Raw genomic sequence first — 57,671 nt, 5'->3', positions numbered from 1 at the left:
TATGGCGAGTTCAACATGGTCGTTCCGCTGGATCCCGGTGCCGCCCTGAACGGGCCGAATGGCTGGTGTTCCGGAGGCTGGACCGCCCCGGCGCCGGGCAGTCACCACTATCCGGAAGCGAAGGGTGGCGCCGTGATCGCGCTGTTCTTCCTGCCCTCCGGCCGGATTTCCTACCACGACGTGCCGCAGGAGTAGTCCATGGTACAGACAGCAATGGAATGGTCCCAGGAGGCCGTCGCGCGATGCGTCGCCACCGTCGTAACGTCTCGCCGCTCGGTTCGCGCCTTCAGGCCTGAGCCGCTTCGCCGGGAACTCATGCAGGAGATCCTGGAGGAGGCAGCGACCGCCCCGAGCGGGGCCAATATCCAGCCCTGGCGGGTGTATGTGGTCAGCGGCGCGGTCAAGGATGAACTGGCCAGCGCCCTGGTCGCCGCCTCCCGCGCCGGGACCGCACCCGCGCCCGCCCACTTCCCTGAGCCGTTGCCGGACGTGTTCCGCGCGAGACTGGCCGATTTCGGCGCGCGCTACTACGCTTCGCTCGGGATCGATCGCAGCGACACCGCGGCGCGCATGCGCCAGACCGAGCAGAACTTCTCATTCTTCGGCGCGCCGGTGGGTCTCATCTTCAGCATCGACCGCAGATTGAAGCCGCACAGCTGGATCGACATCGGCCTGTTCGCGCAGAACCTGATGATCGCCGCGAAAGCGCGTGGCATCGACACATGCCCGCAGGTTTCCTTCGCGCCGTTCCATGACGTGATCGCGGCGCATCTGCACATGCCACCGGAGGAAGTGACCGCCTTCGGCATGTCCATGGGATACGGAGACCCGCAAGCCAAGGTGAATCAAACAAGGATGCCACGGGAGCACGTGCAGGACTTCGCGCGGCTCTTCGGGTTTCCGGCCTGACCTTCCCGCAGTTCCATTCCATCGGTACGGAAGCGGCAGCCTGCGCGCATGCAGTGGCAGGCTCCTGGCACTTGGGGCCGCCCGGCACGCCTGCCGGCGGCGGCCCATAGCCTGATGCGGCGCCCGGGCAGCGCTGTGTCGCCACCCGTGCACCCTTACGAGCACCCAGCTTTTCGCACGCGGCTTCCCATGCCCGCAGGACGATTGCCCGGCAAGACCGCCGGCGCCCCCCGCCTGTCGCGCACATGGAGAGGCATATGCGCGTCAGATATGCCCATTCGTCCTCATTTTGAGGGCTGCCGGCTCGGCCATCTTTCCTACAAAATATCGTAGCATCCTCTGCCCCCTCGAAAAACGACTTGCGCACGTCGCCGATGGGTCGTACATTTGTCCCGTATATCGTAATCATATTCGATATTTCGGAGCAGATATGCCAGTCCAGATTCCCGCGGCAAGCCGCGCCATGGCCGTGTTCGAAGTCTTTGCGCGAGAAAGACGGGACTTGTCCAATTCCGAGATAGCGAAGCTGCTGGCTGTTGCCGACAGCAGTTGCTCGGACCTGTTGCACACCCTGCATTCACTCGGCTACCTGATGCGGACCACGCGCACGCGTCGCTTCTATCCGACCGGCCGCCTGTTCGAGACTGCGCGCCAGATCGCGGAACACGATCCGCTGACGCAGCGCGCGCAGGCAGCGGTACTGCGGCTGTCCCACGCCACCAGCGAGAGCGCCTTCTTCGGCGTACTCGAACCGCAGGCCGTGCGCGTCGTCGCCGTGGCACAGAGTCCCCTGCCGCTGCGCTACATCCTTGACGTTGGCGAGCGCGTCGCGCTGCATGCGTCTGCACTGGGCAAGGCCATGCTGGGCCAGCTCACCGACGATGATGCCCGCGCACGGCTGCAAGCCGCCAAGCGGCCGGCCGTGACCGCAAGCACGGTGGTGGACCTCGACCAGCTGATGGCGCAACTGACGCGCGGCCGCGACCAAGGCTGGTACGAAGCGCATGACGAAGGCACCGAAGGCGTTACCGCGCTGGCCGTTGCGGCCCGGCTGGGCGAGCGGCCGGTCGCCATCTCGGTGGCGGGGCCCGCCGAACGTATCGAAAAGCACCACGAATCCTATTTGGCGGCCCTGCGCGAAGTGCGCGATTCCCTGCTGGCCGACCATTGAATCCACACCCCCCTAAGGAGAAGACATGGACCTCGGATTGAAAGGTCGCGTGGCGGTTGTCACCGGCTCGGCACGCGGCATCGGCGCGGAAACCGCCCGAATGCTTGCGAAGGAAGGCATGGCCGTGGTGATCACGGACCTGGACCTGGATGCTGCGCGCGAGACCGCCGGCGGGATCGGGCTCGCTGGCGGGAAGGCCATTGCCGTGCAGTGCGACGTGCGCCAGGAAGACCAGGTGCGCAACATGATCGGCGCCGGCAAGGAAGCCTTCGGCAGCATCGACGTGCTGGTCAACAACGCCGGCCTGGTCAAGGACCGCACCATTCTCAAGATGGAAGAATCGGACTGGGACCTGGTGCTGGACGTCACGCTCAAGGGCGCGTTCCACACCTGTCGCGCGGCGCTGCCCTTCATGCATGAGAAGGGCTGGGGCCGGATCATCAATATCAGCTCGCGCGCGATGTTCGGCAATCCCGGGCAGGCCAACTACTCCACCGCCAAGGCGGGCATCATCGGCTTCACCCGGGCGCTGTCGCTGGAACAGGCGCGCAAGGGCGTGACGGTCAATGCCATCGCCCCGGGCTACATCGAGACCGAGTACATCAAGAGCCTGCCCAACTACGACACCATCCTGGCCAACGTGATGGCCAAGAACGCCGTGACCTTTCCGGGCCAGACCAGCGATATCGCCGGCGCGGTGGCCTTCATGGCGTCGGAGCATGCCCGCTACATCACGGGCACCACCCTGTTCGTGACCGGAGGCCGCTATGGTTGATCCCAATGTCGACATCGACGGCCTGGACGACAGCCAGCGCCTGCTGCGCGAGAACATCCGCCGCTACCTGAAGGAACACATCTCGCCGCGCATCGACCAGGCGGAGAAGGAGCGGCGCTTCCCGCAGGAAGCAATCACCGGCCTCGCCGACTTCGGCTACTTCGGTGGTTACATGAAAGAGGCCGACGGCGGCCTGGACCTCGACTACCCGACCTGGGCGGTGATGATGGAGGAAGCCGGCTACTGCTGGCTGTCCCTGCGCATCATCCTCAACACGCTGAATATCGTCGCGGGCATCATCAATGCCTATGGCACCGAGGCGCRGAAGGAATGCTTCATGCGCCCGCTGCTGCGCAACGAGCGCAAGACCTTCGTGTCGATCTCCGAGCCGGACGTTGGCTCCAACGTGGCCGAGATCAAGACCCGGGCCGACAAGCGCGGCGACCACTATGTGCTCAACGGCAGCAAGCTGTGGATCACCAACGGCATGTTCGCCGACTTCGGCATCGTGGTGGCGCGCACGTTCAGCGATACCTGCAACGGCGAGCTGTCGCTGTTCCTGGTGGAGCGCGACGTGACGCCGTACAGCGCCACGCCGGTGGAGACCATGTTCACGCGCAGCACCGGCACCGCGGCCTTCACCTTCGAGAACGCGGAGATCCCGGCCGCCAACCTGCTGGGCAAGGAAGGCCAGGGCCTGCGCCAGATCCTGATCGGCTTGAACTTCGGGCGCCTGAACGTGGCCATGGGGGCGGTGGGCGCGGCGCAATGCGCGCTGGACCTGTCGATCGACTACGCGCTGCAGCGCAAGCAGTTCGGGCGCCAGATCGGCGGCTTCCAGCTGGTGCAGAAGCACATCGTGGACATGACCATGCGCACGCAGGCCGCGCGGGCGCTGGGCTACCGCGCCGCGCGCTCGATGCAGAACGGTACGTCGCGCACGGAATGCTCGATCGCCAAGCTGTACGCCACCGAGGCCGCGTTCGAAGTCGCCAATCTGGCGTTGCAGGTACATGGCGGCATGGGCTACGCCACCGGCTACCCGATCGAGCGCATCTTCCGCGACACGCGCGGCGGCATGATCCCGGAAGGCACTACCGAAATCCAGACCCTGATCATCGGCCGCGAAATCCTGGGCATCAGCGCACTGACCTGACCCTGGCCCCCACCCAAATACGGAGACACAAGACATGACGCAGCCTGCCATCCTCGAGCAGATCGCCAATACCACGCTCTACTGGGAAGACCTGGTACCGGGCATGCAGTACAGCACCTCGTCGCGCACCATCACCGAAGCCGACGTCGCCGCCTTCGCCGCGCTGACCGGCGATTTCAACAAGGTGCACGTCGATGCCGAATACGCCAAGGGCACCATCTTCGGCCAGCGCATTGCCCACGGCATGCTGGTGGCCGCCTTCATGGCCGGCCTGACCTCGCGTTCGATTCCGAACCAGTTCTTTGAAGGTTCGCTGTTCAGCGTGCTGGAAAACCGCCTCAAGTTCCCCAAGCCCACATTCATCGGCGATACCATCCGCGTGGAAATCGAAGTGGTCGAGCAGAAGACCACCAGCCGCCCCGACCGCGGCATCATCGCCTTCCTGCGCAAGGGCATCAACCAGCGCGGCGAAGTGGTGGCGGAGATGGCAGCCACGTGCCTGTTCAAGCGCCGCACGCCGGGAGAGGCCCAATGAGCAGCCAGCCGATCTGGTTCAGCGACCTCTCGCGGCTGGTCAATCCGCGCTCGATCGTGCTGGTCGGCGCTTCCGAGAAGCCGGACAGCATCGGCGGCCGGACGCTGGAGAACCTGACCACCTTCTCCGAGTTTACGGGTGACCTGCATCTGGTCAACCCGGGCCGCGCCGAAATCCACGGCAGGCCATGCGTGGCCTCGGTCAATGACCTCAAGGAAGCGCCCGACCTGGCCATCCTGGCCGTGCGCGCCGACATGGTCATCCAGACCCTGCGCGATTGCGGCAGGCTCGGCGTCAAGTTCGCCATCGTCTTCACTTCCGGCTTCGGCGAAACCGGCGAAGACGGCCGCGCGGTGGAAGCCGAGATGCGCGAGATCGTGGCCAGCACCGGCATGCGCATCTACGGCCCCAACTGCCCGGGCCTGAACAACATGAACGCGCGGCTGGGCCTGACCTTCTCGCCGGCATGGCGCATCGACCGCCGCCCCGGCCCGATCGGCGTCGCCACGCAGGGCGGCGGCCTCGGCCGCTCGTTCATCCAGGCGATGGACCGCGGCGTGGGCGTGGGCTTGTGGTGCTCCGGTGGCAACGAGGTGGACCTGGAGGTCAGCGACTACATCCACTACATGGCCGAAGCGCCGGACATCGAGGTGATCGTCACCACGCTGGAAGGCGTGCGCAACGGCCCGCGCTTCATGGCCGCAGCGTTGCATGCCGCGCGGTGCGGCAAGCCCATCGTCGCGATCAAGGTCGGCAAGTCGGAATACGGCGCCAAGGCGGCGCAGTCGCACACCGCCGCGATTGCCGGCTCGGCGGAGATCAACAGCGCGGTGTTCAGCCAGCTCGGCATCATCGAAGTGGACGACATCGACGAGCTGATCGACGTGGCCTCGCTGCTGGCGCGGCGCAAGCCCTCCGGCAAGGAACAGCTGGCCGTGTACAGCTTCTCCGGCGGCACCGCGGCGCTGGCTTCCGACATGGTGGGACTGGCCGGGCTGAAGCTGTCGGAGTTCGCGCCGGCGACCACCGAGGCACTGCGCGCCGCCCTGCCCGGCTTCGCCGCCTTCAGCAACCCGGTGGACGTGACCGCCGAAGTGCTCGTCAATACCGAGGTCAGCTACGCCACGCTCAAGGCCACCGCCGCCGATCCCAACACCGACCTGGTGCTGGTGCCGATCCCGGTGGAGTACGGCAAGACCACGGCCATGCTGGCCGACAGCATGGTGCGCGTGCAGCTGGAGCAACCGGACACGCCGATCGTGCCGGTGTGGATGAGCGACCGCACCGGAGAAGGCCATCGCAAGATGATCGACGGCGGCCTGATGCCGATGCGCGCAGTCGGCAACGCCGTGCTCGCCATCCAGCGCTTCATTCACTACGGCCGCTGGAAAGCCCGCTTCGAGCGCGCATGGCAGCCGCTGGGCAGCGCAAGCGCTGCCGGCGCCACGGCCGCCACGGCCAACCTGTCCGAAGCGGTGACCAAGGCACTGCTGGAACGGGCCGGCATTCCGACGCCCCGTGGCGTGGTGGCGCGCACTGCTGCCGAGGCGGCCAGCGCCTTCCGCGATGTCGGCAACGGCAAGGCGGTGATGAAGATCGTCAGCGCGGACATCACGCACAAGACGGACATCGGCGGCGTGCGGCTTGGCATCGCCTCCGAAAGCGCGGCGATGGCGGCCTACGAGGAGATCCACGCCAACGGCGCGCGGGCCAGTGGCACCGCGCGGATCGAGGGCGTGCTGGTGGAGCCGATGCTGCCCGCCCCGTTCGTCGAAGCCGTGGTCGGCATCCACCGGGACCCGGTGTTCGGCCACGTCTGCACCTTCGGCCTCGGTGGCGTCAGCATCGAACTGTTCAAGGATGTCAGCCGGCGCCTGCTGCCGCTCACGCCGGACTCGGCGCGCGAGATGATCAGCGAGACCCGCTGCCACGAACTGCTCAAGGGCTATCGCGGCCAGCCGGCCTGCGACATCGACGCGCTGGTCGGCATGCTGGTCAAGCTCTCGGACTTTGTCGCCGCGCATGCCGACAAGATCGAAGAACTGGAAATCAATCCCCTTGCGGTGCGCCCGCAAGGCGAGGGAGTGGCCGCGCTGGATGCCGTTCTCTCATATCAAGGCACGGAGCCTCCCCATGGTAAAGACTGAAATCGGCTACACCACCACCGACACCATCATGGTGCGCGGCCTGAACCTCGCGACCGAGATCATCGGCAAGTTCGACTTTGTCGACATGATCTTCTTCACCACGCTGTCGCGCCTGCCGTCGCCGCGCGAGAAGGTCATGGTCAATGCACTGCTGGTGACCACGGCCGACCATGGCATCACCCCCAGCTCGCTGTCGGCCCGCCTCACCTACATTGGCGCGCCGGAAGCCCTGCAGGGTGCGGTGGCCACGGGCCTGCTCGGCGCGGGCAGCGTGTTCCTCGGCCCCATGCAGAACGCGGCCGAGATGCTCAACGAAGGCGCCAGCGCGCTGGCGGACGATGCCCCGGACGAGCAAGTGCGCGAAGCCGCCCGCGCGCTGGTCCGCCTCCACAAGGAGCGCCGCCAGCAGATCTTCGGCGTCGGCCACCCCATCCATGTYGATGGCGACCCGCGCGTGCCCGCGCTGCGCGAGCTGTCGCGCGAGCACGGCTACTACGGCCGGCACTGGCGCCTGATGGAAGCCATCGTCGACGTGCTGGTGAAGGAGCAGCACCGCAAGCTGCCGATGAACGTAGTGGGCGCGATCGGCGCGATCGTGGCGGCGATGGGGCTGGATCCGCTGATCGCGCGCGGCCTGGCGCTGGTGGGCCGCTCGGCCGGCCTGCTGGCCCATGTGCTCGAAGAGAAGACACAACCGATGGCACGCGAGGCGTGGCAGCTCGTCCTGAAAGACGACCCGCGCAACGTGCTGCCCTGAGCAGCGGCCCCGGCCGTCGCAAGCAAAGGAAGAGACGATGCAGAAACTGACCGAAGAGCGGCGCATGATCCAGGACGCCGCGCGCCAGTTCACGATGGAGCGCGTGCTGCCCATCGCCAACAAGCTGGACCCCGAAAAGGGCCAGATCCCGCGCGAACTGATCGACGAGATGGCCGAGCTTGGCTACTTCGGCATCCTGATTCCCGAAGAATACGGCGGCCTGGGGCTGGGCGCCTACGAGTACTGCCTGGTGGCCGAGCAGCTGTCGCGCGGCTGGATGAGCGTGGGCAGCCTGATCGCGCGTGGCAATGGGCTGATCGGCGCGCTGAAGGGGCTGTCGCCGCAGAAGAAGGCCGAGTACCTGCCGCGCATGGCGCGCGGCGAGTTCCTGGGCGCATTCTCGCTGTCCGAGCCCAACGCCGGCTCCGACATCGCCAATATCACCTGCCGCGCGGTGCGCGACGGCGACGACTGGGTCATCACCGGCAGCAAGTACTGGTGCACCTTTGCCGACGAAGCCGACTTCATCCTCGTGATCTGCCGCACCGACCCGGTCATGGACCCGAAGGCGCGCCACAAGGGCCTCTCTGCCTTCATGGTGGAAAAGCCGCGCGGCGCGCTGCCGGAGAACGTCAAGGGCAGCATCATCCCCAAGATCGGCTACCACGGCTGGACGACGTGGGAACTGGCCTTCGACGGCTGCCGCGTGCCGCATGCCAAGATGGTGGGCGAGCAAGGCAAGGCCTTCTACCTCGCCACCGCCGGCCTGGAGACGGCCCGTGCCCATACCGCCGCGCGCTCCATCGGCCTGGCGCAGGGCAGCCTGGAAGATGCGGTCCGGTACGCGCAGGACCGCGCGCAGTTCGGCAACCCCATCGCCAGTTTCCAGGCCATCCGCTTCAAGCTGGCCGACATGGCCACGCAGGTCGAAGCCGCGCGCGCCCTGCTCTACGCTGTGTGCGAGAAGATCGACGAGGGCGAGCGCGCGGACACGGAAGCGTCGATGGTCAAGCTGTTCGCCAGCGAGATGTGCGAGCGCGTCACCAGCGAGGGCCTGCAGGTCCACGGCGGCGCGGGCTACACCACGCACTTCGCGGCGGAGCGCTACTGGCGCGACGCGCGCCTGACCAAGATCTTCGAAGGCACCTCCGAGATCCAGATGCGCATCATCTCCGATGCCATGCTGGGCAAGCTCGCCACCTGACCCGGGAGCCCTTCGTGCCAATACAAGCCAACTCCGCGGGTGCCCTTGCCGGCCTGCGCGTGATCGATCTCACGCAGATGCTGGCGGGGCCTTTCTGTACCCAGATCCTGGCCGACCACGGCGCCGACGTGATCAAGGTCGAGGCCATGACCGGCGACGGCACGCGCGTGACCGGCCCTTTCTGCGCCGACGATACGCTGCGTGACTTCGGCGGCTATTTCCAGAGCGTCAACCGCAACAAGCGCTCGATTGCGCTGGACCTGAAGACCGACAGCGGGCGCGAGATCCTGCTCCGGCTGATCGACGAAGCCGACGTGGTGGTGGAAAACTTCCGCACCGGCGTGATGGAACGCCTCGGCCTTTCCTACGAAAGCCTGCGCCGGACCAACCCGCGCCTGGTCTACGGCACCGTGCGCGGCTTCGGCGATCCGCGCAGCGGCGCCAGCCCCTATGCCCAATGGCCGGCGTATGACGTGGTTTCGCAGGCCATGGGCGGGATGATGGGCATCACCGGCCCGGACCGCGACACGCCGACCAAGATCGGCCCCGGCGTGGGCGATACCGTGCCGGCGCTGATGCTGTGCATCGGCATCCTGGCGGCCGTCAGCCGGGCCCGCGAAACCGGCCAGGGCCAGTTCGTCGACGTGGCGATGACCGATGCCGTGCTGGCCATGTGCGAGCGCATCGTCTACCAGGCGTCCTATACCGGCGCGGTGCCGGCGCCGGAAGGCAACCGCCATCCGCTGCTGTGCCCGTTCGGCCTGTTCCGCGCCGCCGACGGCCATGTATCGGTCGCCTGCGCCACCGACACCTTCTGGCAGAAGCTGGCCATCGCCATCGGCCGTCCCGACATGGCCACCGACGACGCCTTCGCAACGAATGCCGCGCGCGTGCAGCGCCAGCAGCAGGTCATCGACGCGATCGAGGCCTTTACCGCGGTGCGCAGCAAGGCGGAAATCGCGGCCGCGCTGGGCGGAAAAGTGCCCTTCGGACCGGTCTACAACTCGGCCGAGATCTTCGCCGACCCGCACTACGCGGTGCGGGAGATGCTGGTGGAGGTCGAACAGCCCGGCTCGGCCACCCCGGTGAAGATCGCCGGCGTGCCGATCAAGCTGAGCGAGACCCCGGGCGCGGTGCGCCGGCGGGCACCGCTGCTGGGCGAGCATACCGACGAGGTGCTGGGTTCGGCCGGATATGCCGAAGAAGAGATCCATCGCTTGCGCCAGGGGGGCGTGGTGCGATAGCGCGGCGTGGTAGGCTTCCGACGCCTTACGAAATTTCGTATAGTACTGTCGATACCCGAACTCCAGCCTCCCTATCCATGCCTACCCTGATCCCAGCCGCCGGCCGTGCCATGGCTGTCTTCGAAGTCTTCGCGCGCGAGCGGCGCGAGTTGTCCAATTCGGACATGGCGCGCCTGCTGTCCTTGCCGGAAAGCAGCACGTCGGACCTGCTGCATACGCTGCACTCGCTCGGCTACCTGATGCGCACGACGCGCAGCCGGCGCTTCTATCCGAGCGGACGCCTGTTCGACGTCGCGCGCCAGATCGCCGAGAACGATCCGCTCAGCACCGTTGCCCAGGAGGCCGTGGAACAGGTGGGCGGGAAGACCAACGAAAGCGTCTACTTCGGCGTGCTCGACACCGCGGCGGTCAAGGTCGTTGCCGTCCAGCCCAGCCGGCAGCCGCTGCGCTACATCATCGAAGTCGGTTCGCGGGCCGCGCTGCATGCGTCCGCGCTGGGCAAGGGGCTGCTGAGCCTGCTCCCGCCCGAGGAAGCGCGCGCCATGCTGGCCAACAGCAACCTGCGCCCGCTGACCGAGCACACCGTTGTCGACATCGACACGCTGATGGCGCAGGTTGCCCGCGGCGCCAGGCGCGGCTGGCATGAAGCGCGCGAGGAAGGCAGCGAGGGCGTCTATGGGCTGGCGGTGACCGGCCTGCTGGGCGGGCAACCGGCGGGCATCTCGCTGGCAGGCCCGGCGGATCGCATGAAGAAAAACCACGATGCCTATCTGGCCGCGCTGATGGAGGTGCGCGATGCATTGATGGAGAACGCATAGCCGTCTTCCGACGCCACGGCACCCTGACGCGATACAGGCGGTGTATTGCGCGACATACCGAAAGTATTTTTCACATCGCCCCGCTGTCCGTAGCATCGAATGGAACCCCCTTGCGGAGCGCGTCRCTCCGGCAGGAACGATCCCAGACATTTTTATTCGATCCTCCTATGAACAGCTTCCTGGACCTCAAGCGCGAAGGCGCCGTTGCACTGATCACCATGAACCGCCCGGAAACGCGCAATGCGATTTCGGACGACGATGCCGTACAGGCCGTGGTGGAGATGTGCGAGACGCTCAATCGGGACATGTCTGTCCGCGCCGCGATCCTGACCGGCGCGGGCCCGGCGTTTTCTTCCGGCGGCAATCTCAAGACCCTGCGCGACAAGATGGGCAGCGGACTGGGCGAGCCCATCCGCTCCCGCCAGGCCTACCGCGACGGCATCCAGCGCGTGCCGCTGGCGCTGGCCGGCCTGGAGGTGCCGATCATCGCGGCCGTCAACGGACCGGCCCTTGGCGCGGGCAATGATCTTGCCTGCCTCTGCGATATCCGCATTGCTTCGCAGCAGGCGGTGTTCGCGGCCACCTTCGTCAAGCTGGGGCTCATTCCCGGCGATGGTGGCGCCTGGCTGCTGCCTCGTGTGATCGGCATGTCGCGCGCTTGCGAGCTGGCCTTTACCGGCGACACCATTGACGCCCGCCAGGCACTGGACTGGGGGCTCGTCTCGCAGGTGGTGCCGGCCGATGCGCTAGTGCAGACCGCGATGGAACTGGCCCAGCGCATCGCCCGCAACTCCGGCCATGCGCTGCGCATGACCAAGCGCCTGCTGCGCGAATCCATCCACGCACGGATGGACACCATCCTGGAGATGTCGGCTGGCTTCCAGGCCCTGGCGCATCACACGGCCGAACACGAAGCCGCGCTGGACGCTTTCCTGCAGCGGCGCGCCTGACAGGCAGCCCCCCGCCCCCGGGGACCGGTCACCGGCAGGCAATACGCCGCCGGGAAGATAACTTCCAAGGAGACAACATGGCATTTCCCACTCTGAAGCGGTGCCTGGTCGCGACATCGCTGGCGCTGACCGTGATGCCGGCCACCGCGCAGTCCGACTTCCCGACCCATCCCGTGAAGGTCATCGTCTCGCTGCCGCCGGGCAGCGGCGCGGACACCACGGCACGCTTCATTTCGCAGCACCTGGGCGAGAAGTTCAAGCAGCCCTTCGTGGTAGAGAACCGCCCTGGCGCCAACAGCTTCATCGGCGCGCGCGCGGTGGCCGAGGCCGCACCGGATGGCTACACCCTGTTCGTTGGCAGCAATTCGTCGATGGTGACCAATGTGGCTGTGTTCAGGACCCTGCCCTATGACCCGGTCAAGGATTTCGTCGCGGTCGAACGTATCGCGCGCTTTGCCATGGTGGTCGTGGTGCCGGCCAACTCGCCCTACAAGACGCTCGACAACCTTGTGGAAGCGGCTCGCAAGGCGCCTGGCAAGCTCAACTATGCCAGCGGCAGCGCGGGCTACCAGGTTGCCGTGGAGCTCTTCCATGAGCGCTTCCGCATGAAGGGCAATCCGATCACCTACAAGGGCACCGCACCGGCCATGACGGACGTCGCCGCCGGCAACGTCGACTATTCGATCGGCGAGATCAGCGCGGTGCTGCCGCTGATCCGCGGTGGCCGCCTCCGTGCGCTGGCCGTCACTGACACGCAGCGCCTGAAGGAGCTGCCGCAGGTGCCCACCGTCGCCGAAAGCGGCGCACCGGGTTTCGAGGTATTTGCCTGGACCGGCGTCTTTGCACCGGCCAAGGTGCCCGAGAAGATCGTCAAGGCGCTCTCCGATGCCGTTCGCGAAACCATGCAGCAGCGCGACAGCGTGAAATTCATCGAGAACCTTGGCGGCAGCGTGTACTCCGGCGGGCCGCAGCAACTCAGGCAGTTCCAGCTGGCGGAAATCCAGCGCACCCGCGAGATCGTCAAGACCGCCGGGATTCCGGTGGAGTGAGACTCCCTGGGCGCCAGCCGCAACACAACTACCGCAAAAGGAACACGATGGGCCCTCTCGCAGGCATGAAGATCATCGAACTGGCCGGCATCGGCCCCGGCCCCATGGCGGGCATGCTGCTGGCCGACATGGGCGCCGAGGTGCTGCGCATCGAGCGCCCCGGCGACGCCGACCTCGGCGTCAAGCGCGAGCGTCGCTTCGACCTGATGCTGCGCAACCGCAAGTCGATCGCGCTCGACCTGAAGGATCCGCAGGCCGTCGCCATCGTGCTGGACCTGGCGGAGAAAGCCGACGCGCTGATCGAAGGCTTCCGCCCCGGCGTCACGGAACGCCTCGGCCTGGGACCGGCGGACTGCCTGGCGCGCAATCCGCGCCTGGTCTACGGCCGCGTCACCGGATGGGGCCAGACCGGCCCGCTGGCGCACACCGCCGGCCATGACATCAACTACATCTCGCTGACGGGCGCCCTGAACGCCATCGGCGGGCGTGGCCAGGCGCCCGCGATTCCGCCGGCCTATCTCGGCGACTTCGCCGGCGGCGCGATGTTCCTGGTCACGGGCGTGCTGGCGGCGCTGATCGAAGCCGGCAAGTCGGGACAGGGACAGGTGGTCGATGCCGCCATCGTCGATGGCACCGCGGCGCTGGGAACCGTCTTCTATGGCATGACCGCCGCCGGCCAGTGGCAACAGGCGCGCGGCACCAATGTGCTCGATTCCGGCGCGCACTACTACAACGTCTACCGCTGCAAGGACGGGCGCTGGATCTCGGTCGGGCCGATCGAGGCGCGCTTCTACCGCGACTTGCTCGAACGCATCGGCATCGACCCCGCCAGCCTGGGCGAGCAACTCGATGCGCACGGCTGGGAAGCCGCGCGCGAACGGCTGGCCGCGGTGTTCGGGACCCGCACGCGGGACGAGTGGTGCCAGATGCTGGAGGGGACCGATGCCTGCTTCGCGCCCGTGCTCGATTTCACCGAAGCGCCGCAGCACGCCCACCTGAAGGCGCGCGAGACCTTCGTCGAGGTGGATGGCATTGCCCAGCCCGCCCCGGCGCCGCGCTTCAGCCGCACGCCGAGCGCCCCGCCCACGGCCCCGCGCGCGCCGGATGCGCGCCGCTACGATGAAGTGCTGGCCGGCTGGCTGCCGCCGGCAGCGATCGAACAGGTGCAGGCGCTCGCCACCGGCACCTGAGCCGCGCACGGGGCAATGCCGGATTGCGCATTGCCCCGCCTTCGCGCATAGTTGGCCGCGCGGCGATGGTGCCGCGCCCCACCCGTCTCATCGCATGGACCTCCGACAGATCAAACAGGCGCTGGTGCTGAGCGAAACGCTCAATTTCCACCGTGCCGCCGAGCGGCTGCACATGGCGCAGCCGCCCCTGTCCACCGCCATCCGCAAGCTGGAAGAAGAACTCGGGGTGACCCTGTTCGAGCGCCTGCCATCCGGCCTGCGCCTGACACCCGTGGGTGAAACCGTGCTACGCCAGATGCGCAACACGCTCTTTTTCGCCGACGAGATTCGCCGTGCCGCCAGCGAGGGCGAGCGTGGCGAGCAGGGCAAGCTGCGCGTGGGCTTCGTCGGCTCCGCGGTGTACTCGCTGATGCCACGGCTGATCCGCACCTTCCGCCTGCGGTATCCGCGCGTCGACCTGGTGATCGAGGAATCCACCACCGTCGAGCTGCTGCGCCGGCTGGACGAACACTCGCTGGACGTGGCGCTGGTGCGCTACCCCGTCCTGGAGCGAACCGGCGCCAGCGTATTGCTGCTGCAGCCCRACCCGATGGTGCTTGCCGTCAGCGCAGACTCGCCGCTGGCCGCGTGCGAAGCGGTGAGTCTGGCGGAGCTCGGCGCCACCCCGTTTATCGTGTATTCGCGGACCTTCGTGCCGGCCATGTATTCGATGACGATGATGGCCTTCCATGAAGCGGGCATCCAGCCTCCTATCGCACAGGAGGCAGTGCAGGTGCCATCGATCCTGGCACTGGTGGAAAGCGGCCTGGGCGTGGCACTGGTTCCCGCCGCGGCAGCCAGGCAGGCCGGCGACGGAGTGAAGCTGGTTCAGCTGACCGGCATGCCGCCCAGGCTGAACCTCGGGATTGCGCTGGTGACGCTGCCGGATACCGTCAACGCCACCACGCGCAACTTCGTTGCCATTGCGCGCGAGATCATGCCCGAGCCGCCCGATGCGCATGCGCCGGGCGAGTCCTGATCCTTGCCTTTATTCCGCCTGCGGCACGATCGCGGCGCCGTAGGCCGGATCGGCGAAGAACGCATCGCCGCACTGGACAGACGCATCGAGGTTGCTGGCCGCCTGTGCCGGCAGGTCGCAGGGATTGCGCGCGGCACCGGGGTAGGCGAAGTGCCGGGCATGCCGGGTGTGACGGGCGTGCCGGGCGTGAGGGCCCGGCACCGCCCGGAGCCGGCGCTCAGCTCGCCAGGTGATACCCGCCGTTTACGCCAAGGTGCTGGCCAAGAATGTACGACGACGCGTCGGACAGCAGGAAGCAGATCGGCTGCGCCACTTCCTCGGGCTGCGCCCAGCGGCCCATCGGGATCATCGACAGGATGCCATCGCGGAAGCGGTCGCCACGAATGGTCTCGGTCATCGGCGTTTCCACCACGCCCAGGCAGACCGAATTGGTACGCACGCCGTACTTGCCCCATTCGCGCGCGGCGCTCATGGTCATGCCCAGCATGCCGGCCTTGGCGCTGGCATAGTTGATCTGGCCGATCGAGCCGCGGCGCCCGGCTTCGGACGAGATATTGACGATCGATCCCTTGACGCTCTCTCCCTTCTTGGCGCGTTCCACCAGGTGCGCGCCCACCGCCTGCAGCCACAGGAAGGAGCCGGTCAGGTGGCAGTCGATGACCTCGTTCCAGGTCGACAGCGTCATGTTCTCGATCATCGCCGCGCGCACGATGCCGGCGCAGTTGACCAGCCCGTCCACCTTGCCGAAGTGCGACAACGCGTGCTCCATCGACGACGCGACGAAGTCGGCGTCCGACACGCTGCCCGCGTAGGCAACCGTATGGTCAGGGTAGCGCGCGCTGATCTCCTGCAGCGCCTCGCGCTTCATGTCGACCAGGCCGACCTTCGCGCCAAGCTGCAGTGCCAGTTCGGCCGTGGCCTTGCCCACGCCTTGCGCGGCGCCGGTGACGATGATGACTTTCCCTTTCAGGGACATGAGATCCGACATGGTGTTCTCCTCGATTTCCAACAGGTTCAATGGTGCCGGCGGCCTTCCAGGCAGCCGAGATGGTATTGGGTGTCGCCGTGCAGCTGGTCCAGCACCAGCACGCGGCGCAGGTAGTGCCCGACGGCGTATTCCTCGGTCATGCCGATGCCGCCATGCATCTGGATGGCTTCCTGCGTGACCTGGCGTGCCGCCTGGCCGATATAGGCCTTGGCGGCATGCGCCTGCTCCGCGCCCGTGGCCAGGTCGTTGCGACCGGCCAGCGCCAGGGCCAGCGAAAGCGACAGGCTGCGGCTCTGCTCCAGCGCCACCAGCATGTCCACCGCGCGGTGCTGCAATGCCTGGTTCGAGCCGATCAGCTTGCCGAACTGCTTGCGCGTCCTGAGATAGTCGACCGTCAGCGCATACGCGCCTTGCATGGCACCGACCATTTCGGCGCAGGCAGCGTTGATGCCAGGCGCCAGTACCCGATCGATGACGGCACTGCCGGCGTCGGCGTCGAGCAGTTCGGCATGGGCGCCATCGAGCCGCACGTCGGCAGCCGGCGTGCCGTCGATCAGGCGGTAGCCGTCGCGCTGCACCCAGCCTTCCACGCCGGCGGCAGCTTGCACGGCCACGCGTCCCGGTACGGCCTCGCCGTGGGCCCACGCCACCTTCAGCTCGCCTTGGGCGATGCGGGGCAGCAGCCGGGCCTTTTGCGCACCGGACCCTGCCGCGGCAAGCGCGGCGGCCGCCATCACAGCGGTCCCGTGGTACGGCTCCAGCGACAGACAGCTTCCCAGTTCCCGCRAGACCAGCATCTGGTCGACCGCATCGCCGCCGAAGCCACCGAATTCCTCGGGAATCGCCGCACCCAGCACGCCAAGGTCCGCCAGCGAGCGCCAGGCCCGGGCGCCGTGCCCGTCATCGTGTGCCACGTACTGCTGGCGCTTTTCGAAGGAATACTCGCGGCCCAGCAGCCGCGTCAGGCTGTCCAGCAACTGCTGCTGGACGTCGTTCCGTTGCAGGTTCATCGCAGATCCAGGACAGTGGCGGAAAGAATGTTCTTCTGCACCTCGGTGCTGCCGCCGAAGATCGAGACGGCACGCGAGTACAGGAAGGACCTGGCAAGCGTGCCGGTGTCCGCGCGCAAGGCGTCGGTGCCGCTCATGAGGCAGATCACGTCGGTGATGGCCTGGAAGATCTCGCTGCCGCGCACTTTCAGCATCGGCGACAGCTTCATGTCGGCGTGGCCGCCGTGCATGCGGAACTGGGTCACCTCCAGCGCGTGCAGATCTGCCTCGATCATCGCGATACGGCCTCGCCATGGCGCCAGCATCCCGGCTGGCCGGCCTTCGGCTTGCAGGCGCGCCAGCAGGTCCCTGGCATAGGCCACGCGCTCCTTGCTGCGGCCGATGCCGGCAATATAGGCGCGCTCATGGCCGAGCAGGAACTTGGCATAGTCCCAGCCCTTGTTCTCCTCACCGACCAGGTTCCCGGCCGGCACCAGCACGTTGTCGAAGAACACTTCGTTCAGGCTGTGGCGGCCGTCGATGCTGATGATGGGCCGCACGGTGATGCCGGGCGACTTCAGGTCGACCAGGATGAAGGAGATGCCGGCCTGCGGCTTGGCGGCGTCCGGGTCGGTGCGCACCAGGCAGAAGATCCAGTCCGAGTAGTGCGCCTGGCTGGTCCAGATCTTCTGGCCATTGACCAGGTAGCCGTCCGCCGTGCGCTCGGCGCGCGTCTTCAGCGAGGCCAGGTCCGAACCGGAGCCCGGCTCCGAGAAGCCCTGGCAGACCTGGATGTCGGCGTTCAGCAGCCTGGGCAGGAAGTACTCGCGCTGCGCGTCGCTTCCGAAGTGGACCAGCACCGGGCCCAGCATGGTGATATTGAAGATATGCGGCGGCGGCACCGGTGCGCAGGCGCATTCGTCGGCGAAGATCTGCTGCTGCGCTGCGTCCCAGCCTGCACCGCCAAAGGCCGTTGGCCATGCGGGCGCGCCCCAGCCGCGCGCGTTCAGCCTGCGCTGCCACAGTTCGGTGTCCGCCTTGGAGGCGAAGCCGCCCGCCCGCAGGCGCTGGCGCATGTCGTCGGGCAGGTTCTCGGCGATAAAGTCGCGGATCTCCTGCCGGAACGCCTTGTGTTGCTCGGAATAGAGCAGGTCCATGGTTGTCCTTCGGTTGGTGGGGCTCAGCACCCCTTGAAAACAGGCGTGCGCTTGTCCGCGAAGGCGCGCAGGCCCTCCTGCATGTCGTGGGAGCGCTGGTGGTCGCGGAACTCCAGCAGTTCATGTCGCAAGGCGTCGGCCAGGGCCTTGTCGGCGGCCTCCGCCGCCACCCGCTTCATGCGCGCCAGCACCAGCGGGCTGCGGCCTGCCAGCTCTGCGGCCAGGGCCTGGGCGCACTGCGCCAGCTCGCTGTCGGCTACCACTTCATTGACCAGCCCGTGGCGCTCCATCTGCGCCGCCGTGAACGTGCGGCCCGTGAACAGCAGGTAGCGGGCCACGTTGACCGGCAGCTTGCGCGGCAACACGGCCGCGCCGCCGGCGCCGGGAAACACGCCGAAGTTGGCATGGGCGTCGCCCAGGCGCGCCGACTCGGCCGCCACCACCAGGTCGCAGGCCAGCACCAGCTCCAGCCCGCCCGCCACCGCCAGACCGTTGACCGCGGCAATGACGGGTTTCGGGAACGTGCGCAGCGTGGCAAAGAATGCCGTTGCCACGTCGATGAAGTCGGCCTCGCCGGCGGCTACCGGCGCCGACACTTCCTTCAGGTCCGCGCCGGCGCAGAAGGCACGGCCATTGGCAGTCAGTACAACCACGCGCACGGCGGGATCGTCCCGCCACAAGCGCAGTTGGGCGTCCAGCCCGCGCATCAGCTCGCGGCTCAGGCTGTTCATGGCGGCGGGCCGGTCCAGGGTCAGCCAGCCCACGGCGCCGCGAAGTTCATGCAGATGGCTCATCGGCGGGCTCCGTTCAGCACAGCTCGATCGCCACCGCCGTGGCCTCGCCACCGCCCAGGCACAGGCTGGCCATGCCGCGGCGCAGGCCGCGCTGGCGCAGCGCGTGGAGCAGCGTCACCAGCAGCCGCGCGCCGGTGGCGCCGACCGGGTGGCCCAGTGCGCAGGCGCCGCCGTTGACGTTGAGCCGGTCATGCGAAATGCCAAGTTCCTGCAGCGTGACCAGGGTCACCACGGCAAAGGCTTCGTTGACCTCGTAGAGATCGACGTCCTGCGCGCTCCAGCCGGCCTTGTCCAGCAGACGGCGCATGGCGGCGGCCGGCGCATCCACGAACTGCTGCGGCGCCTGGGCATGCGTGGCGTGGCCGACGATGCGCGCGAGCGGGGCCAGGCCCTGGCGCAGTGCATCGCTTTCGCGCATCAGCACCAGCGCGGCGGCGCCGTCGGAGATCGACGACGCGTTGCCGGCGGTCACGGTGCCTTCCTTGCGGAATACGGCCTTGAGCTTCGGCAGCCTGGCGGCGTCGCACTGGCCGGGCGTCTCGTCCCGGGTGAACAGCGTCTCGTCGCCTTTGCGCTTGAGCGTAAGCGGGGTGGTCTCGTGGTCGAACGTGCCTTCCTGCACGGCACGCTGGGAGCGCAGCAGGCTTTCACGGGCATAGGCGTCCTGCGCTTCGCGGCCAATGCCGCGCTCCTGCGCCGAGAGATCGGCGTAATAGCCCATCAGGTGGCCTTCGTAGGCATCCTCCAGGCCGTCGCAGTACATATGGTCAAGGAGCTGGCCATGTCCGAGGCGATATCCCTGGCGCCCGCGCGGCACGATATAGGGGGCGTTGGTCATGGACTCCATGCCACCCGCCACCGCCACCGAACAGGTGCCGGCCAGCAGCAGGTCGTGCGCCAGCATGACGGCCTTCATGCCCGAGCCGCACATCTTGCTGAGCGTGGTGGCCGGCGTGGAGACCGGCAGGCCCGCGCCGAGCACGGCCTGGCGCGCCGGCGCCTGGCCCAGGCCGGCGAACAGGCAGCAGCCCATCAGGGCCTCGTCGACCGAGGGCGGGTCGACGCCCGCCTCAGCCACGGCAGCGCGGATGGCCACGGCGCCCAGTTGCGGTGCCGTGTACTGCGCCAGTGCGCCGTTGAACGCCCCGATGGGCGTGCGCTTCGCGCCGACGATCACGATGGAATCAGTTTTCTGCATGTCAGGGGTTCCAGCAAATCAAGGGGTCAGGCTGCGGCAGGCGCCAGTTGCAGCCGCACGAAGTCCAGGATCTCCTGGCCGGTGCCGTTCGGCCGCGCGAACAGCGCATCGCCGAGTGCCGTGGCGCAGGCGGTTTCCGTGCCCGCGCAGGCACGCCATTCATGCAGCCGCCGCGTGAACAGGCCAAGCGCGAGTTCCTCGGTGATGCCGATGGCACCGTGCACCGCGTGCGCGATGGCGGCGACACGGGTGGCCGCCTCGCTGCAGCGCAGCTTGGCGGTGGCCGCCAGCAGCGGGCGCGGCAGGTAGCCGTCGGCGGCGCAGCCCAGGCGCGCGCCGAAGCTCGACGCGTTGGCCTGCTCGGCCAGCACGCTGAGTTCCTGCTGCATCGCCTGGAACTGCGAGATCGCGCGGCCGAACTGCTGGCGGTTGTTGACGTATTCGATGCTCATGGCCTGGATGCGCGCCATGGCGCCGGCCATGCCCGCGGCATGCACGACGTTGCAGATGGCCACCACGTCCGCCGCGCCAGCCGGCATGCGGCGGATGGCCTGTGCCGCCGACTCCCAGCGCAGCGTGGCCGATGCTTGCGCACGGTAGGCCCCGGGCGTGGCATGCGCCAGCGCGCGCGGCATCAGCAGCCACTCGCCGCGCCAGCCAACCAGCACCTGGTGCGCCAGCGCGCCACCCGGCACTTCGCGGCAGACGATGGCATCGCCCGCCAGCGCCAGCGCAGGGGCCACGGCGATGCACTCGCCCGCGCGCTCATGCCCGGCGCTTGCCAGGATGGCGCGAGCGATCGCCGTCTCGGCGAACGGATGGCTCAGGCCGGCGCGGCCGGCGGCCAGGAACAGCGGAAATGCGTCAGTCAGCGACAGGCCCGCCCCGTCCAGCTCCGCGGGCACGAGCGCGTCGGTGTAACCGAGCGCATCGATGGCGGCCCATTGCGCGTCGGCGCCCTCGCCGGACTCGCTGCGCCGCACTTGTTCGTCCGAGCACAGGCCGGTCAGCGCGCGCTCGAAGCCTTCGATCAGGGAATCAGTCATGGTGTGTGTCGTCTCAGCGAAGTCCGAGGGAGCGCGCGATGATGCCGCGCAGGATCTGGCGCGTGCCGCCGCGCAGGGAGAAGCTCGGGCAAAGCTGCGTGATATAGGCATGCGCACGCAACAGGTCTTCGGACGGATGGAAAGCGGGCATCTGCTCCATCGCTTCGCTGATCCAGCCGGGCACGGCCTGCTCGAACTCCGTGCCGAGGTCCTTGACATACGACGCATCGATCTCCGGGTTCTCGCCCTTGTCGAGCCGGTCGGCCACGGCCAGCGACATCGCCCGCAGTACCGCCATGCGGCCCGCGATACGTCCGGCGATCGCCTTGACCGAGTCCGGCACCGGCAGGCCGGATGCCTTCACCTCGGCCAGCCAGGTCTCGGCCAGCATCAGGCTGGTCAGGATGCGCTCCGGGCCGCTGCGCTCGAAGGCCAGCTCCGAGGTCACCTGCTTCCAGCCCGAGCCCTCTTCGCCCACCAGCGCATCCGCGGGCAGGTCCACGTCCTCGAACACCACCTCGCAGAAGTGGCCGTCACCGGCCAGGTCGCGGATCGGGCGCGCGGTGATGCCGGGCAGGCTCAGGTCGATCAGCACCTGCGACAGGCCCTTGTGGCGGTCGCCATGCTGGCCCGAGGTGCGCACCAGCGCGCACATGTATTGCGCGCGGTGGGCATTGGTCGTCCAGACCTTGCGGCCGTTCAGGCGCCAGCCGGTCTCGGTGCGAACCGCGCGGGTGCGCACCGAGGACAGGTCGGAGCCCGTGTCCGGCTCGCTCATGCCGATGCAGATAAAGATCTCGCCGCGGATCAGCTTCGGCAGGAAGAACTGCTTCTGCGCTTCGCTGCCGTAGCGCAGCATCAGCGGCGCGGTCTGGCGGTCGGCGAACCAGTGCGCGGATACCGGCGCGCCGGCGGCGATCAGTTCTTCCACCAGCACGAAGCGGGCAAAGGCGCTGCGGCCGGCGCCGCCGTACTCGGGCGGCAGCGCCAGGCCGATCCAGCCCTGCTCTCCGAGGGCCCGGCTGAATCTGGCGTCAAAGCCCATCCAGGTGCGCGCGCGCACGGGTGCCGGCACGTCGCGCAATGCAGCCTGCAGGAATTCGCGGATGGGTGTCCGCAGCGCCTCATCCTCGGGCGGGATGCTGACGAGCGGAAGGGAATCGTGGGTCGAGTTCAATGTAGCTCCCGGTTTGATTTCAGGGATTCACGGATGCGGCGGCCGGCGCGCCGGCGTCGGCGGCCTCCCCGGCAAGGCGCGTGGCGCCCTGGCTGGCCAGCGCGCGGATCTGTTCCTGGCTGTAGCCGGCCTCGGCAAGCACTTGCGCGCTGTGTTCGCCCAGGCGCGGCGCCTGGCGCGTGACGCGCGGCTGCGACCTGGACCATTGCGACGGGATCGCCATCGAGCGGATCGCACCTTCGCTGGGGTGCTCGACGACATCGAAGAAGCCGACCGCGTCAAGGTGCGGATCCGCCATCAGCGAATCCACCGTATGCAGCTGCATCACCGGCATGTCGGCGGCTTCCAGCACCGTGATCCACTCCGCGGTGGTCCGCGTGGGCATGACTTCCGCCACCATGCGATACAGCGCATGGATATGCTTGTTGCGCTCGACGATGGAACTGAAGCGCGGATCGCTGTCCATCAGGTCGGGCTGGCCGATCAGCGCCAGGAACTTGCGCCACTGCTTGTCGTTGTAGAGCAGCACGCACAGGTAGCCGTCCTGCGTCCGGTACGGACGGCGGTGCTCGTTGAGAATGCGCGAATAGCCGCTGGGGCCGATGGGCGGCTCGAAGGTCAGGCCGCCCATGTGGTCGCCCAGGATGAACTGCGCCATGGTTTCGAACATGGGCACGTCGATCGACTGGCCTTCGCCGGTGCGCTCGCGGTGATAAAGCCCGGCGGTGACCGCATTGACCGCCGCCAGGCCGACGATGCGGTCGGCGATCGCGCTGGGCGCGTAGCGCGGCACGTCGCTGCCGGCCAGCCTGGCCAGCGTCGGGATCGCCACCGCGCCCTGGATCAGGTCGTCGTAGGCGGACTTGGCCGCGTACGGGCCGCCCTGGCCGTAGCCGTACAGGCCCACGTACAGGATGCGCGGGTTGACCTTCGCCACTTCCTGGTAGCTCAGGTTCAGCCGTGCCATCGCCTGCGGGCGCACGTTGTAGATCAGCACGTCGGCGTCGGCGGCGATGCGCAGCAGCGCCTCGCGCCCGGCCGGCGTCTTCAGGTCCAGCACGATGCTGCGCTTGCTGCGGTTGGCATGCAGGAAGATGCCCGACATGCCGGCGTGGCGGCGCGGGCCGACGTCGCGCACGGTATCGCCGTCCGGCGGCTCGACCTTGATCACGTCGGCGCCAAGGTCGCCCAGGATCTGCGTGGCGTAGGGGCCCATCAGCACCGTCGTCATGTCGACGATGCGCACACCCTGCAACGGGCCGCTCATGCGGGGCTCCCCGCCCGCGTGGCGGCGGAAGAATGGAATGCGGTGAGAGTCATCATGCCTCCTTGGATCGTGTTGAAGGACATGCTACGGAAGCACGGACCCCGAGAAAAATACTTTGTGTATGTCGCTCAATACATGGCTTGTATCGGCACCCGCCAAGGCCGGGCGCGGTGGCAAGGCATGCTGAAATTCGCGCTCCTTGATGCTCGCGATGTCAGGCGCGGCGCCGGACGGCGCCGCCGGATAAGCGCGGGAAACGCCGCTGTCGCAGGTTCCCCGCCGTTACTGCATGTGGCCGCCAGGAGCCGTCAGAAGACGTGACGAATGCCTGTGGTCACACCGACCATGCCCTTCTGCCCGGCCATCATCGGATAGCCGTACAGGAACAGCGTCTGCGACGAATCGAAGTTCAGGCCCGCATTGCGCGAGTAGGCCACAGACACATAGACATCGGTGCGCTTGGACAGGCTGTAGTCAGCCAGGAACGAGACCTGCCACGGATTGGCCGGATTGCTGGCGGCTGCGGTCGGGCCCAGGCTGAGGCGCTTGAAGTCGGCGTAGTAGTAGGCCAGCGACAGGCCCAGTGCGCTGGTAGCCTGGTAGTTGACGCCAGTCCAGTAGTAGTCGTCGCGCGCCAGCGTATTGCCGTTGGCGAAGTCCACCTTGGCCCAGCGGTAGCCCATCATCGCCTTGAACGGGCCGGTGGCGTAGCTCACCGCACCGCCTGCCTTGCGGCTGTTGCCTTGCTGGCCGGAGGTCACCGTCGGATGCCACTGGTCATAGGCGATGGTGGCGCCGAAGCCGTTGCTCAGGTAGGTCAGCGAAGCGCCGTAGCCATTGTTGTCGCGGAACGATCCCGGGGTTTCGCCGCTGCCGCTGTTGGCCAGCGGCGTCGAGCCGATCGCCGGCACGCCTACGCCGAACGAATAGTGCGCCGCGGCCTGCAGCGGGCCGAACTGGCCGACGTACTTGACCACATTGTCTTCACGGTAGTTGGTGCCGAGCTGCCACGCCACCGGTTCATAAGTCGTGGCGAAACGCATCGGCGCGAAGTTGGCCATGCCCTCGAAGAAGGACGTGTACTGGCGGCCCAGCATCAGTTTGCCGTAAGCGCTGTTCTGCAGTCCGACGAAGGCCTGGCGTCCGAACAGCCGACCTGATTGCGCGACGCCGGTATCCGGGGCGAAGCCGTCTTCCAGCACGAATATGGCGCTATTGCCGGCACCGAGATCCTCGATACCGCGCAAGCCCCAGCGCGATGGCGAAAGGCCACCCAGCGTTGGCATCGACACACGGCTGCCGCCAGTGGTGGCAGAGACGGGTTGTCCGTTCACGACCGTAGGCTGCGCAGACGCGACGCGATTGACGTATTCGATAGAGCCGTCGATCACGCCGTACAGCGTCACGCTCGAATCCGCCCGCGCTCCCGCACTAAATCCGCCAAGGGCGCCAAGGGCCGCCAGGGCGAAAATTGTCTTCTTCATCTCTTGTCTTCTCCATATAAGTCATCTGCGCCAGACGCAAGCCTGCCGCGCCCCGTCTGGTGCGGGCCACGCCTCCTCCTGAAGCGCGGCGCACAACGRCYTGCCGTGTGCGCACTTGCAAGGAGAACACTGCAGGGACAACTAGCGCCCCCCTGTCGGGAGGCGTTGGCCCTCCCCACACCCCCCCCTCATGTCGAGGGGCGACAAAACCGGCGGGCGGAAGGCCAGGGCGCCGGCCATGGGCAAAAAAAAGCTCCGGCATCACGCCGGAGCGAACACCCCGCCACATTTGACCGTGACGGGCGTGGAGACAGCCTGGTTGCGGCGCTGCGAACCGCGCCCGCGCCGGCTTACACACCATCTCTCGCGAAACGGGCCGCCGGCAGCGGGCAGATATGCGCCGACACGGCGCGGCCTTATGGTCGGTTTGATGCGCAAGCGCCGGCCGCGCGCCCATCAGGCACGCGTATCGCGATCCCAGTCGAAGCGCGCCGGCTTGCCCTGCAGGAACGCGTCCACCGCCTCGGCGTAGTACGGCACCGCCGACGCCAGCGCCTGCGCCTGGCATTCCAGGTCGAGCAAGGTGTCGTAGGAACTTTCGAAAGTCCGGTTGAGCGCGCGCTTCATCAGCGCCAGCGCTTCCTGCGGCGCGTCCACGAAGCGCTGCGCGAACCGGCGCGCCTGCGCGTCGAGCTGGTCGGCCGGATGGACCGCATGCACGATGCCGCAGCGCTGCGCATCGGTCACTGCAAGGCGCCGCCCGGTGAACATCAGTTCCTTGGCCAGCATCATCCCCACGGCCCGCGGCAGCGCATAGAGCGAACCCATGTCGGGCAGCAATCCGACCTTGGCGAACGACATGCAGAACGAAGCGCGCTCCGACGCCAGCACGAAATCCGCCGCCAGGGCCAGCGAAAAGCCCGCGCCCGCGGCCGGCCCGTCCACCGCCGCGATCACGGGGATCTCGAGGTCGCGCAGCCGCCGCAGCCATTTGTGGATGTCCTGCAGCCGACGGCGCATCGCCTCCGGTGCGCGCGCCGAGGGGTCGGGGCTGGAGAAGATCGCCTGGATCGATTTCAGGTCCCCGCCCGCGCAGAAGCTGCCGCCGGAGCCGGTCAGGATCAGTGCGCGAATGCTGCGGTCATCCTCCACGCGGTCGAGCATGTCGTGATAATCCTGGCGCATCTGCAGCGTCAGGGCGTTGCGCGACGCCGGACGCTGGTGCGTGAATACCGCCACGCCGTCGTCAATGGCCAGGTGGCTGTGGCGCAATGGGATCTGCTGGGCCTGCATCGTCGTGTGTCCTCCGGGGAGTGGATAAGCGCGCGGCTCGCCGGCAGCGCGCGCGCGCCGTGTAGCCCATGCCAGCAGTGTGGCGCGCCGCACCGCCGCACCGCCCCCCTCATCAAAGGGGGCCAGGCGCGCGTTGCCGATGAACCGGCGCCTATGCGCGCGCATCGCCCCCAGTGGTGGGGGGCGATGCCGGAGCGGCTCCCGCTTAATGTGGAAGGCATCGGAAATGCAGGCGAGCCCCGCGGGCCGCCGATCCACTGGAGAGCCTTCATGAACTTTGCCCCCGACCCCAATCTCGATGCGTTCCGCCAGGAGGTGCGCGGCTTCCTGCGCCATCACCTGCCGGCCGACCTGCCGCGCCGCAAGGACGGCCTGCGCTCGCCACGTGCAGACGTGGTGCGCTGGCAGCGCATCCTCGCTGCCCAGGGCTGGGGTGCGCCCTACTGGGCGAACGAGCATGGCGGCACCGGCTGGAGCGTGCCGCAGCGCCTGGTATTCGACGAGGAATGCGCAGCGGCCGGCGCCCCTTCGCAGGATTCGTTCGCGCAGAAGCTGGTGGGCCCGGTGCTGAACCATTTCGCCACGCCGGAGCAGAAGGCCGAGCACCTCCCGCCGATCTTCAGCGGCGAGCGCCTCTGGTGCCAGGGCTTCTCCGAACCGGGTTCCGGCTCCGACCTGGCATCGCTGCGCACCAGCGCCGTGCGCGACGCAGAGCACTACGTGGTCAACGGCCAGAAGATCTGGACCAGCTATGCCCATCATGCGGACTGGATCTTCCTGCTGGTGCGCACCGATGCCAGCGCCAGGAAGCAGGCCGGCATCAGCTTCCTGCTGGTCGACATGAAGACGCCGGGCATCACCGTGCGTCCGATCATCAGCATCGACGGCTGCCACCACCTGAACGAGACCTTCTTCGACAACGTGCGCGTGCCGGTGAAGAACCTGGTGGGCGCCGAAGGCGAAGGCTGGAAGATCACCAAGTTCCTCCTCAACAACGAACACGCCTCCACCGCCGACCTGCCCACGCTGCGGCGCCTGCAGGGCCAGATCCGGTCGCTGTCGCACACCGCGCGGGCAGGCGGCGCGACGCTGGCCGGCCGGCACGCGTTCCTGCTGCGCCTGGCACGCTATGAGGCCGAGCTAAAAGCCATCACCATCATGGTCCAGCGCGTGGCGGCGATGGAGCAGGACCACAGCCCGGCGGCCCATGCGATGGGCTCCATGCTGAAGATCCGCGGCACCGAACTGCAGCAACGGATGAGCGAGTTCCTCGTCGAAACGCTGGGCGATCACGGTGCCGTCGCGTATCCGGGCACCCACGCCGAAGCGGATGCACGGCGGCCGCCGCTGCCCATGGCGCACACCGCGCAGGGCATGGCCGCCGAGATGTTCTTCCGCCGCGCCACCACCATCTACGGCGGCACCAGCGAAGTCCAGCGCTCCATCATCGCCAGGTCGCTGTTCAGTTTCTGACGCCGCACAAGGCAAAGGAGTCCTTCGGCATGCCGCCCGAAGGACTCCTGCGAACAGCGCGCAATGCGCTGGAAGGCCGGGAAGGCGGCCGTTGGCGGGAACGGCTATTCGGGCTGCATGCCGGCCGCTGCGATCAGTTGCTTCCACGTCCGCTGGTCCGCCACCACGGACTTGCCCAGCTCGGCCCCGGTGCCGGGGTTGGGCAGGCTGCCGCGGCTGGCATAGTGCGTCATCGCCTCCGGCGAGGCGACGAACTCCAGCGTAAGCCTGGCAAGCCTGTCCACGATCGGCGCCGGCGTGCCCGCAGGGGCGAACAGCCCGCTCCAGTTGATGCGCGACACCGCCTCCACCACCGGGCTGTTCTGCATGCCGGCTTCGGACAAGGTCGGCACATCCGGCATCAGCGTGACGCGCCGCGGACTGAGCACGGCCAGCGCACGCAGCTTGTTCGACTGGATCAGCGGCATCGCCGCCGTGAACTCGACCATGGCGAAATCCACGTTGCCGCCGATCAGGTCAGGCAACAGTGTCGCGGTCGCCTTGTAGGGCACATCCGTCGTCTTGATGCCCGCCGCCTCCGCGAACGCCGCCGCCATCAGCCGGTAGCCGGTGCTGCTGCTGGCGCCGTTGAGCTTGCCGGGCCGGGCGCGTGCCGCGTTGACGAGCTCCGTCACCGACTTGTACGGCGCACTTGCGCCCACCACCAGCGCGACCGGCAACGACGACATCCGCGCGACCGGGACAAAGTCCTTGCCGGGGTTGTACGGCAGTTGCTTGAAGAGATAGGGGTTGGCCGACATCGCGCTGGATGCGGTCAGCAGCAGCGTGTAGCCGTCCGGCGCCGCCTTGGCCACATAGTCACTGGCAATGATCATGTTGGCGCCGGGCCGGTTCTCCACCACTACGCTCTGCCCCAGCTTCTGGGCAAGGAACTTCGCCAGCAGGCGGGTGTAGTCATCGATGCCGGTGCCAGGACTCGCCACGGACACGATCTTGATGACGTGCTCGGGGTAGCGCTGTGCCTGCGCGCCGGCCGGCGTTGCGAGCGCCGCCAGCATGCCGCTGGCGGCGGCGGCCAGGATCCGGCGTCGCAGCGGTGAAATGCCATGGTGCATGGTGTCTCCTCCTCGTGTGTACTGCCCCGCGGGGCAGCGGGTCTTATAGGAAAAAACGGCGCCGCACGGGCGCCGGTTTTCATGCTGGGAGGACGCGAAGTTCCGTCCGTCAGCCCGATGCTCAGGGATACCGCCTCAAAATCGATTCCGCAATGCAGACCGGCTTGCTGCCGCCTTCGCGCTCCACGAGCATCTCCAGCTTGAGCTGCGCGCCACCGTTGTCCAGCGGGTCGAACGACACCAGCCTGAAATGCGCGCGCAGCAGGCTGCCGACCGGAACCGGCGCGGGAAATCGCACCTTGTCCAGGCCGTAGTTGACCCCGGTGCTGCTGTTCCTGATCTTGTAGGCGGTATGCGAAAACGCCGGCAGCAGGCTCAGCGTGAGGAACCCGTGCGCGATCGGCGCGCCGAACGGCCCGCTCTTGGCACGTTCGGTGTCGACGTGGATCCACTGGTGATCGCCGGTCGCATCGGCAAACAGGTTGATGCGATCCTGCTCCAGCACCAGCCATTCGCTGGTCCCGATGGATTCGCCGACCAGCGGCTTCAGGTCACTGATGTTCTCGTAGATCTTCATGCTTGCGTTTCCTCTTCGCCCAGGGATGCTTGCAGCGCGCGCGCGTTGCAAGCCTCATGCAGGTCTGCGTTGCCGAACAGCACGTCCGCCACCACAGCGCGTTTGAAGTAATGGCCCACGGTGTACTCCTCGGTCATGCCGATGCCGCCGTGCAGCTGGATGCCCTGCCCGCTGACATAGCGCGCGGCGCGGCCGATCAGGGCTTTGGCCTGCGACACCGTGCGGGCCAGCTCGGCCTCGCCGTCGTTCTCGATCGAGGCCAGCAGCGCGTACAGCATCGAGCGCGCCACTTCGAGTTCGGCTGCCATGTCCGCCATGCGGTGCTGCAGCGCCTGGAAACTGCCGATGGGCACGCCGAACTGCTTGCGCACCTTGAGGTACTCGGCCGTGATCTCGATCGTCTTCTCCATGCCGCCGATCAGCTCGGCGCACAGCGCGGCGATGCCGTGCGTGAGGCCGTGGCGCAGCGCAGCCTGTGCGCCGCCGGCGTCGCCGAGCAGCGCGTCGGCCGGGACGAACACCTGGCGGAACGTCACCTCCGCGGCCCGGCTGCCGTCATGCAGCGGCAAGGCCACCGCCTGCACGCCGGCAGCGTCGGCCGGCACCAGGAACAGGCTGCACAGCCCGACCGAGCCGGACTTGCCGGGCAGCACCGCTGACACGATAAAGGCATCGGCATCGCCGCCCCCGAGCACCAGCGTCTTGGTGCCCTGCAGGTGGTAGCCGCCGGGCGCCGGTTCGGCGCGCATCGCCACAGGTTCCGGCAGACCGCGCGACTCCGCTTCGCTGTAGGCCAGTGCGAAGCGGCGCGACCCGTCCGCCAGCGCTGGCACCAAGGCGTCCAGCTGCGCGGGGCTGGCGGCCGCCGCCWGGGTCTGTGCCGCCAGCACCGCGCTGCCGAGGTAGGGCTCCACCACCAGGCCGCGGCCTAGTTCAGTGGCGATCAGCACGGTATCGATGATCGAGCCGCCCAGCCCCCCGGCCGCCTCCGGCAGCGCCGCCGCGAGCCAGCCGTTGTCGGCAAAGGTCGCCCAGTGCCGGGCGTTGCAGGTCTCGGCGGACTTGACCCGCGCCGTGCGCGCCTCGAAGGCGTAGTCCCTGTCGACAAAGCGGCGCACGCTGTCCTGCAGCAAGCGCTGTTCGTCAGTCAAATTGAAATTCATGATCGGTCAGTGCCTTCAGAGTTGGAACATTGACTTTGCGATGATGGAACGCTGCACCTCACTGGTACCGCCATAGAYCGTCGAGGCACGGCGGAAGAACATCTCGTTGGTGATGCCGCGGGCGACGTCCTGGCCCGGCAGCGGCGCCGCGGCATCCCCGTCCTGCGGCGTCGGATATGCCACGGCGCCGTGATCCCCCAGCGCTTCGGACAGGAAGCAGCTCATCTTCTGCTGCAGCTCGGTGCCGCGGATCTTCAGGATCGATCCCATCGCATGCGCGGCGGGACTGTGGTCCTCTTCGAGCGCCGCCACGCGCTGCACCAGCGTGGCAATCGCGGCAAGCTCCGCCTCGAAGCGAGCCAGCTGCAGCGCAAACTCATGGCGCTCCAGCAGCATGCTGCCGCCCGGATGGCGGTGCGTTGCCAGCGCGCGGATCTGCGTCAGGTAGCGGCGCAGCATCGGCAGGTCGGCGGCGGTGGCGTGTTCGTTGTTGAGCAGGAACTTGGTGATCTTCCAGCCTTCGCCCTCGGCGCCCACCAGGTTCTTCACCGGTACGCGCACGTTGTCGAAGAAGGTCTCGTTCAGGTGGTGGCAGCCATCGATGGTGACGATCGGGCGCACGGTGATGCCCGGCGTCTTCATGTCGACCAGCAGGAAGCTGATGCCGGCCTGCTTCCTGACCTCGGTATCGGTGCGCACCAGCAGGAAGATCCAGTCCGCGCGGTGCGCGTAGCTGGTCCAGATCTTCTGGCCGTTGACCACGTAGTGGTCGCCGTCGCGCACGGCGCTGGTGCGCAGCGATGCCAGGTCGGAGCCGGAGCCCGGCTCGGAGAAGCCCTGGCACCACTGCCGTGCGCCGCTGAAGATATGCGGCAGGTGCTCGGCCTTCTGCTCGGGCGAGCCGAAAGCGTTCAGCACCGGGCCAAGCAGCTTCTGCGCGCCGGTGTCCTGCGACGGCGCGCCGACCGCCGTGCATTCCTCGTCGAATACCAGGCGCTGCATCACGCTCCAGCCGGTGCCGCCATGCTCGGTGGCCCAGTAAGGCGCGCCCCACCCCTTCTCGTTCAGGATGCGCTGCCAGCGCGTGAGCTCCGGCTTGGGCGAGCGCGTGCCGATGCGGATGCGCCCGCTCAGTCCGGCGGGCAGGTTCTCGCGCAGGAAGGCGCGAACCCGCTCGCGGAAGGCCTCCAGGCCCAGGTCACGTTGAAAATCCATGCTTTGTCTCCTCGGACGCGGCTGGCAGGCCCGCCAGGGCGATTGCCGCCGCGTCGGCTTCAGGGCTGGTGGTCAGACCGGGTCCCAGCCGAACACATCGCGCGACAGGTCCAGCTTGAAGAACGAGCCCTCGAACATCGGGATGGCGCGCTCCACGCACGACTCCACGGTCCAGCCTTCGCTGTTGTGGGCGGTGCGGATCGGGCGCGGCTGCGAGAACAGGTAGACCTCGTTGTTGCGCACGCCGAAGATCTGGCCGGTAACCTGCTTTGCCTGATCCGTCAGCAGCGCGAGCGTGAACGGCGCGATCTTGCCGGCTTCGAGGCGCATATTGATCTTCATGCGCTCGGCCGCTTCCGGCGTGTTGGTCGGGATGCTGCCGACCATGCGCGTGAACGCGAACGGCGCGATGCAGTTCGAGCGCACATTGAACTTCTGCATGTCCACGGCGATGGACTTGGACAGGCCGACGATGCCGAGCTTGGCCGCCGCGTAGTTGGCCTGGCCGAAGTTGCCGATCAGTCCGGAGGTGGAGGTCATGTGCACGAAGGCGCCGCCCTCCTGCGCCTTGAAGTGCGGCGCGACGGCGCGCGAGACATTCCAGCTGCCCTTCAGGTGCACGCGGATCACGGCGTCGAAGTCGTCCTCGCTCATCTTGTGGAAGATGATGTCGCGCAGGTTGCCGGCATTGTTGACCACGCCGTCGACGCGGCCGTACAGGTCCAGCGCCTGTTGCACGATCTTCTGCGCCGAGGCCCAGTCGGCCACGCTGTCGGTATTGGCGGCGGCCTCGCCGCCGGCCGCGCGGATCTCGTCGACGGCCTGCTGGGCCGGTCCGGCGCTGCCGCCGGAGCCATCGATATTGACGCCGAGGTCGTTGACGATCACCCGGGCGCCCTGGCGCGCGGCTTCCTGCGCAATCCCCTTGCCTACGCCGGCACCCGCGCCGGTCACGATGATGACTTTCCCTTCGAGCAAGCTCATGTTTGATACTCCAGAATGGATCGATTTGTTCAGGCTATCGGCAGGCTGGATGGGTTGCTGCCTCGGTGAACATGATTGCGGCCGGCACGCCGGCGAGCACTCCCCAACCCGGGGGGCGCTCCAGAACGGTGCTTATGGAGCGGGATACAGCGCTGCCCCCCGCGCAATCACGCCTGCGCCGGCACCGTGGCGCTCAGGTCGCGCATGCGCGCTGCCGCCCCGCCGCGGCCGCCGACACCGAGCTTGGCGTAGATGTTCTTGAGATGCCATTTGACGGTCTCGGCCGAGACATTGAGCACCTTGGCAATCTTCTTGTTTGACATCGCCTGCGCCACCAGCACCAGGATCTCGCGCTCGCGCTCGCTCAACGCGGCCATGGGGCTCGCGGCCCCGCTGTCGGGCACCTGTTCCTGCCGCGCCGCGGCGCTGCCCGACGCCTGCTGCAGGCGCTCGACGTAGAACGCCAGCACGGGCTCGCCCACGGCGTCATGGACAAGGCGGCTGAACCGGTCGGGCGTGCCTTCCAGGACATCGAGAAGCGTCCGTGTCAGCCCGAGCCGGTGGCCTTCGCGCACGGCGTGGACGAAGTCCTGGCGCGCGGCCTGCGCCTCGCCGAGGCCCAGGCGCGCGATGGCGAGCTGCAGCCGCAGGCTGACCGCGCCCAGCGCCTGCTCGCTGCCGGCGAGCAAGAGCTGGATGCGCTCGATCGCGTTGGCATAGTCCTTGGTGTGCAGCGCCATGTCGACGCCGGCGCGCGCGGCCGCCCGCGCAGTCTGGGCCGCCCGCTCCGGGCCGGCCCCGGCATAGCGCTCCGCCAGGCCCTGGATGCACTCCAGCACCACATTGGCGCGCTCCATCTCGTCGCGCTGCAGATGGCGGCGCAGCCGCAGCACCAGCGCCTCGGCAAGCAGCCGGTCCAGGCCGTAGCGCACCGCATACGCCTCGAGCCGGTCCAGGTAAGCCAGCGCCTGCGCATGGCGGCCCGCGAGCCAGTGCGCATTGGACAGCACCAGGCAAGCGCGCAGCACGATCTCCGGCAGCGACACGCGCTCGAGCACCTCGATGCGCGGCTCGAGCAACTGGCAGGCTGCCTCGGTTTCGTTCAGCTCATACAGGGTATCGGCCAGCAGCCCGGCGGCCATGCAGGCCAGGCCAACGTAGGCGGCACCGTGGCGCTCGGCTTCTTCCATCACCTCGCGTACGATCTTGCCGGCCAGCTTGAGCTTGCCCTCGCGCGCCAGGCTGATGGCATGGATGCAGCGGCCGAGCTGGCCGCTGCGCGGCGCGCCGGTGCGCATCTCGGCTTCTTCCAGCACGCTGCGGGCCAGGCCGTAGTCGCCGCGCGCGGTGAGAAGCCATGACAACACATTGCCACGCGAATGCCAGGCAAAATCATCGATGTCGTCCGGCACGTCCCACAGGCGCGGCAGCATGGCCGTCGCCGCGTCGGTGTTATCCAGTTGCAGGGCCAGCCCAGCCCGCAACAGGCACAGCGTGTAGCACTCGCGCGCATCCAGCCGGTCCTGCTGCGATTCCATCTGGTCCAGGCTGCGCTGCAACTGGTCGAAATCCCGGGCGTAGAGCTGCAGATAGGCATTGACGACATGCAGGCCGAAACGCCCCTCCACCTGCTCCGTCGGCAGCATGCGCATCAGCCCCGCCACCTGGTGCAGCTTGCCGCGCGACAGCAGCGCGTGCGCGCAGCCTTCGACCATGCCCGCCGCCATGTCGGCGTGGCCGGCGCTGACGGCATGGAACACGGCCTCGTCCAGGTGCCCGCGGCGCTCGAACCAGCGCCATGCCGCGGCGTGCAGCGCGCGCTGCCCGGCCTCGCCGCGGCCGGCCAGGCGGTCGAGCAGCGTTTCACGCAGCAATGGATGGATGCGGTACCACGTCTCGTGGTCGGCACCGTCTTCCGAGGTGATGAACAGATGGTCGGCCACCAGCCGGCCCAGCCGGGACTGGATCTGGGCAATGCCCGCAAGGGGCCCGACAATGTCCGCGCAAAGCGGTGCGCTGAAGCGCTGGCAGATGGCCACGCTGACCAGCATGTCCAGGTCGGCCGGTGCCAGCCGCGCCAGCACCTCGCGCCCGAAATAGCCGGCAAATGCGCCGGTATCCTGCATGCGCGTCAGCGCGGACCTGCCGCCCTGCCGCGTGCGCAGGTCGACGGCAAAGAGCTGCAGCCCCGCCACCCAGCCGTCCGTGAGCGCATGCAGCGCAGCGGCATCGCTGCTGCCGATGGCGCCGAGCTGCTCGCGCAGGAAGCGTTCCGACTCGTCCTGCGTAAAGCGCAGGTCGCGCATGCCGAACTCCGCCACCRTGCCCTGCAGGCGCAGCCGCTCCATCGACAGCTCCGGCGCGCTGCGCGAGCTGAACACCAGGTGCAGCGGTGGCGGCGCATAGTCCAGGAGCCATTGCAGCGCCTGCAGCACGCGCGTGTCGGCGATCTGGTGCAGGTCATCGATCATCAGCACCAGCGCGCGCTGTCGCTGGGCCAGCGCCTGGACCAGCGTGATCACCCAGAGTTCGATGGCGGCCTCGCTGCAATCGGCGCCGACCACCTGCGCGGCGGCGGCGGCGGCGCCGGGGTCGGCTTCGCCGATGCTGGCCAGCAGGTAGTCGAAGAAACGGGCGGGCTCGTTGTCCTCCGCCGCCAGCGACAGCCAGCACACGTCATACCCGAGCGGCAGGATGGCCTTGCGCCACGCCATCAGGGTGCTGGTCTTGCCACTGCCGGCATGGCCCTGGATCACCACGCAGCGCTGGCGGCGCGCTTCAAGCAGCCGGTTCAGCAGCGCCTCGCGCGGCATGAGCTGGCGTGCGCCGCGCGGCGGCTGCACCCTGATGCTGGCAATGGGTCGCCACTCAGGCGCAGGCACCGCGGTGCCGCCCGTTCCCGGCAAGCGCTCTGCGGATGACGCATCCGCCAGCAATCCGGTCGGGCCGGCGGCGGCGGGCACGTGCCCCGCGTCAGCCGAGCCGCGGATCCATTGATACGCGGTGCCCGTGCCGGTCTGCATGGCGGACTCGATGGCCGCGAGCAGTTCGGGAATGCCGGCGGGAAAGCCGGCCGGGACGCCCCCCGGCCCCTGGCCCTGCGCATCGCGCAGGAAGCGCTGCACCAGGCGCAGCCAGCTCGCCACGCTGGGCGCGAGCTGCACGCTGATGCGCGGATGCTGCCGCAACCAATGCTGCAACGATGCATCGTAGTGGCCGGCATGGCTGACCGCCAGCACCAGCAGCCGGCATCCGGGCCCCGCCGCGGCGTCGGCCCGGTGCAGGAACGTCGGCCATGCCTCATCGCGGACGATACCTGCCGGCGCATCGGGCAGGCTGCCGTCCAGCATCGTCAGCGCCGTCATCRGCGAGACCGCGAGGCTGCGCTGATGGGCCGGCAGCGAACGCATGTGGCAAGCGCCCTGCCGCGCGGGCGGCACGGCCACATCGCTGTCGCCCGCGTCTGCGATCGACAGCACCAGCGCATGGACGTGCGGCGCGGCATGGAGGGCAATGACTTCCTGCCTCATGACGGATGGTGCCATGCCATCCCCGGCGCTGGCGTCGGGGGGAACCACGCCGCCCGGGGCGATCCGTTGCGGCGCGGCGCCGGCAAGCTCCTGCGCCGGCATGCCGTAGCCGTGACGGCTGGCGCCGGGCTTGAGGCCTGCCGCGCGCCAGTGGCGCGAGACGCTGGCCGCGCTCACGCCGAGTTCGGCGGCAAGGGTGCGGGTGCTCCAGCTGCGTGGCGCTTCTGCGTTCTCGCAATGGGTCAGCATCGCCAGGCGGGCAACATCCACCTTCACCGGCGGCGCGCCGCGCGGCAGGTCCTGCAGGATCCCGCCCAGTCCCGCCATCACAAAGCGCTCGCGCCAGCGTGCCACCTGTGCCCGGCCGACGCCGAGTTGCGGTGCAATTTCCTTGTTCTGCTCGCCATCGGCGGCCAGCAGGATGATGCGCGCGCGCTGCGCCAGCCGGGCCGGCGCGTCGGCGGCGCGGGTCAGCGCCTCGAGATCGGAGCGTTCCTGCTCCGTCAGGGTGATTCGGGGGGCAACACGCATGGACAGCCTCTGCGGATTGACGATGGCTTGGAGCCATGGAAATGCGATAGCGGTGCGTTGGCGCACCGCCGGCAGGACGCTTCGGCGCCTCAGCCCTGTGCCGCAACGGCGGCGGGCACGGGCTCCTGGTACAGCGTTTCGATCAGCGGCTTGCGGCGTTCGCGCGTGGTGGCCTGGTTGATGTAGCCCTTGTCGGCCACTTCATTGGCATCGATCGACGCCGGCTCGGCCATCAGCAGCACGCGGCGCACCTGTTGGCTGACGCCGCCACCGGCGCCGTTGCGCAAGCGCTGTTGCACGGCCTGCAGCACCAGCGGATGCGATACCAGCGCCGCGGCGCCCAGGGCGGCCAGTTCGGGTGCCAGCGCCTGGCAGGCCACCACGTTGGGCCATGCCAGCGCCGCCACGTAGCCCCGGTCATGGCCGCAGATCACCGCGTCGGTCAGCAGGGGCGCGCATTGCTCGAGCAGCGCCACGCGCACGGCGCCGGTGCGCACCCAGGTGCCGTTGACCAGCTTGAAGTCCTCCACGCAGCGCCCGGCATAGCGCAGCCCTTCGGCCGGCGCGTGCGCCACCGCCAGCCGCACGGCATCGCCCATGCAGTAGAAGCCCTCTTCGTCGAAGGCGGCTCCGGTCAGGTCCGCGCGACCGAGGTAGCCCTTGAACAGATTGCGGCCGCGCATGCGGATTTCATAGCGGCCGTCGCCGCCATCGAGCGGCACCAGCTTGACTTCGACGCCGGGCGCCGGCATGCCGAGGTTGCCGGTCTCGTCGGTCGGCCGGCTGAAGTTCAGGCCCATCGCGGTGGTCTCGGTGGCACCGAAGCCACTGGTGAACAGGATGCGCTCGCCGGTGATGCGCTCGGCCAGGCCCTGGAAGCGCGCATAGACGTCGGCCGGCAGGCTGGCGCCGCCGAAGCTGACGAACATCAGCCTCGCAAAGAAGGCGCGGGCCAGTTCGTCATCGCGCTCCAGCTCGGTCACCAGCATGGCCCATGCCGCCGGCACGGTGGCGAACATGGTCGGCGACACCTCGCGCAGGTTCTGCAGCGTGCGCGCGAACTGGCCCGCCACCGGACGCCCGTCGTCGATGTAGTAGGAAGCACCCAGCACAAAGGCACGGCCGAGGTTGCCGACACCGCCGAAGACATGGCTCCACGGCAGCCAGTCCAGCACCACCGCGCCCTGGTAGACCGGCGCGGCATGCGCGAACAGGAACTGGCCGATCAGGGCCTGGATGCTGGCGTAGGAGATCTCCACGCCCTTCGGCACACCGGTGGAACCCGAGGTGAAGAAGATGCGCGCGGTATGCTCGGGCCGCACCGCGGCATGCGCGGCCTCGAGCCGCGCCAGGCGCTGCGGCGTCAGCGCGGTTTCGCGCAGCGCCTCCCATGCCACCTGCCCCGCGGCCGCGCCCTCCACCGCGATGACCGCCCGGGCCGGCACCGCCAGCGCATCCAGCGCACGCGCAAACTGCGGCGCCGACTGCACGAAAACCGCCGCTGGCGCCAGCAGCTGGTGGATATCCCTGAGCCGCACGAAGTCCTTGCTCTGCAGCGAATACGCGGCGGAGGTCGCGGCACAAGGGATGCCGGCATATTCGGCGGCCGCGACCAGCAGCGCATGCTCGATCGAATTGCCGGAAAGGATCATCAGCGGCTGCTGGCGCGACAGGCCCATCTCCAGCAAGCCGGCCGCCACGGCCAGCATCTGCCGGTGAAAATCGCCCCAGGACAGAATGCGCCACGCGCCGGCGCTGTCGCGCTGGGCCAGCGCAGTCTGCGCGGCGCGCTGCTGCGCCCAGCCCTGCACGAAGCCGCTGAACCCCAGATGGGGGGATGGCACCGGCTCGGTGGCCGCGCGCAGCAGCAGCGTGCCGTCCGGCCGCGCCACATGGATGGCGTCGGCCGTGCGCAGCGCGGCATCACGGTAGCGAGGCGACGTAGCGGGCATGCCGTGCGTCAGGGCGGCCTCCGTGGCTGGGTGGCGATGGTTCAACATTGTCTTCAGTCTCCTCTGCTTGCGCCCTGGACCTGTCATCTCCAGGGCCGATATCGGTCAGTCGATGGTGGCGCCCGAGCGCTGGATGGTGGCCTTCCATTTGCTGCGCTCGGCCTTGACGAAGTCAGCGAACGGCTGAGCGGACATCGGCAGCGGCACGCCACCCATCTTGTGGATGGCATCGACGGCCGCCGGGTCCTGCAGCATGCGGCCGATGCCGGCCTGCCACCTGGCTACGACAGCGGCCGGCGTGCGCGCCGGGAAGAACAGGCCGATCCACGAAGTGGACTCCGCCTCGGGGTAGCCGGCCTGCGCGATGGTGGGCACCTGCGGCAGCGCCGGCAGGCGCGTGGCGCCCGTTACTGCCAGCGCGCGCAGCTTGCCGGCCTGGATCTGCGCCAGCGTGGACGCCGGATAGTCGAAGGTCATGTCGACCTGCCCGGCCAGCAGGTCATTGATGGACGGCGCGCTGCCCTTGTACGGGACATGCACAAACCTGACGCCGGCCTGCGCCTGGAACAGCTCGGCGGCCAGGTGCGTGCCGGTGCCGTTGCCGGCGGAAGACACGGTCAGCTTGCCGGGATTGGCCTTGGCAAAACCGACCAGCTCCCCGACGGACTGGTACGGCAGCCGGCTGTTCACGACCAGTACATTGGGAATGGAAACCAGCCCCTGCGCGGCGACGAAGTCCCTGGCCGGATCGAAGCGCAGCGCCTTGTACAGGTACTGGTTGCTCGCCATGGTCCCTTGCGTGCCCATCAGCACCGTGTATCCGTCCGGCTCGGCGCGCGCCGCCAGTTCGGTGGCCAGGTTGCCGCCCGCGCCGGGACGGTTGTCGACAATGACGCGGATGCCGGCATCACGCGTCATGCGCGCTGCTACCAGCCTGCCCAGCTGGTCGGTGATGCCGCCAGGCGGCCCCGGCACCACGAGCGTGACCGGCTTTTCGGGATAGGTGCCCTGCGCCTGTGCGGGCTGCGCTGCCCACGCCAGGGCGCCGGCTCCGAATGCCGCGGCACAGGTAGCGGCCAGTGTCCACTTACACAGGCGCCAGCACCGTTTTACAACGGATCTTTGCATTTCCAGTCTCCATTTCAGCGCCGGTGCTCCGGGACGGTGCCGGGCAGCCGAGGTGCGATGTGTTCTTGTCGCTCATCTTTCATCTACGAGCATTCGGAGCAATCCACCAAATGCCGTACTTAAAGATACTACGCCATTTCGTACTTATCTACCAGTGGTCGTAGAAATGACGGATATGTTCCACCTGAGCGCAGGCACGGCGCGACACGGCAGTGACCTGGTGGCGCCAAAAGCACCCCCGGAAGGGCTACGCCACCCTGTACCGCTGATAGCGGGGCTTATCCCGCGGCGCGTGGCTTATCCCGCGTCCGCCCCCCTTGGTCGAGTGGGGGCGAATGCCGGGCCGCTGCGTGACACTGTTCCGAAGATTCCGCAGCCCCCAGCCAGAAGCGGCTGCCAACGACGAGACCAGCCCATGCAGTACGACGCACCCCTCACCCCGGCCCCGCCATCCCTGCCGCAATGCCGGCCGGCGCCAGCGCGCCAGACGCCGCAGGCCCTTACGCCGATGGAGCGGCTCATGGACCTGTTGCAGGAGGTGCGCCAGTTCAGCAGCCAGCTGCAGCGCAAGGCCAGGCAATCGGCCCGCGGCGCCGGCGGGCCGGCCTATGCCGATGCATTGCACACCATGCTGTGCGACCGCATGCGCAGCGGCGATGCCCGCATGCGCATCGTCTGCTACGCGTCGGCGGCGGAACTGGGCGTGCCAGTGGAACTGCAGCCGGAACACTGCCGGCAGGCCATGAGCGGCGGCCGGGGCTTCCCCTTGCGCGTGCTGTTCTGGGCCGCGCACCGGCGCGTGCAGGCTGCCAGACGGCCGCGCCGCCATGCGGCGGCACAGCCGTGGAACTGAAGCGACCGACCGAATTGCCGCCCGCGCCGCGCGCGCGGGCATGGAGCCCGACCATGATGACCAGCACGACTGACCGGACCGCCATCCACACGCGACAGGTGACCTGCCACGGGTACGAGCGCAGCGATGGCATGCTCGAGATCGAGGCCGAACTGCGCGACCTCAGCCCCACCGGAACCGACCTGTTGTTCAAGCAGGTGCCGCCGGGCGGCGCCATCCACCATATGCGCATCGTGGTGACGATGGACCGGGCGCTGCTGATCCACGACGTGAAGGCCGTGATCGAAACCGGCCCGACCGAGTACTGCCGCGCGATCGAGTCTGCCTACGCCGGCCTGATAGGCCTGCAGATCCGCGGCGGCTTCCGCCAGCAGGCCAGGGCGATCGTGGGCGGCGTGCGCGGCTGCACCCATCTGACCGAACTGCTCGGCCCGCTGGCCACCACCGCCACGCAGACCACCATGGCCATCGGCCGCCGCGAGCGCAAAGGCCGCTGGCCGGGCGAGGGCACCGGGCCCATGCCGAAGCCCGTGCTGATCGGCAGCTGCCACACCTACCACGAGGACGGCGAGGCGGCGAAGCTGCTGTGGCCTGTGCACCGGCGCGTGCCGGCCGCGCAGGACGCCTGATCACTGGCGTCGGCAGCGCGGCGCCGCTGCCGAGGCCGCATGACGCGCATCGCGCGCTACCAGCAAGCCGGGCCGCCTCGGGCACCTGGCCGCTACGAAAACCACGGAGAAGACATGAGCTGTTTTGCAGAACGGGCCCGCGGGCCTTTGCGTACGTTGCTTGCGTTGCTCTGCCTGCCCGCGCTGCCAATGCCAGCCGCGGCGCAGGCGTATCCGGAGCGGCCGGTGCGCATCGTCTCGATCACCAGCGCCGGCACCGGCGCCGATGACTACACGCGCCTGCTGGCCAGGCACCTGGGACAGAAACTCGGGCAGAGCTTCGTGGTCGAGAACAAGCCCGGCGCGAACATGATCCTGGCCTGCGACTATGTCGCCAAGTCCGCGCCGGATGGCTACACGCTGCTGCTCTCGGCGTCCGGCGCCATGGCCGCCAACCCCTTCCTCTTCAAGCGGCTGCCCTATGACCCGCTGAAGGACTTCGTGCCGATCGCGCGCATGTCGGTGATTCCGGTCGCGCTGGTCGTGCCGGCCACCTCGCCGTACCGCACGGTGGYCGACCTGGTTGCCGCGGCCAGGGCGAAACCGGGCACGCTTAACTTCGGCACCTCGAGCACGGGCTACCGGACCATCCTCACCGCGTTCAACGACGCCGCGAAGATCCAGGCCGTGAGCGTTCCCTACAAGGCCATGAGCACGCTGCTGCCCGACCTGATGAGCGGCGTGGTCGACTACGGCGTCGTCGAGGTATCGGCCGTGGTGCCCCACGTGCAGTCGGGCAAGCTGCGCGCGCTGGCGGTCACCGCCAACGCACGCATGCCGCAGCTCAAGGACGTGCCCACCATGGCCGAGGCCGGCATGCCGGCGGCAGCGGTGAACAGCTGGACCGGCCTGTTCGCGCCGGCCGGCACGCCGCAGGCTGTCGTCGACAAGCTCGCGCGGTACACGCTGGAGTTCGTGAACTCGCCGGAGGCGCTCGCGCACTACGGCGCGCGCGGCAGCCTGGCCTTTCCCGCGAACGGCGCCGAGCTGCGCCAGACCATCGTCGCCGACCAGCAGATGTGGAAGCGCCTGATCACACTGGCCGGCATCGAGCCGGAATGACGCACGCGGCGTTTGCCGGCCGCACGCCAGCAACACCTGTCCTCCCCCCCTACTGACCCAAGGAAGCAAGCATGAGCATCAAAGGCAAGGCCTATATCGTCGGCGCCTATGAGCACCCGACCCGCAAGGCACCGGACAAGACCGTGGCCCAGCTGCACGCAGAATGCGCCAGGGGCGCGCTGGAAGACGCCGGCCTGACACTGGCCGACGTCGACGGCTACTTCTGCGCGGGCGATGCCCCGGGCCTGGGCGTGCTGAACATGGTCGACTACCTCGGCCTGAACGTGCGCCACGTGGACTCCACCGAGACCGGCGGCTCCTCTTACCTGGCGCACGTCTCGCACGCCGCGCAGGCCATCGCCATGGGCAAGTGCAACGTGGCGCTGATCACGCTGGCGGGACGCCCGCGCTCCGAAGGCTCCAGCGGCACCAAGCCGCGCAACTGGGGCGACAACCTGCCCGACCTGCCCTTCGAGGCACCGTACAGCCCGCTTACGGTCAATTCGTACGCCATGGTCGCCATGCGCCATATGTACGAGTACGGCACCACCAGCGAACAGCTGGCGTGGATCAAGGTGGCTGCTTCGCACCATGCCCAGCACAACCCCAACGCCATGCTGCGCGACGTGGTGACCGTGCAAGACGTGCTGAACTCGCCGATGATCTCGGACCCCCTGCACAAGCTGGACTGCTGCGTGGTGTCGGACGGCGGCGGCGCGCTGATCGTGGCGCGCCCGGAAATCGCGGCGAAGCTGAACCGGCCGAAGGTCAGGATCCTTGGCGCGGGCGAGCATGTGAAGGGCCAGCTGGGCGGCAAGGTCGACCTCACCTGGTCCGCGGCCCGCGCCTCCGGTGCGGCAGCCTTCGCCGAAGCCGGCGTCACGCCCGCCGACATCCAGTATGCGTCGATTTATGACAGCTTCACCATCACGGTGCTGATGCAACTCGAAGACCTGGGCTTCTGCAAGAAGGGCGAAGGCGGCAAGTTCGTCGCCGACGGCAACCTGATTTCCGGCATCGGCAAGCTGCCCTTCAACACTGACGGCGGCGRCCTGTGCAACAACCACCCGGCCAACCGCGGCGGCATCACCAAGGTGATCGAGGCCGTGCGCCAGCTGCGCGGCGAAGCCCACCCGGCCGTGCAGGTCAAGAACTGCGGACTGGCGCTGGCACAGGGCACCGGCGGCCTGCTGGGCTCGCGCCACGGCAGCGCCACCCTCATCCTGGAACGCGAATAACGCCTGACTGCAGGCATCGAGCACAGCCATGACCACACCCTACACCCCTACCCCATTCAAAGCGCCCGCCGAGCATCCCGACAACACGGAATTCTGGGCCGCCGCGCGCGAAGGCCGCCTGCTGGTGCGCCACTGCGACAGCTGCGGCAAGCCCCACTGGTACCCGCGCACGCTGTGCCCGTTCTGCCTGGGCACGACGCACTGGAAGCAGGCCAGCGGCCGCGGCACGATCTATTCGTTCAGCGTCACGCGGCGCGCCGGTCCGACGCCGTTCTGCATGGCCTACGTCGCGCTGGACGAAGGCGTCACGATGATGACGCAGATCGTCGATTGCGATCTCGACACGGTCCGGATCGGCCAGAAGGTGCAGCTGCGCTTCTCGCCGTCGGACGGCGGCGCGCCGCTGCCGACCTTCACGCTTGCCTGATCCGGCCAGCGGTTCCTGCCTCCTGCCCACAACCCTGCCAGCCTGATCCATGAATACGACTGCCTCCCTGGAACGACTGTTGAACCCGCGTTCGGTCGCCATCATCGGCGCCTCGGACGATCCATTGCGAATCGGCGGCCGGCCGATCGCCTCCATGCGCAAGCTTGGCTATGCGGGACGCATCCTGCCGGTCAACCCCAATCGCCGTGAAGTGCAGGGCCTGCAGGCCTGGCCCTCGGTCGCGGCCTTGCYGGAAGTCCCTGACGTGGCCATCGTGGCCGTCCCCTCCGGCCAGGTGCTGGAAGTGCTGAACGCACTGGGCGAACGCGGCGTGCCCGCGGCCATCCTGTTCAGCGCCGGCTTTGCCGAAGTCGGCGGCGACGGCGTGGCCATGCAGGCCGAGCTGGTGGYCGCGGCACGACGCACCGGCATGCGCCTGCTCGGGCCGAATTCGCTCGGCCTCGTCAACCTGCATACCGGCTTTGTCGGCAGCTTCTCCTCACTGGCTGGCATCGACGACGTGCGCGCCGGCCGGGTCGGTATCGTCAGCCAGTCCGGCGCGTACGGCAGCCACCTGGTATCAGCCATGGTGGATTCGGATGTCGGCCTGTCGAACATCGTCATGACCGGCAATGAGGCCGACCTGACGCTCGGCGAGATCGTCAGGCTGATGGTGGACGATCCCAACACCGATGTGATCGCCCTCTACTCCGAAGGCATCAACGATGGCGACGGCCTTGTCGACGCGCTGAAGGCCGCGCGCGCCGCGCGCAAGCCGGTGGTGATGATGAAGGTCGGCCGCAGCGAGGTGGGTGGCGCCGCGGCACAGTCGCACACCGCGTCGATCGCCGGCAACGATGCGGTGGTCGATGCCGTGCTGCAAGAGCTCGGCGTGGTGCGCGCCTACACCACCGAAGCAATGCTCGACATTGTCCGGCTGGCCACGCGCAGCGTGTTCCCGGCCGACAACACGCTGGGCGTGATCACCGTCAGCGGTGGCGCCGGCGTGATCGTGTCGGACGCCGCCGAGGAATACGGCGTGCCGATGCCAGAAATGCCCGCCTCCGCGCAGGCCGCGCTGCTCAAGCGGCTGCCCATCTGCGCCCCGCGCAATCCGGTTGACACCACGGCGCAGTTCATCAACGACCCGACGCTGGTGCAGCCGTTCATGGACATGATGCTCACCGAAGGCGGCTATCGCACGGTGCTGGGCTTCTTCAGCTATGCCGGCACCACGGGCCAGGTGGCGCCGGTGCTGCGCGAGCAGCTCGCACGGGTGCGCGCCGCTTATCCGGACCGGCTTTATGTGCTGGTGCTGCGCGGCCCGCGCGAGGTACTGCGCAACTACGAGGCCGAGGGCTTTACGGTGTTCGAGGACCCGACCCGCGCCGTCGCCGCGATCGCCGCCATGGGCCGTTTCGGCCGCGCCTTCGCCATGCAGCCGCTGGCGCCCGCGCCGCAGGTCGGACCGGTGGCCCTGCCGGCGCAGACGCCCAGCGAGGCGCAGGGCAAGAAGCTGCTGGCCGAAGCCGGCATCGCCAGCGCGCCGGAGAGCGCCTGCAGCGCGGTCGAGACCGCCGTGCTGGCGGCGCGCGAGATCGGCTACCCGGTGGTGATGAAGATCCTGTCCCCGGACATCCTGCACAAGTCCGAGATCGGCGGCGTGCTGCTGAACGTGAGCGACGAGGCAGCCGTGCGCAGTGGCTTTGCCACGCTGATGGAACGCGCCGCCAAGGCCGCGCCCGAAGCGCGCATCGAAGGCGTGCTGGTGGCAAAGCAGCTGGGCGGCGGCGTCGAATGCATCATGGGGATCAACCGCGACCCGGTGTTCGGCCCGATCGCCATGTTCGRTCTCGGTGGCGTATTCGTGGAGGTGCTCAAGGACGTGGTGTTCCACCGCTGCCCCTTCGGCGAGGACGTGGCCGAAACCATGATCCGTTCGATCAAGGGCGCGCCGCTGCTGTTGGGCGCGCGGGGCCGGCCGGTCGCGGATATCCCGGCGCTGGCGCGCACGCTCTCGCGCCTGTCGGCCTTCGCCGTGGCCGCGGGGCCGCGCCTGCAATCGATCGACCTGAACCCGGTCTTCGCGATGCCGCAGGGCGAGGGCGCGTACGCCGCCGACGCGGTCGTTGAAATCAATACGGACGCGGCCTGATGCGTGGGGGAAGGGCCGCCCTGGCGGCCCTTCCCCGTTTTTTTCCAGAGGATCTTCAGACATGAACCTTCAGAACAAGATCGCTATCGTCACCGGTGCCGCTTCCGGCCTGGGATTCGCGACATGCGAGGCACTGGCCGCGGCCGGCGCCACGGTGGTGGGCTTCGACCGCGATGCCGCCCGGCTCGCCGAGGCAATGGGCCCGGCGATGACGGCCATCGCCGTGGATGTTTCCGACGAGGCCAGCGTCAAGGCCGGCGTGCAAGCCGCGCTGCAAGCGCACGGCGCAGTCCATGTCGCCGTCAACTGCGCGGGCGTGCTGGGCCCGAGCAAGACGCTGTCCAAAGGGCAGCTCTTTCCGATGGACCTGTGGAACCAGGTGCTCGGCGTCAACCTCACCGGCACGTTCAACGTGATTCGCCATGCGGCGCTGGCGATGAGTGCCAATACCCCGGATGAAGGCGGCGAGCGCGGCGTGATCGTCAATACCGCGTCGATGGCGGCCAGGATCGGCCAGRTGGGACAGGCCGCATACAGCGCCAGCAAGGCGGGCGTGGTCGGCATGACGCTGCCGATCGCGCGCGACCTGGCCGAACACGGCATACGCGTGATGTCGATCGCGCCCGGGCTGTTCGAATCCGGCATGTCGGCCGCCATGCCGCAGAAGGTGGCCGACGGCTTGCTGGAGAAGATGCTGTTCCCGCGCCGCATGGGCAAGGCCGCCGAGTTCGCCGGACTGGTGCGGCACATCGTCGAGAACCGCTATCTCAACGCCAGCACCATCGAGATCGACTGCGGCTCGCGCTGATCCGGCGCCGCCGGTCCCTTGCCCTGGTCAGCCCGCCTGCCGGAGACGATCCCGATACCGGTTGGGCGTGACGCCCTTCCAGCGCCGGCAGGCGCGGATGAAATTCGAGACCTCGCCATAGCCGAGCGCTTCGGCCACCTGCTCCAGCGTCAGGCCGCTGGCGAGCAACTCCTCGGCCAGTGCTTCGCGCACTTCTTCCTGCAGCTGGCGGAAGCTGGTGCCCTCCTCCACCAGGCGGCGGCGCAATGTGCGGGAGGTCATATGCAGTTCTCCGGCTAGCGTCTCCATGTCCAGCCACTGGCCCGGCCGGGCCACCATGCGGTCGCGCAGCTTGCCCGCAAGGCCATCGCGCGCCTGCCGGCGGGCGAGCATCGCCTGGCATTGCGCTTCGCACTGGCTCGCCACCTCGGCGCTGGCGCCCGGCAGCGGATGGTCAAGATAGCCGGATGCGTCCTTGACGATGCGGTTCTCCGCAGCCGCGAAGCGCGGCATGATGCCGAACAGCGCCAGGTAGGGGCGAGCWTCGGCAGGCTCCGGCATGCGCAGGCTGACGCTCTGCACGGGCAACGTGGTGTGGATCAGGTCGCGCATGATGCTCGTCATGCTCGCGCAGTCGCGCTCGACGATAAACGTGCGCACGTCTTCCGGCACCTTGCTGTCGTCGAGGGTGGAAACCAGCGTGTCCCCCACCACTTCGGTGTGGATATCGGGAAACGGATACGAGAGATCGAGATAGCGCACCGCCATGCCGATGGCATGGCGCAGCGTGGCGCAACTCAGCAGCGCAAACCCCCAGATGCCATAGGTCGCCAGCCGGTAGCGCAGGCCAGCATCGATGCCCAGGCCCGGGGCATGTCCCAGCGCATTCACAAGGTTGCGTATCAGCCGCAACTCCTGCTCCGCTTCCACCACGGCGCCCGGGTTGGCCAGTTGCTGCCAGTTCAGGCCGGTCCCTTGCAGGCAGCGATCCCCCGACAAGCCATGGTCGAGCCCGAACTGCAGCAGCAGCTGCACGCTCGGTCCATTGTGACGGGGAACATGCCTGACGGTACGCATCGGCGCGAAGGAATTGGGTTGTCCGGAAATGATAACTATCTGTCCGAATATGCCATAACACCGACGCGCGCGCCCACTTAGCATTACTACCCATCGAGTGGCGTATCAACGCCCGAAAGACAAGAACCAGGAGACAACCCCCGTCGTCGCGGCTACCGCAGCGACACCCACCGTCCGGCAGCGCCGGACCGGTTCACTGCGCCAGCACGCGGCGCGGCATTGGTGCTCATCCATCGCACCAGGCGCGCCAAATCCCACCTTTGACAGACAAGGACATATCGACCATGCGAATGCAGGACAAGATCGCACTCGTCACCGGCGGCGCCTCGGGCATGGGCCTCGCCTTCTCGCGACGACTGGCCCGGGAAGGCGCCCGGGTCTTCTTCACCGATATCAACGAGACCGGCGGCCGGCAGGCCGAAGCGGAACTGAGGCAGGCAGGACTGCAAGCTGCTTTCCTGCGGCACGATGTCGCGCAGGAAGCCGACTGGCTGCGCGTGCTGGACCATATCCGCGTGGCCGAAGGCCGGCTGGACGTGCTGGTGAACAATGCCGGCATTGCCATCTCCCAGACCATTGAAACCTGCACGCTCGAAGACTTCGACAAGATCCTCAACGTCAATCTCAAGAGCGTCTTCCTGGGCTGCAAGCATGGGCTCGCGCTGATGAAGGCAAAGGGCGGCTCGATCATCAACGTGTCGTCGATCACTGCGATCTGCGGCGAGCCGATGGCGCCCGCCTACAGTGCGTCCAAGGCAGGCGTTCGCTTTCTGTCGAAGTCCGTGGCGCTGCACTGCGCCGAAAAAGGCTATGCCATCCGCGTCAACAGCCTGCATCCCGGCTACATCGATACGCCGCTGCTCGCCAGCGGCAACACCGGCAGCCTGAGCGAAGCCGAGCTGATGGCCTCGCGCATGCGCATCGGCGGCGAGATCCCGCTCAAGCGCCGCGGCACGCCCGACGAAGTCGCGGGCGCCGTCCTGTACCTGGCCAGCGATGACTCCGCCTATGTCACCGGCACCGAACTGGTGGTCGACGGTGGCTATGCCTGCCATTGACTGCCATCGACCTTTGCTCTGCGCACCAATTTCTGATCCAGGAGACCCTGACCATGGCACTTCCCGAAACCATCACCCATCAGGACAAGCTCCTGTACGTCGACACCACCGCGCACCCCTTCCTGAAGGCCTTCGGCGGCCATGAAGGCATCGAGATCTTCCCGCTGTTCCTGGACCCTTGCAACGGCGTATGGATCATCCGCGCCCGCTTCGCGCCCGGGCTGACGCTGCCGCTGCACTTCCACACCGGCGTGGTTCACTTCTACACCATGAGCGGCAGCTGGTACTACACCGAGTACCCCGACCAGAAGCAAACCGCCGGCTGCTATCTGTATGAACCGGGTGGCTCGATCCACCAGTTCAACACGCCGGCCGACAACGACGGCCCGACCGACGTGATCTTCCAGGTCATTGGCGCAAACGTGAACTTCATGCCGGACGGCTCCTTCATCAGCCTGTCGGATGCCGGCCAGATCAAGGCCTGGGTGGACCAGGCCATCCGTGCGCAGGACAACGGCATGAAATACATCTCGGGCGGCCTGCCGGGCCTTTCCGCCTGACGAATCGCTTCGGAGAATGCACAGATGCTACGCACGATGGGCTTTCCCGGCCAGTACGTGCAGGGCCCCGGCGCCCTGCGGCAACTGGGCGCCCTGCGCGGCAGGATGGGCTGGAAGCGGCCGGTGGCATTGCGCCAAGCCTGACCCTCACCTTCACCGGGAAGAATCATGACCGAACGAATGAAACGCGCGCTGGCCGCGATCGCGACGGGACTGGCCGTTGCCGTTGCCAGCCCGTTTGCCGCCGCGGCCCAGGGCAGCAGGCCGAACATCCTCGTCATCTGGGGCGATGACATCGGCTGGCAGAACATCAGCGCTTATGGCATGGGCACCATGGGGTACACCACGCCGAACATCGACAGCATCGGCATGGCCGGCATCCGCTTTACCGACCACTATGCGCAGCCGTCCTGCACGGCGGGGCGCGCGGCGTTCATCACCGGGCAATACCCGATCCGCTCCGGCATGACCACGGTCGGCCAGCCGGGCGACAAGCTCGGCCTGAAAGCTGAATCGCCCAGCCTGGCCGAGGTGCTCAAGCGCCTTGGCTACCGTACCGGACACTTCGGCAAGAGCCATCTGGGCGACCACAACGAGAACCTGCCGACGGCGCATGGCTTCGATGAATTCTTCGGCAACCTGTATCACCTCAACGTCGAAGAACAGCCGGAGTACCACGACTACAAGCACTACGCGAGCGACTATCCGGGCGGGCCCAAGGCATTCGCGCAGAGGTTCGCGCCGCGCGGCGTGCTCCACGCCTTCGCCACGGACAGCGACGACGCCAGCACGGATCCGCGCTTCGGGCGCGTAGGCCGGCAGAAGATCGAGGACACCGGCCCGCTCACCATGAAGCGGATGGAGGACTTCGATGCGGAGGAAGTCATTCCAAAGGCCATCGACTTCATGCAGAAGTCAAAACAGGAAGACAAGCCGTTCTTCGTCTGGCTCAACACCAGCCGCATGCATCTGTACACCCACCTCAACGACAAGTGGCGTTACGCGGCAGCCAGGTACACGCATGAAGATGACCTGCACGGCGGCGGCATGCTCCAGCACGATCACGATATCAGCCTCGTACTGGACTATCTCAAGCGCAGCGGCCTGGACAACAACACCATCGTCTGGTACTCGACCGACAATGGCCCGGAGCACTCGTCGTGGCCGCATGGCGCGACTACGCCCTTCCGTGGCGAGAAGATGACGACCTACGAAGGCGGCGTCCGGGTGGTGTCCATGCTGCGCTGGCCGGGCGTCATCAAGCCGGGCCAGATCAAGAACGGCATCCAGGCGCATCAGGACATGTTCACCAGCTTCGCGGCCGTAGCCGGCGCTCCCGACGTGGCGGAGCAGATGCAGCGCGAGAAGAAGCAGTACATCGACGGGATCAACAACGTCGACTACTGGACCGGCAAGTCGCAGGAAAGCGCGCGGCGGGACTTTCTCTACTACTACGAGAGCAAGCTGGCGGCGGTGCGCATGGGCCCGTGGAAGTTCCACTTCTCGGTGAAGGAGGATTACTACAGCGACCTGCGTCCCCGCACCATCACCATGCTGTTCAACCTGCGCAGCGACCCGTTCGAAAGCTATGACAGCAAGGATTCCTACGGTCATCTGGTGCAGAAGGCAGCGTGGATGGCGGGCCCGCTGGGCGAATTGATCGGGAACCACCTGCAAACGCTGGGGGAATATCCGCCGGTGCAAGCGGCCAAGTCGTTTGACCGCTCGAACATGGTGCAGGACTTCCTGCAGCAGAAGCGGCAGCAGGCTGCCGGGCGGCAATAGGAGTCTCCGATGGAACGCAGCGGGCAGCTCGGGGCACGAGCGGTGAAGACATCGGGAGGCGGCCGGCTGGCCACGCGGCGCCACGGCCGCGCAATCATGCTGGCCTTCGTGGCATGCGTTGCCGCCGCCACCGGCGGCGGCCTTGCCTGGTGGCAGGCACGCACCCATGCACCGGGCGCCGTCGTCGCCAGGCCTGGAGATGGCGTTAGCGGGCCGCGGGGCATGGTCCACATCCCCGGCGGCGAATTCCTGATGGGCAGCGACAGCAAGATGGCCCAGGACAACGAGAAGCCCGCGCACAAGGTGCGCGTCCATGGCTTCTGGATGGACCAGCATCACGTCACCAATGCCGAGTTCCGCAAATTCGTCGCGGCCACCGGTTACGTCACCACTGCGGAAAAGACCCCTGAATGGGACACCCTGAAGGTCCAACTGCCGCCGGGCACGCCGCGCCCGCCCGCCAGCGCGATGGTGCCGGGCGGCATGGTGTTCGTGGGCACATCGCGGCCGGTGCCGCTGCAGGACTATTCACGCTGGTGGCGCTACGTTGCGGGCGCCGACTGGCGCCATCCGGGCGGGCCCGGCACGTCGATCGATGGCAAGGACGACCACCCGGTGGTGCAGGTCTCCTATGAAGACGCGCAGGCCTATGCCCGATGGGCCGGCAAGCGCCTGCCGACGGAAGCGGAGTGGGAGTTCGCGGCACGCGGCGGCCTGGCGCAGGCGACCTATGCGTGGGGCGAGAAGTTCGCCCCCGACGGCAAGCAGATGGCCAACGCCTGGCAGGGGCAGCAGGCGCAGCCCTTTCCCGTGGTGAGTCCCAAGGCGGGCGGCGCGCCGGGCACGAGCCCGGTCGGCACCTTCCCGGCCAACGGCTACGGCCTGCATGACATGACCGGCAATGCCTGGCAGTGGGTAACGGATTGGTACCGGCCCGACCAGTTTCAGCGCGAAGCCGCTCTCGGCCGGCTGATCGAGAATCCCGCGGGTCCCGTGGCCTCCTGGGATCCGGGCGAGCCCGGCGTTCCCGTCAACGCGCCGAAGCGCGTCACGCGCGGCGGCTCCTTCCTCTGCAACGAGGACTACTGCCTGAGCTATCGCCCCAGTGCCCGACGCGGCACCGACCCTGACAGCGGCATGTCTCACCTCGGTTTCCGGCTGGTCATGGACGACAGTCGCTGGGATGCGAAGCAGCGCGATCGCTAGCCTCAGCCTCCTGATCGGGACGCTCTCCACAACCGGCTCTTCGCCGCCCCGAAGCGGTCCCTGTACAAGCCAGGCACAACAACAGCGTAGACCAACGCCAATGCAACGCCCCTCTGGGAGGAGACACGATGACAGATGCCAAAAAGACCATTGACGTAAAGCAGTTCATCGACGGACAGCGGTTCTCGCCATATCAATGGCTGATCCTGGTCGTCTGCTTCCTGACCATTGCCATCGACACCTACGATGCCTTCGCCGTCGGCTTCGTTGTCCCGGTGCTGATGCAGGCATGGCACCTGGACAAGGCGGTCTTCGGGCCCGTCATGAGCGCATCGATCCTCGGCATGGCGATCGGCGCCCTGCTGGCCGGCCCTCTCTTCGACCGCACCACGCCGAAGACCGTGATGGTTGCCTCCATGATCCTGTTCGGCCTGTGCAGCTTCGGCAGCATGTTTGCCGAAACGCCGCTTTCGCTGGGTATCTGGCGATTTCTCACCGGCCTTGGCATCGGCGCGGCGGTGCCGGGAGCCACGACACTCGTCTACGAGTACGCACCGGCAAGGCGCAGCGCGCTACTCGTCAATACCATGGGCTGCGGAGGAATGATCGGCGCGGCGGCGTGCGGCATGACCGCCGGGCTGCTGATTCCGGCCTACGGCTGGAAGAGCCTGTTCGTGGTGGGTGCGTTCATGCCGATCGCCCTGGCGATTGTCGTGCATTTCACGGTGCCGGAGCCGCTGCGTTTCATGGTGCTGCGCCAGTGGCCGGCCGAACGGATTGCCGCCGTGCTTCGCCGCATCGCCCCGGCGCATGACTTCGAAGGCGCGCGCTTTGCCTTTTCCGAAGATCAGCCCAAGGGCCCCGGATCGGGGATGGCCGTCATGCTGTCGAAGCCGCTGCGCGCGGGAACGCTGGCGCTGTGGCTGACCTACTTCGCCGGCACGTTCGCCTACTACCTGCTGATGGGCTGGATGCCCACGCTGATCCAGGAGTCAGGCGCGACCTTGCGGCAGGCGACGATCGCGACCAGCCTGTTGGCCCTGGGCGGCATCATTGGCGCCTTCCTTGTCGGCTGGCTGATGGACCGCTTCGAGCGCAACAGCGTCGTGGCGCTGGCATTTGCCCTGGGCGGCGCCTCGGTCTGGCTGATCGGGCAACAGGCCGGCAGCCCGATCTGGCTCGCCGCCAGCATCCTGCTTGCCGGCGTGGGCCTGAATGGCGCGATATTCTCGATGGGCGGCCTCGCTGCAGCGTTCTACCCGACGCATGGCCGCTCGGCAGGCATCGCATGGATGTACGGCATCGGCCGCATTGGCGGCATCCTCGGGCCAATCACCGGCGCTGTCATGCTGCGCGCGGGGGGCGCCGACGTGTTCTTCACGATCGTGGCGGCCACCATCCTCTTCCCTGTGCTGGCGCTTTGGTTCAAGCGCAGGGCAACATCAGGCGCAGGCGAGATCGCAGCCTCTGTCCGTGACGGGGTCGGAAGCAGCCGCTTGCGCTGACAATTCGACCAACCCCTGCCCGCCATCGCTGCCGTTCGGACTTGCCAGGCCGAACGGCAGCATTGGRGCGCAACGCGCGCGGCTTCGGGTCCATCTTCCGTCCCGCGGTCAAAACCTGTGCCGGACAGCTACAGCCACGCCGTACCTGCCCTTCTGCCCTGCGCTCGGCAAGTAGCCGGCGGCAAAGCCGTTGGGCGAGGAATCGAAATTCAGCCCGGCGCTTCTTTTTCGATAGTCCCCGAAGAACCCGGTTTCACTCCCACTCGATCGTCGCAGGCGGCTTGCCCGACACGTCATACACCACCCGGTTCAGCCCCCGCACCTCGTTGATGATCCGGTTCGAGCAGCGGCCCAGCAGCGCGTACGGCAGGTGCGCCCAGTGCGCCGTCATGAAGTCGGTGGTCTGTACCGCGCGCAGCGCGACGACGTAGTCGTAGGTGCGGCCGTCGCCCATCACGCCGACGGACTTGACCGGCAGGAACACGGCGAAGGCCTGGCTGGTCAGGTCATACCAGCTCTTGCCCACTTGCGCGGGTTCGCACAGGCCGGCGGCGGCGTCCTTCTCGGTGGCCAGCGTGCCGCGCAGTTCTTCGATGAAGATGGCATCGGCGCGGCGCAGCAGTTCGGCGTAGTCGCGCTTGACCTCGCCCAGGATACGCACGCCCAGGCCCGGGCCCGGGAACGGGTGGCGGTAGACCATTTCGGGCGGCAGGCCGAGTTCCACGCCGAGTTCCCGCACTTCGTCCTTGAACAGGTCGCGCAGCGGTTCGAGCAGCTTGAGGCCCAGCGTTTCCGGCAGGCCGCCCACATTGTGGTGGCTCTTGATGGTGGTGGCTTTCTTGGTCTTGGTGCCGCCGGACTCGACCACGTCGGGGTAGATGGTGCCTTGCGCCAGCCACTTGGCCTTGCTTAGCTTCTTGGCTTCGGCCTGGAACACTTCGACGAACTCGCGGCCGATGATCTTGCGCTTGGCTTCCGGATCGGTCACGCCGGCGAGGTGGCCGAGGAACTGCTCGGCGGCGTCGATGTGCACGACCTTGGCATGCAAGCGGCCGGCGAACATTTCCATCACCATCTTGCCTTCGTTCAGGCGCAGCAGGCCGTGATCGACGAACACGCAGGTGAGCTGGTCGCCGATGGCGCGATGGATCAGCGCCGCGGCCACCGACGAATCGACGCCGCCGGACAGGCCGAGGATCACTTCTTCGTCGCCGACCTGCTCGCGGATCCGGTTGACGGCTTCAGCGATGTGGTCGCGCATGACCCAGTCGGGCCTGGCGGCGGCGATCTTCTGCACGAAGCGGTCGAGGATGTCGCGGCCCTTGGCGGTATGCGTGACTTCCGGGTGGAACTGCACGGCGTAGTAGCCGCGCGCCTCGTCGGCCATGCCGGCGATCGGGCAGCTCGGCGTGGATGCCATCAGCTTGAAGCCCGGCGGCAGCTCGGCGACCTTGTCGCCATGGCTCATCCAGACCTTGAGCATGCCGTGGCCTTCGGGCGTGGAGAARTCCTCCAGGTCCTTGAGCAGCGCGGTGTGGCCATGCGCACGCACTTCGGCGTAGCCGAATTCGCGGTGATCGCTCCACTCCACCTTGCCGCCGAGCTGCACGGCCATGGTCTGCATGCCGTAGCAGATGCCCAGCACCGGCACGCCGAGGTCCCACACGGCCTGCGGCGCGCGCAGCTGATGGTCTTCGTAGGTGCTGGCGTGGCTGCCGGACAGGATGATGGCCTTGGGCGCGAACTCGCGCACGAATTCTTCCGACACGTCGTTCGGGTGGATCTCGCAGTAGACGTGCGCTTCGCGCACGCGGCGGGCGATCAGCTGCGTTACCTGCGAGCCGAAATCAAGGATGAGGATTTTGTCGTGCATGATGGGCGGATGACGTGTCGTCCGGCGCGGGGTCGGGCATCACTTCCGTGCCCGGGCCATAGCCGGGCGGTGGCGTGAAACCAGGCTCGCGCCGGTATTCGGGTGATTGCGGCCGGCCTGCCACGGGGGGCGCGCCGGCATCCTTGTCTTGCGAATCTTTCTGCAGTTCGCGCTGCGCGCGCAGTTCACGCTCGCGCACGCGCACGCGCTTGGCCGCCGGCAACTGCACGGCCGCGAAAAATGCCAGCACCGCGGCCAGCACCGGCAGCCAGATCTTGCCCGCGCCCTGCACCGGCAGGTCGAGCATGAGCATCCAGGCCACGATCAGCACCGCGCTGACCAGGTTGACCTGGCCCACCGTGCGTGCCACCGCCACCGTGAGCTGCCCGTTGATGGTGGCCTGCCACAGCAGCAAGGCCAGGCCGATCAGCGCCACGCCGAGCAACTGCCCGTAGAGGGGGGGCTGGGGCTGCGGCAACTGCAGCGCGCTGTAGAGCGTCGTGAAAGGCGAAAGCAGCAGGACGATGCCGAGCAGCAGATCCAGCAAGGCATCGAGAAACAGCACAGCTCGCAGCAGAACTTTCATGAAATCTCCTCCGGTCAGGCGTAAGGCCCGGCCTGGGGGCGCGGCCGGCTCGGCCCGGCAGAAAGCTGTACCGGGCCGTGTGACTGGCGGGGCATCGCGCCCCGCGCAGCCACTGGGTCAAAGCGACTTAGTCGATGTAGTAGTTCGGCGCTTCCTTGGTGATCTGCACATCGTGCACATGCGACTCGCGCATGCCCGCGGCCGTGATCTGCACGAACTCCGAGGTCTCGTGCCAGCTGGCGATGGAGCTGCTGCCGCAATAACCCATGGAAGCACGCACGCCACCGCACAGCTGGTGGATGATCGCCGTGACCGCACCCTTGTAGGGCACGCGGCCTTCGATCCCTTCGGGGACCAGCTTGTCGACGTTGGCGGTATTGTCTTCCTGGAAGTAGCGATCGGCCGCGCCGTCCTTCATCGCGCCCACCGAGCCCATGCCGCGGTAGCTCTTGAACGAGCGGCCCTGGTACAGGAACACTTCGCCCGGCGCTTCTTCGGTGCCGGAGAACATGCCGCCCATCATGACCACGTGCGCGCCGGCTGCCAGCGCCTTGGCGACGTCGCCCGAGTAGCGGATGCCGCCATCGGCCACCAGCGGCACGCCGGTGCCCTTGAGGGCTTCGGCCACGTTGGACACCGCGGTGATCTGCGGCACGCCYACGCCCGCCACGATGCGGGTGGTGCAGATCGAGCCCGGGCCGATGCCGACCTTGACGCCGTCGGCGCCATGATCGACCAGCGCGCGCGCGGCGGCGCCGGTGGCGATATTGCCGCCGATCACCTGCACCTGCGGATAGTTCTGCTTGACCCAGCGCACGCGGTCCAGCACGCCCTGGCTGTGGCCATG

51 protein-coding genes (1 of these 51 running past the window's edge) are annotated in these 57,671 nt (G+C 67.8%); 28 read left to right on the top strand and 23 right to left on the bottom strand.

Features of this window, described 5'->3' with window-relative positions; genetic code table 11:
• From AC1DO7_RS09550 to AC1DO7_RS09480, 15 genes are all read left to right on the top strand, one after another.
• Positions 1-195 carry part of the coding region annotated (locus tag AC1DO7_RS09550; protein WP_477116038.1) for a 4-hydroxylaminobenzoate lyase on the top strand (this coding region is incomplete at its 5' end). The annotated region extends 51 nt beyond the left edge of the window, so 195 of the 246 annotated nt are shown.
• Positions 196-198: 3 nt separating this feature from the next.
• On the top strand, positions 199-909 hold the full coding sequence (locus AC1DO7_RS09545) for a nitroreductase (RefSeq protein WP_441613546.1): 711 nt from the start codon (positions 199-201) through the stop codon (positions 907-909).
• A 430-nt stretch (positions 910-1,339) separates the two neighbouring features.
• Positions 1,340-2,080 (top strand): IclR family transcriptional regulator, encoded by a 741-nt coding sequence (locus AC1DO7_RS09540; protein ID WP_441613545.1) that lies wholly within the window; start codon positions 1,340-1,342, stop codon positions 2,078-2,080.
• Positions 2,081-2,105: 25 nt separating this feature from the next.
• Positions 2,106-2,855: an SDR family NAD(P)-dependent oxidoreductase gene (locus AC1DO7_RS09535; RefSeq protein ID WP_441613544.1), complete on the top strand. Its 750-nt coding sequence runs from the start codon at positions 2,106-2,108 to the stop codon at positions 2,853-2,855.
• Positions 2,848-4,011 carry an acyl-CoA dehydrogenase family protein gene (locus AC1DO7_RS09530; RefSeq protein ID WP_477116037.1) on the top strand — a complete coding sequence of 388 codons (1,164 nt, stop codon included), beginning with the start codon at positions 2,848-2,850 and terminating at the stop codon, positions 4,009-4,011. Before AC1DO7_RS09535 ends, AC1DO7_RS09530 begins: the two co-directional genes overlap by 8 nt.
• A gap of 34 nt (positions 4,012-4,045) precedes the next feature.
• Entirely contained in the window at positions 4,046-4,546 is a 501-nt protein-coding gene (locus AC1DO7_RS09525; RefSeq protein ID WP_441643426.1) for a MaoC family dehydratase, read from the top strand.
• Positions 4,543-6,693, top strand: a complete 2,151-nt coding sequence (locus AC1DO7_RS09520) for an acetate--CoA ligase family protein (protein ID WP_441613541.1) — start codon at positions 4,543-4,545, stop codon at positions 6,691-6,693. Before AC1DO7_RS09525 ends, AC1DO7_RS09520 begins: the two co-directional genes overlap by 4 nt.
• A complete protein-coding gene (locus AC1DO7_RS09515; RefSeq protein ID WP_441613540.1) occupies positions 6,680-7,450 on the top strand; it encodes a citryl-CoA lyase in 771 nt (256 codons plus the stop codon). Before AC1DO7_RS09520 ends, AC1DO7_RS09515 begins: the two co-directional genes overlap by 14 nt.
• Positions 7,451-7,487: 37 nt before the next feature.
• Positions 7,488-8,654 carry an acyl-CoA dehydrogenase family protein gene (locus tag AC1DO7_RS09510; protein ID WP_441613539.1) on the top strand — a complete coding sequence of 389 codons (1,167 nt, stop codon included), beginning with the start codon at positions 7,488-7,490 and terminating at the stop codon, positions 8,652-8,654.
• A 77-nt stretch (positions 8,655-8,731) separates the two neighbouring features.
• On the top strand, positions 8,732-9,898 hold the full coding sequence (locus AC1DO7_RS09505) for a CaiB/BaiF CoA transferase family protein (protein ID WP_441613578.1): 1,167 nt from the start codon (positions 8,732-8,734) through the stop codon (positions 9,896-9,898).
• A gap of 77 nt (positions 9,899-9,975) precedes the next feature.
• On the top strand, positions 9,976-10,716 hold the full coding sequence (locus AC1DO7_RS09500) for an IclR family transcriptional regulator (RefSeq protein WP_441613538.1): 741 nt from the start codon (positions 9,976-9,978) through the stop codon (positions 10,714-10,716).
• A 167-nt stretch (positions 10,717-10,883) separates the two neighbouring features.
• Entirely contained in the window at positions 10,884-11,666 is a 783-nt protein-coding gene (locus tag AC1DO7_RS09495) for a crotonase/enoyl-CoA hydratase family protein (RefSeq protein WP_441613537.1), read from the top strand.
• 77 nt (positions 11,667-11,743) lie between these two features.
• A complete protein-coding gene (locus AC1DO7_RS09490) occupies positions 11,744-12,715 on the top strand; it encodes a Bug family tripartite tricarboxylate transporter substrate binding protein (RefSeq protein WP_441613536.1) in 972 nt (323 codons plus the stop codon).
• Positions 12,716-12,762: 47 nt separating this feature from the next.
• Positions 12,763-13,905 carry a CaiB/BaiF CoA transferase family protein gene (locus AC1DO7_RS09485; protein WP_441613535.1) on the top strand — a complete coding sequence of 381 codons (1,143 nt, stop codon included), beginning with the start codon at positions 12,763-12,765 and terminating at the stop codon, positions 13,903-13,905.
• Positions 13,906-13,999: 94 nt separating this feature from the next.
• Positions 14,000-14,923 carry a LysR family transcriptional regulator gene (locus AC1DO7_RS09480; protein ID WP_477116036.1) on the top strand — a complete coding sequence of 308 codons (924 nt, stop codon included), beginning with the start codon at positions 14,000-14,002 and terminating at the stop codon, positions 14,921-14,923.
• Positions 14,924-14,932: 9 nt separating this feature from the next.
• Here the strand turns inward: AC1DO7_RS09480 and AC1DO7_RS09475 are convergent, their stop codons facing one another.
• The 11 genes from AC1DO7_RS09475 to AC1DO7_RS09425 form a co-directional block, all read right to left on the bottom strand.
• Complete coding sequence (locus AC1DO7_RS09475; protein WP_441613533.1) at positions 14,933-15,124, bottom strand: hypothetical protein; 192 nt, start codon at positions 15,122-15,124, stop codon at positions 14,933-14,935.
• A 16-nt stretch (positions 15,125-15,140) separates the two neighbouring features.
• Complete coding sequence (locus tag AC1DO7_RS09470) at positions 15,141-15,911, bottom strand: SDR family NAD(P)-dependent oxidoreductase (RefSeq protein WP_441613532.1); 771 nt, start codon at positions 15,909-15,911, stop codon at positions 15,141-15,143.
• A gap of 26 nt (positions 15,912-15,937) precedes the next feature.
• The gene (locus tag AC1DO7_RS09465) at positions 15,938-16,921 is read right to left on the bottom strand and encodes an acyl-CoA dehydrogenase family protein (RefSeq protein ID WP_477116035.1); all 984 of its coding nucleotides are present in this window, start codon (positions 16,919-16,921) and stop codon (positions 15,938-15,940) included.
• Positions 16,918-18,057, bottom strand: a complete 1,140-nt coding sequence (locus tag AC1DO7_RS09460) for an acyl-CoA dehydrogenase family protein (RefSeq protein ID WP_441613530.1) — start codon at positions 18,055-18,057, stop codon at positions 16,918-16,920. Before AC1DO7_RS09460 ends, AC1DO7_RS09465 begins: the two co-directional genes overlap by 4 nt.
• 23 nt (positions 18,058-18,080) lie before the next feature.
• Positions 18,081-18,851 carry an enoyl-CoA hydratase/isomerase family protein gene (locus AC1DO7_RS09455; protein WP_441613529.1) on the bottom strand — a complete coding sequence of 257 codons (771 nt, stop codon included), beginning with the start codon at positions 18,849-18,851 and terminating at the stop codon, positions 18,081-18,083.
• Between the two features lie 13 nt (positions 18,852-18,864).
• On the bottom strand, positions 18,865-20,049 hold the full coding sequence (locus AC1DO7_RS09450) for an acetyl-CoA C-acyltransferase (RefSeq protein ID WP_441613528.1): 1,185 nt from the start codon (positions 20,047-20,049) through the stop codon (positions 18,865-18,867).
• Between the two features lie 26 nt (positions 20,050-20,075).
• The gene (locus AC1DO7_RS09445; protein WP_441613527.1) at positions 20,076-21,095 is read right to left on the bottom strand and encodes an acyl-CoA dehydrogenase family protein; all 1,020 of its coding nucleotides are present in this window, start codon (positions 21,093-21,095) and stop codon (positions 20,076-20,078) included.
• Positions 21,096-21,108: 13 nt separating this feature from the next.
• Entirely contained in the window at positions 21,109-22,272 is a 1,164-nt protein-coding gene (locus AC1DO7_RS09440) for an acyl-CoA dehydrogenase family protein (RefSeq protein WP_441613526.1), read from the bottom strand.
• 19 nt (positions 22,273-22,291) lie between these two features.
• Positions 22,292-23,539 carry a CaiB/BaiF CoA transferase family protein gene (locus tag AC1DO7_RS09435; protein ID WP_441613525.1) on the bottom strand — a complete coding sequence of 416 codons (1,248 nt, stop codon included), beginning with the start codon at positions 23,537-23,539 and terminating at the stop codon, positions 22,292-22,294.
• 308 nt (positions 23,540-23,847) lie between these two features.
• A complete protein-coding gene (locus tag AC1DO7_RS09430) occupies positions 23,848-25,023 on the bottom strand; it encodes a porin (protein WP_441613524.1) in 1,176 nt (391 codons plus the stop codon).
• Positions 25,024-25,479: 456 nt separating this feature from the next.
• Positions 25,480-26,316, bottom strand: coding sequence for an enoyl-CoA hydratase/isomerase family protein (locus AC1DO7_RS09425; protein ID WP_441613523.1), 837 nt, complete (start codon positions 26,314-26,316; stop codon positions 25,480-25,482).
• Between the two features lie 270 nt (positions 26,317-26,586).
• Between AC1DO7_RS09425 and AC1DO7_RS09420 the strand changes: the two genes are divergently transcribed.
• On the top strand, positions 26,587-27,789 hold the full coding sequence (locus tag AC1DO7_RS09420; RefSeq protein WP_441643425.1) for an acyl-CoA dehydrogenase: 1,203 nt from the start codon (positions 26,587-26,589) through the stop codon (positions 27,787-27,789).
• A 104-nt stretch (positions 27,790-27,893) separates the two neighbouring features.
• Here AC1DO7_RS09420 and AC1DO7_RS09415 read toward each other — a convergent pair whose 3' ends face one another.
• From AC1DO7_RS09415 to AC1DO7_RS09380, 8 genes are all read right to left on the bottom strand, one after another.
• Positions 27,894-28,904, bottom strand: a complete 1,011-nt coding sequence (locus AC1DO7_RS09415) for a Bug family tripartite tricarboxylate transporter substrate binding protein (RefSeq protein WP_441613521.1) — start codon at positions 28,902-28,904, stop codon at positions 27,894-27,896.
• A gap of 121 nt (positions 28,905-29,025) precedes the next feature.
• On the bottom strand, positions 29,026-29,481 hold the full coding sequence (locus AC1DO7_RS09410; protein WP_477116034.1) for a MaoC family dehydratase: 456 nt from the start codon (positions 29,479-29,481) through the stop codon (positions 29,026-29,028).
• Entirely contained in the window at positions 29,478-30,644 is a 1,167-nt protein-coding gene (locus AC1DO7_RS09405; RefSeq protein WP_477116033.1) for an acyl-CoA dehydrogenase family protein, read from the bottom strand. The genes AC1DO7_RS09410 and AC1DO7_RS09405 overlap by 4 nt, the downstream gene beginning before the upstream one ends.
• A 15-nt stretch (positions 30,645-30,659) precedes the next feature.
• The gene (locus AC1DO7_RS09400; protein ID WP_477116032.1) at positions 30,660-31,859 is read right to left on the bottom strand and encodes an acyl-CoA dehydrogenase; all 1,200 of its coding nucleotides are present in this window, start codon (positions 31,857-31,859) and stop codon (positions 30,660-30,662) included.
• Between the two features lie 72 nt (positions 31,860-31,931).
• Positions 31,932-32,843, bottom strand: coding sequence for an SDR family NAD(P)-dependent oxidoreductase (locus AC1DO7_RS09395; RefSeq protein ID WP_441613517.1), 912 nt, complete (start codon positions 32,841-32,843; stop codon positions 31,932-31,934).
• Positions 32,844-33,010: 167 nt separating this feature from the next.
• Positions 33,011-36,904 (bottom strand): LuxR C-terminal-related transcriptional regulator, encoded by a 3,894-nt coding sequence (locus tag AC1DO7_RS09390; RefSeq protein ID WP_477116031.1) that lies wholly within the window; start codon positions 36,902-36,904, stop codon positions 33,011-33,013.
• An 89-nt stretch (positions 36,905-36,993) separates the two neighbouring features.
• On the bottom strand, positions 36,994-38,904 hold the full coding sequence (locus tag AC1DO7_RS09385; RefSeq protein ID WP_441613515.1) for an AMP-binding protein: 1,911 nt from the start codon (positions 38,902-38,904) through the stop codon (positions 36,994-36,996).
• Between the two features lie 57 nt (positions 38,905-38,961).
• Positions 38,962-39,984, bottom strand: a complete 1,023-nt coding sequence (locus tag AC1DO7_RS09380; RefSeq protein ID WP_441613514.1) for a Bug family tripartite tricarboxylate transporter substrate binding protein — start codon at positions 39,982-39,984, stop codon at positions 38,962-38,964.
• A 415-nt stretch (positions 39,985-40,399) separates the two neighbouring features.
• On the opposite strand from AC1DO7_RS09380, the gene AC1DO7_RS09375 reads away from it, so the two are divergent.
• From AC1DO7_RS09375 to AC1DO7_RS09345, 7 genes are all read left to right on the top strand, one after another.
• Entirely contained in the window at positions 40,400-40,837 is a 438-nt protein-coding gene (locus AC1DO7_RS09375; protein WP_477116030.1) for a hypothetical protein, read from the top strand.
• A gap of 53 nt (positions 40,838-40,890) precedes the next feature.
• On the top strand, positions 40,891-41,466 hold the full coding sequence (locus AC1DO7_RS09370) for a DUF2889 domain-containing protein (RefSeq protein WP_441613512.1): 576 nt from the start codon (positions 40,891-40,893) through the stop codon (positions 41,464-41,466).
• A gap of 114 nt (positions 41,467-41,580) precedes the next feature.
• Positions 41,581-42,567, top strand: coding sequence for a Bug family tripartite tricarboxylate transporter substrate binding protein (locus AC1DO7_RS09365; protein WP_477116029.1), 987 nt, complete (start codon positions 41,581-41,583; stop codon positions 42,565-42,567).
• Positions 42,568-42,638: 71 nt separating this feature from the next.
• Positions 42,639-43,805 (top strand): thiolase domain-containing protein, encoded by a 1,167-nt coding sequence (locus AC1DO7_RS09360; RefSeq protein WP_477116028.1) that lies wholly within the window; start codon positions 42,639-42,641, stop codon positions 43,803-43,805.
• 28 nt (positions 43,806-43,833) lie between these two features.
• Positions 43,834-44,232 carry a Zn-ribbon domain-containing OB-fold protein gene (locus AC1DO7_RS09355; protein WP_441613509.1) on the top strand — a complete coding sequence of 133 codons (399 nt, stop codon included), beginning with the start codon at positions 43,834-43,836 and terminating at the stop codon, positions 44,230-44,232.
• Positions 44,233-44,311: 79 nt separating this feature from the next.
• Complete coding sequence (locus tag AC1DO7_RS09350; RefSeq protein WP_477116027.1) at positions 44,312-46,387, top strand: acetate--CoA ligase family protein; 2,076 nt, start codon at positions 44,312-44,314, stop codon at positions 46,385-46,387.
• Positions 46,388-46,448: 61 nt separating this feature from the next.
• Positions 46,449-47,195 (top strand): SDR family NAD(P)-dependent oxidoreductase, encoded by a 747-nt coding sequence (locus tag AC1DO7_RS09345; protein ID WP_477116026.1) that lies wholly within the window; start codon positions 46,449-46,451, stop codon positions 47,193-47,195.
• 27 nt (positions 47,196-47,222) lie between these two features.
• Here the strand turns inward: AC1DO7_RS09345 and AC1DO7_RS09340 are convergent, their stop codons facing one another.
• Positions 47,223-48,209 (bottom strand): AraC family transcriptional regulator, encoded by a 987-nt coding sequence (locus AC1DO7_RS09340; protein WP_477116025.1) that lies wholly within the window; start codon positions 48,207-48,209, stop codon positions 47,223-47,225.
• 326 nt (positions 48,210-48,535) lie between these two features.
• Between AC1DO7_RS09340 and AC1DO7_RS09335 the strand changes: the two genes are divergently transcribed.
• The 5 genes from AC1DO7_RS09335 (at position 48,536) to AC1DO7_RS09315 (ending at position 54,365) form a co-directional block, all read left to right on the top strand.
• Positions 48,536-49,309 carry a glucose 1-dehydrogenase gene (locus AC1DO7_RS09335; protein WP_441613505.1) on the top strand — a complete coding sequence of 258 codons (774 nt, stop codon included), beginning with the start codon at positions 48,536-48,538 and terminating at the stop codon, positions 49,307-49,309.
• Between the two features lie 53 nt (positions 49,310-49,362).
• A complete protein-coding gene (locus AC1DO7_RS09330) occupies positions 49,363-49,869 on the top strand; it encodes a 2,4'-dihydroxyacetophenone dioxygenase family protein (protein ID WP_441613504.1) in 507 nt (168 codons plus the stop codon).
• 168 nt (positions 49,870-50,037) lie between these two features.
• Positions 50,038-51,654 carry an arylsulfatase gene (locus AC1DO7_RS09325; RefSeq protein WP_441613503.1) on the top strand — a complete coding sequence of 539 codons (1,617 nt, stop codon included), beginning with the start codon at positions 50,038-50,040 and terminating at the stop codon, positions 51,652-51,654.
• 96 nt (positions 51,655-51,750) lie between these two features.
• Positions 51,751-52,860, top strand: a complete 1,110-nt coding sequence (locus AC1DO7_RS09320) for a formylglycine-generating enzyme family protein (RefSeq protein WP_441613577.1) — start codon at positions 51,751-51,753, stop codon at positions 52,858-52,860.
• A gap of 128 nt (positions 52,861-52,988) precedes the next feature.
• Positions 52,989-54,365: an MFS transporter gene (locus AC1DO7_RS09315; RefSeq protein ID WP_441613502.1), complete on the top strand. Its 1,377-nt coding sequence runs from the start codon at positions 52,989-52,991 to the stop codon at positions 54,363-54,365.
• A gap of 253 nt (positions 54,366-54,618) precedes the next feature.
• Here the strand turns inward: AC1DO7_RS09315 and guaA are convergent, their stop codons facing one another.
• From guaA to guaB, 3 genes are all read right to left on the bottom strand, one after another.
• Positions 54,619-56,238, bottom strand: coding sequence for a glutamine-hydrolyzing GMP synthase (gene guaA / locus AC1DO7_RS09310; protein ID WP_441613501.1), 1,620 nt, complete (start codon positions 56,236-56,238; stop codon positions 54,619-54,621).
• A complete protein-coding gene (locus AC1DO7_RS09305; protein WP_441613500.1) occupies positions 56,213-56,824 on the bottom strand; it encodes a hypothetical protein in 612 nt (203 codons plus the stop codon). The genes guaA and AC1DO7_RS09305 overlap by 26 nt, the downstream gene beginning before the upstream one ends.
• Positions 56,825-56,951: 127 nt before the next feature.
• Positions 56,952-57,671, bottom strand: a 720-nt coding sequence (guaB, locus tag AC1DO7_RS09300; RefSeq protein ID WP_477116024.1) for an IMP dehydrogenase, incomplete at its 5' end; no start/stop codon positions are given.

The sequence above is a fragment of the Cupriavidus sp. 05N40 genome (assembly GCF_056397305.1).
This window is presented reverse-complemented; position numbering and strand designations above follow the sequence as displayed.

Coding starts and splice junctions, on each gene's coding strand:
- AC1DO7_RS09395 (WP_441613517.1), bottom strand. CDS start 32,843: ATGAGCTTGCTCGAAGGGAAAGTCATCATCGTGACCGGCGCGGGTGCC.
- AC1DO7_RS09380 (WP_441613514.1), bottom strand. CDS start 39,984: ATGCAAAGATCCGTTGTAAAACGGTGCTGGCGCCTGTGTAAGTGGACA.
- AC1DO7_RS09535 (WP_441613544.1), top strand. CDS start 2,106: ATGGACCTCGGATTGAAAGGTCGCGTGGCGGTTGTCACCGGCTCGGCA.
- AC1DO7_RS09500 (WP_441613538.1), top strand. CDS start 9,976: ATGCCTACCCTGATCCCAGCCGCCGGCCGTGCCATGGCTGTCTTCGAA.
- AC1DO7_RS09540 (WP_441613545.1), top strand. CDS start 1,340: ATGCCAGTCCAGATTCCCGCGGCAAGCCGCGCCATGGCCGTGTTCGAA.
- AC1DO7_RS09330 (WP_441613504.1), top strand. CDS start 49,363: ATGGCACTTCCCGAAACCATCACCCATCAGGACAAGCTCCTGTACGTC.
- AC1DO7_RS09470 (WP_441613532.1), bottom strand. CDS start 15,911: ATGTCGGATCTCATGTCCCTGAAAGGGAAAGTCATCATCGTCACCGGC.
- AC1DO7_RS09325 (WP_441613503.1), top strand. CDS start 50,038: ATGACCGAACGAATGAAACGCGCGCTGGCCGCGATCGCGACGGGACTG.
- AC1DO7_RS09420 (WP_441643425.1), top strand. CDS start 26,587: ATGAACTTTGCCCCCGACCCCAATCTCGATGCGTTCCGCCAGGAGGTG.
- AC1DO7_RS09430 (WP_441613524.1), bottom strand. CDS start 25,023: ATGAAGAAGACAATTTTCGCCCTGGCGGCCCTTGGCGCCCTTGGCGGA.
- AC1DO7_RS09510 (WP_441613539.1), top strand. CDS start 7,488: ATGCAGAAACTGACCGAAGAGCGGCGCATGATCCAGGACGCCGCGCGC.
- AC1DO7_RS09455 (WP_441613529.1), bottom strand. CDS start 18,851: ATGAGCCATCTGCATGAACTTCGCGGCGCCGTGGGCTGGCTGACCCTG.
- AC1DO7_RS09505 (WP_441613578.1), top strand. CDS start 8,732: ATGCTGGCGGGGCCTTTCTGTACCCAGATCCTGGCCGACCACGGCGCC.
- AC1DO7_RS09525 (WP_441643426.1), top strand. CDS start 4,046: ATGACGCAGCCTGCCATCCTCGAGCAGATCGCCAATACCACGCTCTAC.
- AC1DO7_RS09485 (WP_441613535.1), top strand. CDS start 12,763: ATGGGCCCTCTCGCAGGCATGAAGATCATCGAACTGGCCGGCATCGGC.
- AC1DO7_RS09385 (WP_441613515.1), bottom strand. CDS start 38,904: ATGTTGAACCATCGCCACCCAGCCACGGAGGCCGCCCTGACGCACGGC.
- AC1DO7_RS09315 (WP_441613502.1), top strand. CDS start 52,989: ATGACAGATGCCAAAAAGACCATTGACGTAAAGCAGTTCATCGACGGA.
- AC1DO7_RS09415 (WP_441613521.1), bottom strand. CDS start 28,904: ATGCACCATGGCATTTCACCGCTGCGACGCCGGATCCTGGCCGCCGCC.
- AC1DO7_RS09435 (WP_441613525.1), bottom strand. CDS start 23,539: ATGAGCGGCCCGTTGCAGGGTGTGCGCATCGTCGACATGACGACGGTG.
- AC1DO7_RS09375 (WP_477116030.1), top strand. CDS start 40,400: ATGCAGTACGACGCACCCCTCACCCCGGCCCCGCCATCCCTGCCGCAA.
- AC1DO7_RS09450 (WP_441613528.1), bottom strand. CDS start 20,049: ATGCAGAAAACTGATTCCATCGTGATCGTCGGCGCGAAGCGCACGCCC.
- AC1DO7_RS09305 (WP_441613500.1), bottom strand. CDS start 56,824: ATGAAAGTTCTGCTGCGAGCTGTGCTGTTTCTCGATGCCTTGCTGGAT.
- AC1DO7_RS09370 (WP_441613512.1), top strand. CDS start 40,891: ATGATGACCAGCACGACTGACCGGACCGCCATCCACACGCGACAGGTG.
- AC1DO7_RS09490 (WP_441613536.1), top strand. CDS start 11,744: ATGGCATTTCCCACTCTGAAGCGGTGCCTGGTCGCGACATCGCTGGCG.
- AC1DO7_RS09425 (WP_441613523.1), bottom strand. CDS start 26,316: ATGCAGGCCCAGCAGATCCCATTGCGCCACAGCCACCTGGCCATTGAC.
- AC1DO7_RS09520 (WP_441613541.1), top strand. CDS start 4,543: ATGAGCAGCCAGCCGATCTGGTTCAGCGACCTCTCGCGGCTGGTCAAT.
- AC1DO7_RS09410 (WP_477116034.1), bottom strand. CDS start 29,481: ATGAAGATCTACGAGAACATCAGTGACCTGAAGCCGCTGGTCGGCGAA.
- AC1DO7_RS09545 (WP_441613546.1), top strand. CDS start 199: ATGGTACAGACAGCAATGGAATGGTCCCAGGAGGCCGTCGCGCGATGC.
- AC1DO7_RS09355 (WP_441613509.1), top strand. CDS start 43,834: ATGACCACACCCTACACCCCTACCCCATTCAAAGCGCCCGCCGAGCAT.
- AC1DO7_RS09320 (WP_441613577.1), top strand. CDS start 51,751: ATGCTGGCCTTCGTGGCATGCGTTGCCGCCGCCACCGGCGGCGGCCTT.
- AC1DO7_RS09460 (WP_441613530.1), bottom strand. CDS start 18,057: ATGGACCTGCTCTATTCCGAGCAACACAAGGCGTTCCGGCAGGAGATC.
- AC1DO7_RS09445 (WP_441613527.1), bottom strand. CDS start 21,095: ATGACTGATTCCCTGATCGAAGGCTTCGAGCGCGCGCTGACCGGCCTG.
- AC1DO7_RS09335 (WP_441613505.1), top strand. CDS start 48,536: ATGCGAATGCAGGACAAGATCGCACTCGTCACCGGCGGCGCCTCGGGC.
- AC1DO7_RS09495 (WP_441613537.1), top strand. CDS start 10,884: ATGAACAGCTTCCTGGACCTCAAGCGCGAAGGCGCCGTTGCACTGATC.